This is a genomic window from Micromonospora sp. NPDC047707 (assembly GCF_040704235.1).
Taxonomy (GTDB): Bacteria; Actinomycetota; Actinomycetes; order Mycobacteriales; family Micromonosporaceae; genus Micromonospora.
This window is the reverse complement of sequence record NZ_JBEYSU010000005.1, coordinates 228,264-284,629: the sequence shown is the minus strand read 5'-3', so window position 1 is coordinate 284,629 and position 56,366 is coordinate 228,264. Positions and strand designations below refer to the sequence as shown.

The 56,366-nt window shown below is 74.9% G+C and carries 54 protein-coding genes (2 of these 54 cut by a window edge); 9 read left to right on the top strand and 45 right to left on the bottom strand.

From position 1 onward, the window contains the following. The 10 genes from AB0873_RS08360 to hisD form a co-directional block, all read right to left on the bottom strand. Window positions 1–407: the 5' portion of a hypothetical protein gene (locus tag AB0873_RS08360; RefSeq protein ID WP_366598993.1), read on the bottom strand. 142 nt of this gene lie to the left of the window's left edge; only the first 407 of its 549 coding nucleotides appear in the window; it begins with the start codon at window positions 405–407; its stop codon lies off the left edge, out of view. A gap of 82 nt (window positions 408–489) precedes the next feature. Then, window positions 490–753 (bottom strand): hypothetical protein, encoded by a 264-nt coding sequence (locus AB0873_RS08355; RefSeq protein WP_366598992.1) that lies wholly within the window; start codon window positions 751–753, stop codon window positions 490–492. A 46-nt stretch (window positions 754–799) separates the two neighbouring features. Then, window positions 800–3,544, bottom strand: a complete 2,745-nt coding sequence (locus tag AB0873_RS08350) for a LuxR family transcriptional regulator (RefSeq protein ID WP_366598991.1) — start codon at window positions 3,542–3,544, stop codon at window positions 800–802. A gap of 85 nt (window positions 3,545–3,629) precedes the next feature. After that, entirely contained in the window at window positions 3,630–4,355 is a 726-nt protein-coding gene (gene priA, locus AB0873_RS08345; RefSeq protein ID WP_366598990.1) for a bifunctional 1-(5-phosphoribosyl)-5-((5-phosphoribosylamino)methylideneamino)imidazole-4-carboxamide isomerase/phosphoribosylanthranilate isomerase PriA, read from the bottom strand. Between the two features lie 16 nt (window positions 4,356–4,371). Beyond that, a complete protein-coding gene (locus tag AB0873_RS08340) occupies window positions 4,372–4,695 on the bottom strand; it encodes a hypothetical protein (RefSeq protein WP_155331131.1) in 324 nt (107 codons plus the stop codon). Window positions 4,696–4,728: 33 nt separating this feature from the next. Next, a complete protein-coding gene (gene hisH / locus AB0873_RS08335) occupies window positions 4,729–5,361 on the bottom strand; it encodes an imidazole glycerol phosphate synthase subunit HisH (protein WP_366598989.1) in 633 nt (210 codons plus the stop codon). Between the two features lie 58 nt (window positions 5,362–5,419). Then, the gene (locus AB0873_RS08330) at window positions 5,420–5,593 is read right to left on the bottom strand and encodes a hypothetical protein (protein WP_366598988.1); all 174 of its coding nucleotides are present in this window, start codon (window positions 5,591–5,593) and stop codon (window positions 5,420–5,422) included. A gap of 55 nt (window positions 5,594–5,648) precedes the next feature. Then, window positions 5,649–6,260, bottom strand: coding sequence for an imidazoleglycerol-phosphate dehydratase HisB (hisB, locus tag AB0873_RS08325; RefSeq protein ID WP_155331129.1), 612 nt, complete (start codon window positions 6,258–6,260; stop codon window positions 5,649–5,651). After that, window positions 6,257–7,330, bottom strand: coding sequence for a histidinol-phosphate transaminase (locus AB0873_RS08320; RefSeq protein WP_366598987.1), 1,074 nt, complete (start codon window positions 7,328–7,330; stop codon window positions 6,257–6,259). Before AB0873_RS08320 ends, hisB begins: the two co-directional genes overlap by 4 nt. 76 nt (window positions 7,331–7,406) lie before the next feature. Further along, window positions 7,407–8,729, bottom strand: coding sequence for a histidinol dehydrogenase (hisD, locus tag AB0873_RS08315; protein WP_366598986.1), 1,323 nt, complete (start codon window positions 8,727–8,729; stop codon window positions 7,407–7,409). Between the two features lie 106 nt (window positions 8,730–8,835). Between hisD and AB0873_RS08310 the strand changes: the two genes are divergently transcribed. Continuing rightward, a complete protein-coding gene (locus AB0873_RS08310) occupies window positions 8,836–9,540 on the top strand; it encodes an LON peptidase substrate-binding domain-containing protein (RefSeq protein WP_366598985.1) in 705 nt (234 codons plus the stop codon). Here the strand turns inward: AB0873_RS08310 and AB0873_RS08305 are convergent. The 25 genes from AB0873_RS08305 to mraZ form a co-directional block, all read right to left on the bottom strand. Further along, window positions 9,455–10,276: a DUF2567 domain-containing protein gene (locus AB0873_RS08305; RefSeq protein WP_366599018.1), complete on the bottom strand. Its 822-nt coding sequence runs from the start codon at window positions 10,274–10,276 to the stop codon at window positions 9,455–9,457. The two genes, AB0873_RS08310 and AB0873_RS08305, sit on opposite strands and share 86 nt — an antisense overlap. 253 nt (window positions 10,277–10,529) lie before the next feature. Further along, window positions 10,530–11,966 (bottom strand): AAA family ATPase, encoded by a 1,437-nt coding sequence (locus AB0873_RS08300; protein ID WP_366598984.1) that lies wholly within the window; start codon window positions 11,964–11,966, stop codon window positions 10,530–10,532. A gap of 77 nt (window positions 11,967–12,043) precedes the next feature. Beyond that, a complete protein-coding gene (locus AB0873_RS08295) occupies window positions 12,044–13,069 on the bottom strand; it encodes a hypothetical protein (protein WP_366598983.1) in 1,026 nt (341 codons plus the stop codon). A gap of 115 nt (window positions 13,070–13,184) precedes the next feature. Further along, window positions 13,185–14,129 (bottom strand): RluA family pseudouridine synthase, encoded by a 945-nt coding sequence (locus tag AB0873_RS08290; protein WP_366598982.1) that lies wholly within the window; start codon window positions 14,127–14,129, stop codon window positions 13,185–13,187. Continuing rightward, window positions 14,126–14,842 (bottom strand): signal peptidase II, encoded by a 717-nt coding sequence (gene lspA / locus AB0873_RS08285; RefSeq protein ID WP_366598981.1) that lies wholly within the window; start codon window positions 14,840–14,842, stop codon window positions 14,126–14,128. Before lspA ends, AB0873_RS08290 begins: the two co-directional genes overlap by 4 nt. 68 nt (window positions 14,843–14,910) lie before the next feature. After that, window positions 14,911–15,330 (bottom strand): TraR/DksA C4-type zinc finger protein, encoded by a 420-nt coding sequence (locus AB0873_RS08280; protein WP_007463005.1) that lies wholly within the window; start codon window positions 15,328–15,330, stop codon window positions 14,911–14,913. A 221-nt stretch (window positions 15,331–15,551) separates the two neighbouring features. Further along, window positions 15,552–17,051, bottom strand: a complete 1,500-nt coding sequence (locus AB0873_RS08275) for a potassium/proton antiporter (RefSeq protein WP_155331121.1) — start codon at window positions 17,049–17,051, stop codon at window positions 15,552–15,554. Between the two features lie 184 nt (window positions 17,052–17,235). Next, on the bottom strand, window positions 17,236–17,544 hold the full coding sequence (locus tag AB0873_RS08270) for a DUF167 domain-containing protein (RefSeq protein WP_366598980.1): 309 nt from the start codon (window positions 17,542–17,544) through the stop codon (window positions 17,236–17,238). Continuing rightward, complete coding sequence (locus AB0873_RS08265) at window positions 17,537–18,130, bottom strand: hypothetical protein (protein ID WP_366598979.1); 594 nt, start codon at window positions 18,128–18,130, stop codon at window positions 17,537–17,539. Before AB0873_RS08265 ends, AB0873_RS08270 begins: the two co-directional genes overlap by 8 nt. 72 nt (window positions 18,131–18,202) lie before the next feature. Further along, window positions 18,203–19,003 carry a DivIVA domain-containing protein gene (locus AB0873_RS08260; protein WP_155331118.1) on the bottom strand — a complete coding sequence of 267 codons (801 nt, stop codon included), beginning with the start codon at window positions 19,001–19,003 and terminating at the stop codon, window positions 18,203–18,205. 44 nt (window positions 19,004–19,047) lie between these two features. Then, window positions 19,048–19,353 carry a YggT family protein gene (locus tag AB0873_RS08255; RefSeq protein ID WP_155331117.1) on the bottom strand — a complete coding sequence of 102 codons (306 nt, stop codon included), beginning with the start codon at window positions 19,351–19,353 and terminating at the stop codon, window positions 19,048–19,050. A 31-nt stretch (window positions 19,354–19,384) separates the two neighbouring features. Beyond that, window positions 19,385–20,080 carry a cell division protein SepF gene (gene sepF, locus AB0873_RS08250; protein ID WP_366598978.1) on the bottom strand — a complete coding sequence of 232 codons (696 nt, stop codon included), beginning with the start codon at window positions 20,078–20,080 and terminating at the stop codon, window positions 19,385–19,387. 191 nt (window positions 20,081–20,271) lie between these two features. Then, complete coding sequence (locus AB0873_RS08245; RefSeq protein WP_366598977.1) at window positions 20,272–21,018, bottom strand: YggS family pyridoxal phosphate-dependent enzyme; 747 nt, start codon at window positions 21,016–21,018, stop codon at window positions 20,272–20,274. A gap of 9 nt (window positions 21,019–21,027) precedes the next feature. Beyond that, on the bottom strand, window positions 21,028–22,143 hold the full coding sequence (gene ftsZ / locus AB0873_RS08240) for a cell division protein FtsZ (RefSeq protein WP_155331114.1): 1,116 nt from the start codon (window positions 22,141–22,143) through the stop codon (window positions 21,028–21,030). Window positions 22,144–22,372: 229 nt separating this feature from the next. Beyond that, the gene (locus AB0873_RS08235) at window positions 22,373–23,188 is read right to left on the bottom strand and encodes an FtsQ-type POTRA domain-containing protein (RefSeq protein WP_366598976.1); all 816 of its coding nucleotides are present in this window, start codon (window positions 23,186–23,188) and stop codon (window positions 22,373–22,375) included. After that, a complete protein-coding gene (gene murC, locus AB0873_RS08230; protein WP_366598975.1) occupies window positions 23,185–24,717 on the bottom strand; it encodes a UDP-N-acetylmuramate--L-alanine ligase in 1,533 nt (510 codons plus the stop codon). Before murC ends, AB0873_RS08235 begins: the two co-directional genes overlap by 4 nt. Next, window positions 24,714–25,820: an undecaprenyldiphospho-muramoylpentapeptide beta-N-acetylglucosaminyltransferase gene (gene murG / locus AB0873_RS08225; RefSeq protein WP_155331111.1), complete on the bottom strand. Its 1,107-nt coding sequence runs from the start codon at window positions 25,818–25,820 to the stop codon at window positions 24,714–24,716. The genes murC and murG overlap by 4 nt, the downstream gene beginning before the upstream one ends. Further along, window positions 25,820–27,214, bottom strand: coding sequence for a putative peptidoglycan glycosyltransferase FtsW (locus AB0873_RS08220; RefSeq protein ID WP_366599017.1), 1,395 nt, complete (start codon window positions 27,212–27,214; stop codon window positions 25,820–25,822). Before AB0873_RS08220 ends, murG begins: the two co-directional genes overlap by 1 nt. A gap of 281 nt (window positions 27,215–27,495) precedes the next feature. Beyond that, window positions 27,496–28,620: a phospho-N-acetylmuramoyl-pentapeptide-transferase gene (mraY, locus tag AB0873_RS08215; RefSeq protein ID WP_155331109.1), complete on the bottom strand. Its 1,125-nt coding sequence runs from the start codon at window positions 28,618–28,620 to the stop codon at window positions 27,496–27,498. Next, window positions 28,617–30,074: a UDP-N-acetylmuramoyl-tripeptide--D-alanyl-D-alanine ligase gene (gene murF / locus AB0873_RS08210; RefSeq protein WP_366598974.1), complete on the bottom strand. Its 1,458-nt coding sequence runs from the start codon at window positions 30,072–30,074 to the stop codon at window positions 28,617–28,619. Before murF ends, mraY begins: the two co-directional genes overlap by 4 nt. Next, a complete protein-coding gene (locus AB0873_RS08205) occupies window positions 30,071–31,588 on the bottom strand; it encodes a UDP-N-acetylmuramoyl-L-alanyl-D-glutamate--2,6-diaminopimelate ligase (protein WP_366599016.1) in 1,518 nt (505 codons plus the stop codon). Before AB0873_RS08205 ends, murF begins: the two co-directional genes overlap by 4 nt. Before the next feature lie 118 nt (window positions 31,589–31,706). Then, window positions 31,707–33,866 carry a penicillin-binding protein 2 gene (locus tag AB0873_RS08200; protein WP_366598973.1) on the bottom strand — a complete coding sequence of 720 codons (2,160 nt, stop codon included), beginning with the start codon at window positions 33,864–33,866 and terminating at the stop codon, window positions 31,707–31,709. A gap of 3 nt (window positions 33,867–33,869) precedes the next feature. Further along, complete coding sequence (locus AB0873_RS08195) at window positions 33,870–34,475, bottom strand: hypothetical protein (RefSeq protein WP_366598972.1); 606 nt, start codon at window positions 34,473–34,475, stop codon at window positions 33,870–33,872. Further along, a complete protein-coding gene (gene rsmH, locus AB0873_RS08190; RefSeq protein ID WP_366598971.1) occupies window positions 34,465–35,568 on the bottom strand; it encodes a 16S rRNA (cytosine(1402)-N(4))-methyltransferase RsmH in 1,104 nt (367 codons plus the stop codon). The genes AB0873_RS08195 and rsmH overlap by 11 nt, the downstream gene beginning before the upstream one ends. A gap of 205 nt (window positions 35,569–35,773) precedes the next feature. After that, a complete protein-coding gene (gene mraZ, locus AB0873_RS08185; RefSeq protein WP_155331104.1) occupies window positions 35,774–36,205 on the bottom strand; it encodes a division/cell wall cluster transcriptional repressor MraZ in 432 nt (143 codons plus the stop codon). Between the two features lie 357 nt (window positions 36,206–36,562). On the opposite strand from mraZ, the gene AB0873_RS08180 reads away from it, so the two are divergent. Genes AB0873_RS08180 through AB0873_RS08170 form a run of 3 tightly spaced genes read left to right on the top strand, consistent with a single transcriptional unit; the run spans window position 36,563 to window position 39,259 of the window. Next, on the top strand, window positions 36,563–37,810 hold the full coding sequence (locus tag AB0873_RS08180; RefSeq protein WP_155334115.1) for a MurT ligase domain-containing protein: 1,248 nt from the start codon (window positions 36,563–36,565) through the stop codon (window positions 37,808–37,810). Beyond that, window positions 37,800–38,522 (top strand): type 1 glutamine amidotransferase, encoded by a 723-nt coding sequence (locus AB0873_RS08175; RefSeq protein ID WP_155331103.1) that lies wholly within the window; start codon window positions 37,800–37,802, stop codon window positions 38,520–38,522. Before AB0873_RS08180 ends, AB0873_RS08175 begins: the two co-directional genes overlap by 11 nt. Beyond that, entirely contained in the window at window positions 38,519–39,259 is a 741-nt protein-coding gene (locus AB0873_RS08170; RefSeq protein ID WP_366598970.1) for a VTT domain-containing protein, read from the top strand. The genes AB0873_RS08175 and AB0873_RS08170 overlap by 4 nt, the downstream gene beginning before the upstream one ends. 62 nt (window positions 39,260–39,321) lie before the next feature. Here AB0873_RS08170 and AB0873_RS08165 read toward each other — a convergent pair whose 3' ends face one another. Genes AB0873_RS08165 through AB0873_RS08155 form a run of 3 tightly spaced genes read right to left on the bottom strand, consistent with a single transcriptional unit; the run spans window position 39,322 to window position 41,194 of the window. Beyond that, window positions 39,322–39,978, bottom strand: coding sequence for a response regulator transcription factor (locus AB0873_RS08165; protein ID WP_366598969.1), 657 nt, complete (start codon window positions 39,976–39,978; stop codon window positions 39,322–39,324). Next, window positions 39,975–40,958, bottom strand: a complete 984-nt coding sequence (locus AB0873_RS08160) for a histidine kinase (RefSeq protein ID WP_366598968.1) — start codon at window positions 40,956–40,958, stop codon at window positions 39,975–39,977. Before AB0873_RS08160 ends, AB0873_RS08165 begins: the two co-directional genes overlap by 4 nt. Then, on the bottom strand, window positions 40,958–41,194 hold the full coding sequence (locus tag AB0873_RS08155; RefSeq protein WP_366598967.1) for a hypothetical protein: 237 nt from the start codon (window positions 41,192–41,194) through the stop codon (window positions 40,958–40,960). The genes AB0873_RS08160 and AB0873_RS08155 overlap by 1 nt, the downstream gene beginning before the upstream one ends. A gap of 132 nt (window positions 41,195–41,326) precedes the next feature. On the opposite strand from AB0873_RS08155, the gene AB0873_RS08150 reads away from it, so the two are divergent. Further along, entirely contained in the window at window positions 41,327–42,238 is a 912-nt protein-coding gene (locus tag AB0873_RS08150; RefSeq protein ID WP_366598966.1) for an ATP-binding cassette domain-containing protein, read from the top strand. Next, window positions 42,235–43,089 (top strand): ABC transporter permease subunit, encoded by an 855-nt coding sequence (locus AB0873_RS08145; RefSeq protein WP_155331099.1) that lies wholly within the window; start codon window positions 42,235–42,237, stop codon window positions 43,087–43,089. Before AB0873_RS08150 ends, AB0873_RS08145 begins: the two co-directional genes overlap by 4 nt. Before the next feature lie 105 nt (window positions 43,090–43,194). On the opposite strand, the gene leuS is transcribed toward AB0873_RS08145, so the two are convergent. The 7 genes from leuS to mbhE form a co-directional block, all read right to left on the bottom strand. Then, on the bottom strand, window positions 43,195–46,035 hold the full coding sequence (gene leuS, locus AB0873_RS08140; RefSeq protein WP_366598965.1) for a leucine--tRNA ligase: 2,841 nt from the start codon (window positions 46,033–46,035) through the stop codon (window positions 43,195–43,197). Between the two features lie 250 nt (window positions 46,036–46,285). Further along, window positions 46,286–46,642 carry a monovalent cation/H(+) antiporter subunit G gene (mnhG, locus tag AB0873_RS08135; protein WP_366598964.1) on the bottom strand — a complete coding sequence of 119 codons (357 nt, stop codon included), beginning with the start codon at window positions 46,640–46,642 and terminating at the stop codon, window positions 46,286–46,288. After that, a complete protein-coding gene (locus AB0873_RS08130; protein ID WP_366598963.1) occupies window positions 46,639–46,896 on the bottom strand; it encodes a monovalent cation/H+ antiporter complex subunit F in 258 nt (85 codons plus the stop codon). Before AB0873_RS08130 ends, mnhG begins: the two co-directional genes overlap by 4 nt. 3 nt (window positions 46,897–46,899) lie before the next feature. After that, a complete protein-coding gene (locus AB0873_RS08125) occupies window positions 46,900–47,301 on the bottom strand; it encodes a Na+/H+ antiporter subunit E (RefSeq protein WP_155331095.1) in 402 nt (133 codons plus the stop codon). After that, on the bottom strand, window positions 47,298–48,767 hold the full coding sequence (locus tag AB0873_RS08120; protein ID WP_366598962.1) for a proton-conducting transporter membrane subunit: 1,470 nt from the start codon (window positions 48,765–48,767) through the stop codon (window positions 47,298–47,300). Before AB0873_RS08120 ends, AB0873_RS08125 begins: the two co-directional genes overlap by 4 nt. Continuing rightward, window positions 48,764–49,087 (bottom strand): NADH-quinone oxidoreductase subunit K, encoded by a 324-nt coding sequence (locus tag AB0873_RS08115; protein WP_155331093.1) that lies wholly within the window; start codon window positions 49,085–49,087, stop codon window positions 48,764–48,766. The genes AB0873_RS08120 and AB0873_RS08115 overlap by 4 nt, the downstream gene beginning before the upstream one ends. Then, complete coding sequence (mbhE, locus tag AB0873_RS08110; RefSeq protein ID WP_366598961.1) at window positions 49,084–51,924, bottom strand: hydrogen gas-evolving membrane-bound hydrogenase subunit E; 2,841 nt, start codon at window positions 51,922–51,924, stop codon at window positions 49,084–49,086. Before mbhE ends, AB0873_RS08115 begins: the two co-directional genes overlap by 4 nt. Before the next feature lie 369 nt (window positions 51,925–52,293). Here mbhE and AB0873_RS08105 point away from each other — a divergent pair, with 369 nt between their 5' ends. The 3 genes in view from AB0873_RS08105 to AB0873_RS08095 are tightly spaced (at most 16 nt apart) and all read left to right on the top strand, a layout consistent with a single transcriptional unit that may run on beyond the window. Then, window positions 52,294–53,346 carry a MoxR family ATPase gene (locus AB0873_RS08105; RefSeq protein ID WP_155331091.1) on the top strand — a complete coding sequence of 351 codons (1,053 nt, stop codon included), beginning with the start codon at window positions 52,294–52,296 and terminating at the stop codon, window positions 53,344–53,346. 1 nt (window position 53,347) lies between these two features. Further along, window positions 53,348–54,646, top strand: a complete 1,299-nt coding sequence (locus AB0873_RS08100) for a DUF58 domain-containing protein (protein ID WP_366598960.1) — start codon at window positions 53,348–53,350, stop codon at window positions 54,644–54,646. Window positions 54,647–54,662: 16 nt separating this feature from the next. Next, on the top strand, window positions 54,663–56,366 hold the 5' portion of the coding sequence (locus AB0873_RS08095; RefSeq protein ID WP_366598959.1) for a DUF3488 and transglutaminase-like domain-containing protein. It continues 768 nt past the right edge of the window; only the first 1,704 of its 2,472 coding nucleotides appear in the window; the start codon lies at window positions 54,663–54,665; its stop codon lies off the right edge, out of view.

The following is a 56,366-nucleotide window of genomic DNA, read 5'->3' as shown; positions in this document are numbered from 1 at the left end:
TCCGCGACGCCGGACAGCGGGCGCAGCTCGTGCCCCAGGCTCCGCTCGACGTCGAGGAACTTCTTCGCCCCGTCGCCGACGAACACCTCCACCTGGGCGGTCGGCCCGGTGACCGGCCCGGTGTAGGTGCAGGTCTCCCGCACCGGCACCGCGTCCTCCAGCTTCGTGCCGGCGAGCTGCTCGGCCTCCTGCTTGGACACCAGCGCGCAGGCGTCCGGGCCGGCTGCCGCCGAGGTGGCCACCGGCTCCCCCTCCGCGCCGGCCGGCGGCAGTTGCGAGTCGACCGGGGGTGGTGCGGCGGGCGTCGCCGCCGGCTCGTCACCGCCGCAACCGGCGAGCGGTACGACCATCAGCCCCGTCACCACCAGCAGCGGCAGCGACCGTCCACCCCGACCTGTCTGCTTCACCTCGACGTCCCTCCTCGACGAAAGTTCCCGGACCAGGGGCGACCGCCCACGACGCACCGGCCGGCGGTCCCCGGCCCGGCGGTCACCACCCGGTGCCGTCCGCGTCCGGTACGGCGATCCACTCGGCCGGGCCCAGCCGGTCCACCCGCCAGCCGGCGGCCGCCGCCGCCTCCGCGACGGTGTCCGCGTCCGGCCCCTCGACGAGCGCGAGCACGACGTCGTCAGCGGGGATGCGCAACGCACCGCGTAGCCGGGTGACGCCGGTGCTCAACCGGCTGAGCGACTCGTCGGCGCGGTCCTCGGGGACCCGGTCGTAGCGTTCGAGGACGAAGAGGCGGGTGGCCATGCGCCGACGCTAGGTCGCCGCGCCACCCGGGTAATCGGGTGTTTCCCTATGCTTCGACGTCGGCGCCCCGGGCCATGGCCGCGCCCAGCTCGGCGCGGCTGCCGACACCGAGCTTGCGGTAGACCCGGGCCAGGTTGGCCTCGACCGTCTTCGGGCTGATGAACAGCGTGTCGGCGATGACCCGGTTGGTCCGGCCGGCGGCGGCGAGCCGGGCCACCTGCAGCTCGGTCGCGGTGAGCTGGCGGGGCGCGGGAGGGCGGCCACCTGTCCGGCCCGCCTCCAGCCGGGCCCGGGCCGCCAGGGCGACCGCGCCGAGGGCGTCGAACTCGACGGCCGCCGCGGCCAACGCTTCCCGCGCCTCGCGCCGGCTGCGGAGCCGCCGGTACGCGACGCCCGCCACCAGCAGGCACCGGGCCCGGTCGAAGGGCAGCACGTCGGCCGGCACGGCGGCCCGGGCGGCGGCCAGCTCAGCGAGGGCGTCGGACGGGTCCCGGCCGAGGGCCCCGGCCAGCAGCACGCGACTGCGCGCCAGCCCGAGCGTGGTCCACGGCCGGGGCAGCCGCCGGTGCCGGGCGGCCAGCCGGTCCAGCACGGCCCCTGCGGTGGTCAGGTCACCGGCGCCGACGCAGGCCTCCAGCCAGTCCGGCTCGAAGCGTTGGGCGAGCGGCTCGACGAGACCCATCTGGTCGATGGTGGCGGCGAGGTCGCCGTAGTGCCGGGCGGCCGCCGGTAGCCGGCCGTCGATCAGCGCGGCGAAGCCGGCCAGTTGCTCGTGGATCCGCCGGCACCACTCGTCGTCCGTCTCGGCGGCCCGGCGCAGCCCGGCGTCGGCGATCCGCGTGGCCTCGGCCAGCTGGCCGCGGTGCACGAGCAGCAGCCCGTCCAGCCACTTCACGCCGACCTGGTCGCTGCCGTTCTGCTCGCCCAACTCGCGGGCGGCGGCGATGTGCGCGGCGGCGGCCGGCCACCGGCCGGCGAGCAGCTCGACCTCCCCGAGGTGGGTCCGGAGTTCGTGCTGGGACGGTTCGTCACCCCGCATGGTGGCCCGGTCCAACAGGGTGTGCAGCCGCTCCCGCGCCCGGTCGTGCTCGTCGATCGCCCGCCACCAGACCGCCGGCACGATCCCCGCCAGCCACGAGGGTGCCGGCCCCTCCAGTTCCAGCGCCCGGTCCAGCAGCTCGGTGCGCGCCGGCAGCCCGCCACGGACCTCGTTGAGGAACAGCAGCAGCAACGCGGCGGCCTGCATGTCCCGATCGTTCCGACTGCCCGCGAGCAGCTCGATGGCCGCCTCGCCGTGGTGCCGGGCCGGATCCGGGGCGTCCCGGAACAGGCTGAGGTGGGCGTGGATCCGTCCGGCCAGCGTCGAGCCGCCCGGCGCGGCCGCGAGTGCCGCCTCGGCCGCCCGCTCGGCCGCCCCCGGCGGCTCGTCGGAGCTCCACGCCACGACCGCACGCAGCAGCAGGGCCTCCGCCCGCGCGGCACCGGTCAACTCCCGCGCCGCCTGGTCGGCCGCCGCCTTGGTGGCCGGGAAGTCACCGCCGTCGAACCGGCACTGCACCGCGGCCAGCCGCCAACGGGCGTGCTCCCCGACCGGCGGCGGAACGAGGCGGGCGGCACAGTCGTACAGTCCCGCCGCCGTCTCCGGCGCCCCGCGGGCCCGCTGCCGGTCGGCGGCCGCCGCGATCTCCGCCGCCGCCGCCGGGTCCGGCCCGGTCACGCAACGGGCGAGGTGCCGGGCCCGCTCGTCGGGGTTCTCCGTGGTGTCGGCGAGCAGCCGGTGCAGCCGCCGGCGCACCCCCGGCGGGATCTCGGCGCGGACCGCCGCCGCGTACACCGGGTGGGCGAACCCGACCACGTCACCGCCGACCGTGACCAGGCCGGCCTCCTCCGCGGCGTCGAAGGCGCTCGGCGGCACGCCGGCCCGGGCCAGCCCGGCCAGGGTGGGGACGCCGGACAGGGCGGCCAGGCGGATCGCGTCCCGGGTCTGCGGGGGAAGGGTGGCGAGCCGGTCGACGACCAGGCCCCGCAGCGACGGCGCAGCCGGCAGGTCGGCCCCGGGTGCCGGCGGGTGCGGCATCCGGAGCACCGCCCGGGCCAGCTCGATCGCGAGCAGCGGGTTGCCGCCGGCCTCACCGGCGATCCGGACGAGCAGCGGTCGGGGCAGCGCGGCGCCGAGCTCGGCACGCAGAACGTGGTGCAGGGACCCGACGCCCAGCGGGTCGAGCGTGAGGCGTTCCGGTCGGGCGGCCCGGTCGAGGCCCAACGGTGCGGGCTCGGCGCCGGACTGCCCGACGCGGGCGGTCACCAGGACGGCGACCCGCGGCACCAGCCGGCGCAGGGCGAACCGCAGCGCCCGTTCGCTCGGCGGATCGAGCCACGGAGCGTCGTCGACCGCCACGAGCAGCCGCGGCTCGGCCGGATCGGCCAGGGCGGCGCCGAGCAGTGCCTGCGTGGCGGCCCCGACCGACCGCTCGTCCACCGGCTGGGTGGCCTCGTCGGTGAGCAGCACGTTGGCGAGCGCGGCACGCTGCGGTGCGGGCAGCCGCGGCACCCGGTCGGCCAGCGTGGCCAGCAGGTCGGCCAGCGCCGCGAACGGCAACCCCGCCTCGATCTCCGTCGGCGCGCAGTCCAGGACGCGCCAGCCGTCGCGACGCGCCGCGTCCAGGATCGCCCGGTGGACGACGGTCTTGCCGATCCCCGCCGGGCCCTCCAGGAGGACCGGCCGCCCCTCGGCCAGGGCACGCCGCGCACGGTCGATCACCTCGTCCCGGCCGACGACCGCCCCGCTCACCGAGCCAGTCTGGCAGCGCGAACAGTGGTCGGTCGAGCACGAACGGCGGGTCGCCCGGCACCCGTACGGTCCGATGGGGCGGGGCTCAGGCGGCGGCCAGTGTCTCCAGCGCCTCGGCCACGGTGAAGGCGCCGGCGTAGAGCGCCTTGCCGGCGATCACGCCCTCGACACCGACCGGCTCCAGCGCGGCCAGCGCCCGAAGGTCGTCCAGGGTGGACACGCCGCCGGAGGCGATCACCGGGGCGTCGGTGCGGGCGCAGACCTCCCGCAGCAGGTCCAGGTTCGGCCCGCGCATCGTGCCGTCCTTGGTGATGTCGGTGACCACGTACCGCGACGCCCCGGCCTTGTCGAGCCGCTCCAGCACCTCCCACAGGTCACCGCCGTCGCGCGTCCAGCCCCGGGCCGACAGGGTACGGCCCCGCACGTCGAGCCCGATCGCGACCCGGTCGCCGAACTCGCCGCAGACCCGGTCGCACCACTCCGGATCCTCCAGGGCGGCGGTGCCGATGTTCACCCGGGCGGCGCCGGTGCCGAGGGCGGCCCGCAGCGACTCGTCGTCCCGGATGCCGCCGGACAGCTCCACCTTGACGTCGAGCTGCCGCACCACCTCGGCCAGCAGGTGCGCGTTGGATCCCCGGCCGAACGCCGCGTCCAGGTCGACCAGGTGGATCCACTCGGCGCCGTCGCGCTGCCAGGCGAGCGCGGCGTCGAGAGGATCGCCGTACGTCGTCTCGCTGCCGGCGGCGCCCTGCACGAGGCGGACGGCCTGGCCGTCGGCGACGTCGACGGCGGGCAACAGGGTGAGGCTCACGGAATCTCTCCTCGGATCAGGTACGACGGTCCAGGGCGATCACCACGATCGCCGGCAGTACGAGCAGCAGCAGCGCGACCAGGGCGAGTCGCAGCGCCAGATCGTCCACGAGGGACCAGATCAGCAGGATCGCCGCCCCGGTCAGCACCACGATCGCGGCGCGCTCCCCGCGACTGTGCCGCGGCAGCCGGCCGGTCCGCCCCCGGCGCACCGTGGGCGTCAGCCGGCGGACCAGTGCCCGCCGGCGGGCCCGGCGGGCCAGCCGCCGCTCCCGGACCACCCGCTCCCGCGCCGCCTCCGCCTCCCGCACGGCCCGGCGCCGGGCCCGTTCCTTGCTCATCGGACCTCCCCGGCGCCGCTTCCCGGCAGTCGCTCAGTCACCGGCGGGCAGCGTCGCGAGCCAGTTGCGCAGCAGCGCGGCACCCGTGTCGGCGGACTTCTCCGGGTGGAACTGGGCGGCGGAGAGCGGGCCGCGCTCCACGGCCGCCACGAACTCGGCCTCGTGGCGGGCGGTGGTGACGGCGGCGCCGGCAGCGGCGAGCCCGGCCACGTCGCCGACGGCGTACGAGTGGACGAAGTAGAACCGGCTGTCGTCGGGCAGGCCGGCGAAGAGCACCGAACCGGCCGGCGGGCGCACCGTGTTCCACCCCATGTGCGGCAGCCGCCGGGCCGGCAGCTTCGTCACCCCGCCGGGCAGCAGCCCGAGGCCCTTCGTCACGACGCCGTGCTCGTCGCCGTGCTCGAAGAGCACCTGCATGCCGACGCAGATGCCGAGCACCGGCCGGCCGGCGGCGACCCGCCCGGCGATGACCGGGCCGGCGCCGAGCGCCTCGATGCCCGCCATGCAGGCGGCGAACGCGCCCACGCCCGGCACCACCAGGCCGTCCGCGTCGGCGGCGGCGGCCAGGTCGTCGGTGACCGTCACGTCCGCACCGGCCGCGGCCAGCGCGCGCTCCGCCGACCGCAGGTTGCCCGAACCGTAGTCGAGTACCACCACGCGGCTCATGCCGCTGCCCCCTTCCGGTCGGCGCCGCCGCGGGACCCCGGTGCGCTGTACCGCTCGCTCACGACCCCTCCCCCGGGAGCAGCCACAACCCGCCGGCCACGGCGGCCAGCACGGCCAGCACCGCGGTGACCGCCACCGCCCCGCGCGGGGCCCCCTGCCGGTGCAACGAGAGCACCCCACCGGCGAGCACCCCGGCCAGGACCAGCAGCAGGATCGGAAGCAGGCTCGCCATCAGAGCCCTCCGCCATCCGCGACCACGGTACGCCGCGCTGCGTTCCTCGCGTTCATCAGAGGGCGCCCTTCGTGCTCGGCACCACGCCCGCCGAGCGCGGGTCGATCGCGGTCGCCTCGCGCAGCGCCCGGGACACCGCCTTGAACTGGGCCTCCACCACGTGGTGGGCGTCCGGGTGACCGCCGGGCCGGGCGGCCCGCAGCACGTCCACGTGCAGCGTGATCCGGGCCGACTGCCCGAAGGACTCCCAGATGTGCCGGGTCATGCTGGTCGGGTAGACCGGGCCGATGTACGGCGCGAGCGCCGGCTCGTCGTGCACGACGTACGGCCGGCCGGACAGGTCCACGGCGGCCCGGACCAGCACCTCGTCCATGGGGACGGTGGCCGAGCCGTACCGCCGGATGCCCGCCTTGTCGCCCAGCGCCTGGTCGAACGCCGCGCCCAGCGCGAGCGCGGTGTCCTCCATCGTGTGGTGCGCGTCGATCTCCAGGTCGCCGACGGTCTGCACGGTCAGGTCGAAGCCGCCGTGCCGGGCGATCTGGTTCAGCATGTGGTCGTAGAAGCCGACCCCGGTGCTGATCTCGGCCTGGCCCGTCCCGTCGAGGTCGATCTCGACGAGGACCTTGGTCTCCTTGGTGACCCGCTCGATCCGGGCGGTCCGACTCATGACAGCTTCTCCATCGCAGACAAAAAGGCGTCGGTCTCGGCGGGCGTGCCGGCGGTGACCCGCAGCCAGCCCGGCAGGCCGACGTCGCGGACCAGCACCCCGGCGTCCAGCAGCGTCCGCCAGGCGGCGGCCTGGTCACCACGGGTCTCGAAGAGCACGAAGTTGGCGTCGCTGTCGGCCACCCGGTGGCCGCGGGCACGCAGGGCGGCCACGATCCGGTCCCGCTGCTCCATGATCGCCGCGACGGTGCCGAGCAGGGCGTCGCGGTGCGCCAGGGCCGCGCGGGCGGCGGCCTGGGTGAGCGCCGACAGGTGGTACGGCAGCCGGACCAGCTGCACCGCCGCCACCACCGCCGGGTCGGCGGCGAGGTAGCCGAGCCGCCCGCCGGCGAACCCGAACGCCTTGCTCATCGTGCGCGTCACCACCAGCCGGGGGTGCCCGGGCAGCACCGCGAGGGCGCTGACCGTGCCCGGCCGGGCGAACTCCGCGTACGCCTCGTCCACGACCACCATGCCCGGCGCCGCGTCGAGCACGGCCGCGACCACGGCCGGATCGAGGGCCGTGCCGGTGGGGTTGTTCGGCGAGCAGAGGAACACCACGTCCGGCTGGTGCTCCCGGACCTGCGCCACCGCGTCGTCGGCGCTCAGGCCGAAGTCGGCGCCGCGCCGGCCGGGCACCCACCGGGTGCCGGTGCCGAGCGCCAGCAGCGGGTGCATCGAGTACGCCGGCGTGAAGCCGAGCGCGCTGCGCCCCGGCCCGCCGAACGCCTGGAGCAGCTGCTGCTGGATCTCGTTGGAGCCGTTGGCCGCCCACACGTGGTCGACGGTGAGCCCGTGCCCCAGGTACGCGGCCAGGTCGGCGCGCAGCGCCACCGCGTCCCGGTCCGGGTAGCGGTTGAGGTCGCGCAGCTCGACGGCGAGCGCCTTGGCGATGGCGTCCACCACCGCCTCGGGCACCGGGTACGAGTTCTCGTTGGTGTTCAGCCGGACCGGCACGTCGAGCTGCGGCGCCCCGTACGGGGACCGGCCGCGCAGGTCGTCCCGGATCGGCAGGTCGTCCAGGGCACTCATCCCGCCGCCTCGCTCCGCTCGGCGCCGCCCTGAGGGCGGCGAGGGCTGAGCCCGATGTTTCGCCCGCTCCGCTCGCTCACGGGGTCTCCCCCGGAAAGCGGGCGCTGACCGCCTGGCCGTGCGCCGGCAGGTCCTCGACGGTGGCCAGGGTGACCACGTGCGGCGCCACCTCGCGCAGCGCGTCCCGCGTGTACTCCACCAGGTGGATGCCGCGCAGGAAGGACTGCACCGACAGGCCGGACGAGTGCCGGGCGCAGCCGCCGGTGGGCAGCACGTGGTTGGAGCCGGCGCAGTAGTCGCCGAGCGACACCGGCGACCAGGCGCCGACGAAGATCGCGCCGGCGTTGCGGACCCGCAGCGCCCAGTCGCGGGCGTTCTCGGTCTGGATCTCCAGGTGCTCGGCCGCGTACGCGTCGACCACCCGCAGCCCCGCCTCGAGGTCGTCGACGAGCACGATGCCGCTCTGCTCGCCGGACAGCGCCGTGGTGACCCGCTCGGCGTGCTTGGTCGCCGGGACCTGGCGGGCCAGCTCCCGCTCGACCGCGTCGGCCAGCGCGGTCGACGGGGTGACCAGCACGCTGGCCGCGAGGGGGTCGTGTTCCGCCTGGCTGACCAGGTCCGCGGCGACGTGCGCCGGGTCGGCGGTGTCGTCGGCGAGGATGGCGATCTCGGTCGGGCCGGCCTCGGCGTCGATGCCGACCACGCCGCGCAGCAGCCGCTTGGCGGCGGTCACCCAGATGTTGCCCGGGCCGGTGATCATGTCGACCGGCGCGCAGAGGACCGTGCCGGCGGGGTCGACCGCGGCGCCGTACGCGAGCATCGCCACGGCCTGCGCGCCGCCGACGGCGTAGACCTCGTCCACCCCGAGCAGGGCGCAGGCGGCGAGCACGCGCGGGTCGGGAAGGCCACCGTTGTCCTTCTGCGGCGGGCTGACCACGACCAGCGAGCGCACCCCGGCCGCCTGGGCGGGCACCACGTTCATCACCACGGTCGACGGGTACATCGCCAGGCCGCCGGGGACGTACAGGCCCACCCGGTCGACCGGCACCCAGCGCTCGGTGACCGTGCCGCCGGGCACCACCTGGGTGGTGTGGTCGGTGCGGCGCTGGTCGGCGTGCACCCGCCGGGCCCGCGTGATCGACTCCAGCAGCGCGGCGCGCACCTGCGGGTCGAGCGTCCCCTCGGCCTCGGCGATCACCTCGGCGGGCACGCGCAGCACGTCCGGGCAGACCCCGTCGAACCGCTCGCTCGCCTCCCGGATCGCCGGGTAGCCATGCTCCCGCACCGCCTCCACGAGGGGGCGGATCCGCTCGACGGCCACGGACACGTCGAGCTGGGCACGAGGCAACAGGCGGCGCGGGTCACGGACACCGCCGCGCAGGTCGATCCGGTTCAGCACCCTTGCGAGTCTAGGCGGACACGTCCGGCACCGACCGGCACCGCCCGCACGACGGGACGGTGAGCCGGGACACGCCGCCGGGACCGGATCCGGATACGCTCGACGCGTGACTGCGCGGCTGCCGGTGTTTCCGCTCGGAACCGTCCTCTTCCCCGGCCTGGTGCTGCCGTTGCACATCTTCGAGGAGCGTTACCGCGCGCTCGTCCGGCACCTGGTCGATCTTCCCGACGGCGCGCCGCGGGAGTTCGGTGTGGTGGCGATCCGGGCCGGCTGGGAGGTCGCCCCGAAGGGTCCGGACGGCCGTCCGCTGCCCGACGGCGGCGAGCTCACGCTGCACGACGTGGGCTGCACCGCCGAGCTGCGGCAGGTGACCGAGCTGCCGGACGGCGGCTTCGACATCGTCACCGTGGGCCGACGGCGGTTCCGCGTCGGCGAGGTCGACCGCACCGGCGCGCCCTACCTGACCGCCGAGGTCGAGTGGCTGCCCGAGCCGGCGACCCCGGACGAGGCCGCCGGCCTGCTCGCCGCCCGCGTGCTCGCGGTGTTCCGGCAGTACCTGGGGCTGGTCCGGGCCGACCCGGAGGAGATCTCCGAGCAGCTCCCGGAGGATCCGACGGTCCTGTCGCACCTGGTCGCCGCGACCGCGGCGCTGACCGTCGCCGACCGGCAGCGGCTGCTCGCGATCGACGACACCGCCGCCCGGCTCCGCGCCGAGCTGCGGCTGCTCAACCGCGAGGCGGCTCTGCTGCGCCAGGTGCGGGCGGTGCCGGTGCCGCTGGGGGACCTGGCATCGCCGCCGACCCCCAACTGACGCCGGGCACCGGCCCGGGGTGCAGCGACGGCCACCGGGACCAGCCGGCCAGCAGGGTGTACGCGACGGCGGCGCCGAACGCGGGCAGCAGCACGTTGCCGTACGGCACCGGGAGCACGCCCAGCACCCACTCGATCCCGCCGGCCCGCAGGTCGGCCGGCTTGCCGAACGCCTCGCCCTCCGGGGCGGTCGTCAGCAGCCGCTCGAAGGTGGCCAGCCCCACCCGGCGGCCGACCTGCCAGGCGACCAGCGCCGCGCCGAGCGAGCCGAGCACCGCGGCGAGCAGCCCGACCGGGCCCCGGCCCCGGCGCAGCACGAACCAGAGCGCGACCGCCGCCAGCACGCCGAAGCCGAGACCGAGCAGGCTGAACCAGCCGTCGGCGGCGATCGGCTGCTCGGGCTGCGGCTCGCCGTAGATGGCGCCCTCCGCGGTCCGCACCACCGGGGTGTCGGGCGCCACCGCGGCCCAGAGCAACCCGAGCGGCGCGCCGAGCACCACCAGGCCGAGGGCCGCCGCCACGACCCGCGCGATTCGCGGCCGGGGTGACACCTCCGCCACCGGGGGCGGACCGTCGTACCAGGTCGCCGGGTACACCGGGCCGGCCGGCCCGCCGACGGGCGCCACCGGCGGGCCCTCCGCCGCAGCGGGCCCCTCGGCCGTGACCGGCGTCGTCGGGTCGCCGCCGGACGGGCGCTCCCGCGGCACGGCCGGTGCGGGCGGCTCGACTGGTGGCACGGCCGGCGTCGTCCGGTCGGCGTGCGGCGCGGCCGGTGCCGGCGGGTTGGCGGGCGGCTCGCTCGGAACGGGCGAGTCCGCCGGCGTCGACGGGCGGTCCCGCGGTGCGGCCGGAGCCGGCGGCTCGGCATGCGGCGCCGCGGCCGCCGGCCGTGGCTCGGGGCGGTCGGGGTCGGGGGTGTCCGCGCTCACCCCGTGATCCTCTCAGGCGCGGCGCCGCGACGGGTCGCCGGTGGACGAGACGCCCGGCCGGTCAGCGGGCGAACGGCTCCAGCATCACGGCGGCGGCGTTCAGCCACGCCTCCCGGGTCGCCGGCTGGAGCTGGTGGTACTCGATCGACGAGCCGCTCTCCAGCGCCGGGTCGTACGGCACCACGGTCACCGCCCGGGTACGGGTGGCGAAGTGGCGCTCCAGGTCGGCCTGGAGATCGGTGCGACCCGGGGTGGGGCAGGAGATCAGCGTCACCGCGTTGTCGGCCAGCTCGCCCATGCCGACCTCGTGCAGCAGGTCGAGCATCCAGTCCGCGCTGAACGCCGCGTCCTCCCGGGGCACCGTGGTGACCACCAGCTGGTCGGCGGCCTGCATGACGGTGCGCCAGTTGGCGCTCTCCACGTTGTTGCCGGTGTCCACGCAGATCACGTCGTGGGTACGCCGGAGCAGCTCCAGCACCCGGCGCACGGTGAACTGGTCGAGCCGCTGGGCGAAGCGGGGGCTCTCCTCGCCGGCCAGCACGTCGTACGAGCCGTCCGAGGCGTGCCGCAGGTAGTCGTCGAGCTGGTCGAGCAGCTCCGGCCCGTCCTTGATCTCGATGTGGGCGAGGTCGCTGATCAGGTGCCGGATGGTGCGCGCGTGCCGGGCGCTGCCGGCGCGCAGCCCGAGGGTGCCGCGCAGCTCGTTGTCGTCCCAGGCCAGCACGCCACGGCCGCGGATACTGCCCACGGTCGCCGCGGCCAGCACGGTCGCCGTGGTCTTGTGCACGCCGCCCTTCGGGTTGGCGAACGCGAGCACCCGGGGGGTGCCCAGCTCGCGCCGGAGCACCGAGGCGGCCCGCTCCCGCTCGCTCTCCACCGCCTGCGGCCGCCATTCCACCCGGGCGTAACCCCGGTCGGCGGCCGGCGGCGCGTACGCCGGCTCGGGCTGGCGGGTTGTCCCCGGCGGCGCGTACGCCGGCTCGGGCTGGTGGCCGGTCCCCGGCGGCGCGTACCGCGGATCGACCGGTGCGTGCCGGTAGCCGTTGTCGAGCAGGGCGTACCGCGACTGGGCCGGCGGGGGCGGCTCGGGCTCGGGGTAGCGCGGCTCCGGGCGCGGAGCCGGCGGCGTCCGGTACGCCGGGTCGGCCCGGTAGGTCGGGTCCACCCGGTAGGTCGCCTCGGCACGGTAGCCGGCGTCGTCCCGCGGGCCGCCGGCGTACGGTGGCGGTTCCGCGCCGTAGGGCGGGGGCTCGGCGCCGTACGACAGCTCCGCGGGGTGCCCGACGGCCGGGACCCGGGCGGCGTAGCCGTTGCCGGCGGCGCGCCGGGGCAGCGGCTCGGGCGCCGGGGAATCCGCCCGCCGGTCCGGCTCGCCCTGCTCAACGGCGCGGCCAGCCAGCCGCGCCCGGTCGAGCAGCGCCCGCCACCGCGGTGCCGGTTCGGCCGACCGTCCCCAGCCGGTCTCGCTGCCCTCCACGGCTCGCCCTCCCGACGCCATCCTGCTCCGCCTGACAGGCTACGAACCAAACCCTATTCGGGCCACACCGGTACGCGCACCGGCGGGCCCGCCCACTGTCAGGAAGTGGGCTCCGGCGAGCGGCTCTCGGAAGAGTCTGTCGAGGTCACCGGCGACTGCGAGGTCGCCGGTGACGGCGGCGTGGTCGACGGAACCGGTGACGAATTAATCACCGGCGGTGCCGGCGACGGGGTCGCGCCCGCGTCGGGCGTCGGCGCGGCGGCCGAACTGGGGACCGGATCGGCGGTCGCCGGCGCCGCGGGCGGGGCCACGGCACCGTCCCTCGGCGGACTCGCCACCTCCTCCTGCTCCGGCAACGGAGGCGTGAAGACGGTGCGGTCGAGCCGGCGCACCTCCGGAGCCGGGTCCACCACCCGCACCCCCGGCCGGGACGCCACGCGGCGCAGGGCGACCGGCTCCGCCCGGACCACCGCGGCGTAGAGGCAGGAGCACCCGGTGCGGTAGGCCGTCGCCTCCGCCGCGGCCACCTCGGCGCCGCTGACGTACCACTGGCGGAGCTCGCGTTCCTCGGGGCCACCACCGGTCACCGCGGCGGCCCGCGCCAGGTAGTCGGCGGCCTCCCGGTCCTTGCGGGCGGCGACCTCGCCCATGGCGGCGACCGCGTCGTCGGGCAGCCGCTGCGCGGCGATGCGGACGATCTCGGTCTGCCGGTCGGGCAGCGGCACCCGTCCGAAGACGGCGGCGACCGGCACGTCGCCGAGAACGCTGGCCGCCCGCTGCGGTGTCAGGTACGCGGAGAGGGAGACCAGCGCGTACGTGCCGTCGCCGGACGACGGGACGGCCGCCGGCATCGCCGCCAGGTCGGCCGCGGCCGCCTGGACGTAGCCCGGGATGGAGTCCCCGGCGGCCACCCCGACCCGGGTGACCTCGCCCACCGTGCGGTCGCCGACCGGAGCGTCGTCGGTGGCCCAGACGGCGGTGAGCAGCACGGCGGCGCAGGAGAGCAGCGCCACCGTGGGCAGCACCCGGGGCCGGGCCGGGCCCTGGCCCAGCCGGCCGGCGGCGGCCAGGAGGCGGGGCAGCAGCTGCTGGTCCAGCTGGCGCAGCAGGTCACCGGCGCGCACGGGCGGGGATCCCCCTCGTCGGGTCGTCACGGGCGGGTCTCCTGGATCTCGTCGACCCGGAACGGGTCCGGCCGGCGAGATCCGTGAGACACGTGCTGGGGCGGTCGCGCCGCCGTCAGTCCCGCAGGAGTGCCAGCGCGCGGTTCAGATCGTCAGGGTAGTCGCTGACGAAGCGCACCTCGTCCCCCGTTCGGGGGTGGCGGAACCCCAACTCGCGGGCGTGCAGCCACTGCCGGTCGAGGCCGAGCCGGGCGGCGAGCGTCGGGTCGGCACCGTACGTGAGGTCGCCGACGCAGGGGTGGCGCAGCGTCGAGAAGTGGACCCGGATCTGGTGGGTGCGGCCGGTCTCCAGCCGGACGTCGACGAGGCTCGCCGCCGGGAACGCCTCGAGCGTGTCGTAGTGGGTGATGCTCGGCTTGCCACCGGAGACGACCGCCCAGCGGTAGTCGTGGTGGGGGTGCCGGTCGATCGGGGCGTCGACGGTGCCGCGCAGCGGGTCCAGGTGGCCCTGCACCACCGCGTGGTAGCGCTTGTCCACCTCGCGGTACTTGAACGCCCGCTTCAACACCGTGTACGCCTGCTCGCTCTTGGCGACCACCATGATGCCGGTGGTGCCGACGTCCAGCCGGTGCACGACGCCCTGCCGCTCGGCGGCGCCACTGGTGGAGATCCGGTGGCCGATCGCGGCCAGCCCGCCGACCACGGTCGGGCCGGTCCAGCCGGGGCTGGGGTGGGCGGCCACGCCGACCGGCTTGTCCACCACGACGATGTCGTCGTCGGCGTACACCACGGTCAGGCCGGCCACGGCCTGCGGCACCACGGCGGGCGGGGCGGCCGGTGGCGGCAGCGTCACCTCCAGCCAGGACCCGGCCCGTACCTTGTGCGAGTTGGCCCGGACCGCGCCGTCCACCAGCGCGGCACCGGCGTCGACCAGGGCCGCGGCGGTCGTCCGGGAGAGCCCGAAGAGTCGGGCGACGGCCTGGTCGAGCCGCAGGCCGTCCAGGCCGTCGGGCACCGGCAGCGAACGCTGGTCACCGCCGGCCGCGAAGGCCGACGTCATGCCCGCCCCCCCGGCTCGCCGTCGCCGGTGGCCGCGTCGGCGGCCTCGACGGGGCGGCCGTCGCGCCCGAGCCGGCTGCCGTCGCGCTGGCGGCCGGTCAGCTCGAGCAGCACCGCGAGGATGACGCCGCAGACCAGGGAGCTGTCGGCCAGGTTGAACACCGGCCAGACCCGCCCGTACGGGTCGAGGAGACTGACCATGTCGACCACGTGGCCGACGAACCAGCCGGGGGCCCGGAAGATCCGGTCCATCAGGTTGCCCAGCGCACCGCCCAGCACCAGGCCGAGCGAGATCGCCCAGGGCAGCGAACGCAGCCGCAGCGCCATCCAGAGGATCCACCCGACCACGCCGATGGTGATCAGCGGGAAGATCCACGTGTGGTCGGCGCCGATGCTCCACGCCGCGCCGCTGTTGCGGGTGAGGCTGAGGTAGACGAGGCCGCCGAACAGCTCGACCGGCGCGCGGTCCTCGAGGGCCTGGAGGGCGAGGTGCTTGGTGAGCAGGTCCAGGGCGAGGGAGGTCAGCCCGACGCCGAGCAGGACCGCGAGGGCCCGTCGCCGCGGCGTACGCCCGCCCCGGGTCGGCGGGTCGGCAGGCCCGTTGTCGCCGGCGGGCCCGGTCTGGCCGGCCGGCTCGGCCTGACCGTCGGAGCCGGGTTGCCCGGCGGTCCGGGCGCGGCCGGGGCCGGGGCCGGGGGTCGGTGCTGCGGTCATCTGCTCCCCATCGACGCTCGCGGCGGCGCCGGGGCGCCGCCTCCTCTCCGCCGCCGGGGAGCGTCGCCTCAGCGCCGCTCCTCCAGCTGCTTGCAGGTCACGCAGAGAGTGGCCGACGGGAAGGCGGCGAGCCGCTCCACCGGGATCGGGTTGCCGCACCGCTCGCACCAGCCGTAACCGCCCTCGTCGAGCCGCTCCAGCGCCCGCTCGACCTGCGTGATCCGTTCCAGGATGCTGTTGGCGAGGGAGATCTCCTGCTCCCGCTCGAACGTCTTGGTGCCGGTGTCGGCCTGGTCGTCCCCGGCCGAGTCGGTCAGCCGATCGCGCTGCAGCTCGGTGATCTCGCTCAGCGTCTGATCGTACTCGGCGCGAAGCTCGTCGCGCCGCGCCGCCAGGGCCGCCCGGATCTTCTCGGTCTCCGCCGCGCTGCGGGTGGCCTTGGCCACCGGCTTGCGGCCGGCGGTCCTGGTGTCGGCTGGCTTCGCCATCGTCGCTCCCTCGGCCGCGGAGCCGCGGGGACCGCGGCACCTGGACAGGGGTCGCCGCGTTCGGCGCCCCCAGGTACGAAACGGGCGCGCCACCACAGGGCAGCGCACTCCGGAGGTTGGCAAGGATACGGAACGTACAGGCGTCCGACAACGTGCCGCACCGACGCCCCGTCGTTCAGCCCCTACTCATGCCATATCGGGGCAAAAGGAACGCTAGCAGATCAACCATCCCGGTCCTCGCCGTACTCGCCAAACCACCGGGCCAGGCGGCCCTGCCGGCTGACCGCCCGCAACCGGCGCTCCGCCTGGTCGCGCACCCCATGGGTCGCCACGATCAGCAGGCTGTCGCCGGTCTTCAACCGGAAGTCCGGGCCGGGTACGAAACCCACCCCGTCGCGCAGCACGAGCGTCACCGAGGCACCCAGCGGCAGCCGCAACTCGTCCACGTGCACCCCGGCCAGGCGGGAGCCGGGCGGCACCTCCAGCTGGAGCAGGTCGGCCCGCATCCGCTCCAGCGGCGCCGTCTCCACCCGGATCTCCGCCGCCTCCGCGGGCGCGGTCACCCGCAGCCAGCGGGCGGCCGGGGCCAGCGTGCCGGCCTGCACCAGCGTGAAGATCACCACCAGGACGAAGACCGCGTCGAAGAGCCGGTCCGCACCCGGCACCCGCTCCGACAGCGGGATGGTGGCCAGCACGATCGGCACCGCCCCGCGCAGCCCCGCCCAGGACAGGAAGGCCTGTTCCCGAAGGCCGACCCGGAACGACAGGGCGGACGCGGCCACCGAGACCGGCCGCGCGAGCAGCACCAGTGCGAGCCCGGCGACCAGCGCGGGCAGCACCGCCGAACCCAGCCGGCTCGGCGACACCAGGAGACCGAGCAGCACGAAGAGCCCGATCTGGGCCAGCCAGGCCAGCCCGTCGGCGAAGCCGAGGATGGCCTGGCGGTGCGGCAGCCGGGCGTTGCCGAGCAGCACGCCCGCGACGTAGACGGCGAGGAAGCCGGAGGCGTGCAGCACCGAGCCGGCCGCGTACGCCAGCACGGTCAGCCCGACCGCCGCGATCGGGTAGAGCCCCGCCGAGGGCAACGCCGCCCGGCGCAGCGCCCACCGCCCGCCCACGCCGGCCGCGAAGCCCACCAGGGCGCCCAGGCCCAACTCGTACGTGACCAGGCCGACCTCGTACCACCAGGGGTGCTCGACCGTGGGCCGGGACAGCAGCACCACCAGCAGCACGACCGGGGCGTCGTTCATGCCCGACTCGGCCTCCAGGGTGGCCACCAGCCGGGGCGGCAGCCGCAGCCGGCGCAGGGTCGCGAACACCGCCGCCGCGTCGGTCGAGGAGAGCACCGCGCCGTAGAGCAGCGCCAGCCGCCAGTCCAGCCCGAGCAACAGGTGCACGACGAGCCCGACCACCAGGATGCTAACCACCACGCCGACCGTGGCGAGCGCGGCGGACAGCCCCAGCACCGGCCGCAGGGTGCTCCACCGGGTGCTCAACCCACCCTCGGCGATGATCAGGATGAGCGCGCAGAACCCCAGCGTGCGGGTGAGGTCGACGTCGTCGAAGCGGATGCCGAGCCCCGCCTCGCCGATCGCCACCCCCAGCGCAAGGTAGACGAGCAGGCTCGGTACGCCGAGCCGGGTGGACAGGCGGACCGCGCCCACCGCCACGAGAAGCACCGCCGCGCCGAGCAGGAGCGCGACCTCCAGACCGGGACTCACGGGTGGTCCGCGCGGGCGGGGCCCGGGCGGGCACCGCCCGGCCGCCCCGAACGCGGGCGACGACCGGCAGCGGCGGTGGTGCCGATCGGCACGGCTGTCACACCGGAACCGGCACCGGTCGCCGCCCGTCCGGATGGCGCATGCCGTCTCGTCGCGGCTCGCGCCGGGACGGCGACACCGGCCCTCATCCGTCGCGGAGGCGGTGCAGCGCCCCGGGCAGGTCCGGGGTGGCCCCCTCGACGAGGAAGAGCTTGTCGCGGCTGGCGGCGCCGGTGCGCAGCGACACCGCGGCGGGCCGGACGCCGAGCGCGTCGGCGAGGGCCTTGCGGGCCGCCTCGGTGGCCCGCCCGTCCACCGCAGGCGCGGTCACCGCGACGACCAGGGCGGGACCGTGCGGGCCGTCGAACCGGCCGCCGACCCGGGTACGGGAGGAGCCCGGCTTCACCCGGACGGCGATGGTGAGCGGACCGCCGCTGCCCGGCGCGTCAGGCACCCGCGCCGCCACTGGCGATCCGCCCGTCCTCGGCGAGCAGGGCGGTGACCGGCGCGCAGTGGGCGCACGGCGTGAAGCCGAGGTCGACGGCCTCGGCCACCGGCACCGGTTCGTGCTCCCGGCCGACCAGGTGCGGGCACCCCGCGAGGTGGTACCGGGGGCGGCCGTCGACCACCCGCACCTCGTGGTCGAGGCGGGCCAACCGCGCCGCGTCGCCCACCGGGACGTCCTGCGCGGCGGGCTCGTCGTCGAGCGGCTCGACCCCTGCCGACGGGTCGGCCGTCGGCGGCTCGGGTGGTTGCCGCCACCCGGAGCCGTCGTCGTCCGCCGGAGGAACGTGCTGGACCGGGACACCCGGGTCCACGGCCGGCCCGTACGCGCCGGCGGGGGCCGGGCCGCCGCGGGGCCGGATCCGCTCGGCCGTCACCCGGGCGGCGGCCACCTGGCGGGCACCCGCGACCAGCGCGACGGCGGCCAGCAGGCTGGCCGCGATGGAGATGACCAGCAGGAGGCTCGAGCCGCCGGCCAGACCGATCACCAGCAGCACGACCGCGAGGACGATGAGCAGGAGACTGGCGACTATCACGGCTCACCCCCGCCGCGTCGTACCGATGTGGCGAAGCCGGCGACCGTCACCGGGACGGTCGCCGGCCGGTGGTCAGCGACCGCCTTCCAGGGCGCCGGAGCGACCGCCGCCGTAGGAACCGGCGAGACCGGCCGCGGCCAGGCCGTTGCCGCCCGCGACCCGGCCGCTCTCGGCGCGGTTCATCTCGGCCTCGAGGCCCTGGCCGCGACCGTCGAGGTCGCGCAGCTGGCTCTCCAGGTAGGCCTTCAGGCGGGTCCGGTACTCACGCTCGAACTGCTTGAGCTCCTCGATGTGCTTCTGCAGCGCCGTGCGCTTGGCGTCGAGGCCACCCATGGCCTCCTGGTGGCGCTGCCGGGCGTCCCGCTCGAGGGCGTCGGCCTTGGCGCGCGCCTCCCGGGTGACCTCCTCGGCCTTGGAACGGGCCTCGGAGAGCAGCTGGTCGGCCTCGCGGCGGGCGTCGGAGACGTGGTCGTCGGCGGTCCGCTGGGCCATCATCAGCACCCGCAGCGCCTGCTGCTCGCCGTCGCCGGTCACCGCCGCGCCCCCCGTGGCGCGGACCTGCTCCAGCTCCGCCTGCATCGCGCGGGCGGCCTGCTCGGCCGCGGCCTTGTCCCGCTGCACCCGGTCGAGCTGCGCCTTGACCTCGTTGAGCTCGGCGGCGAGACGGGCGTCGCCACCGGGACCGGCGGGGGCCGGGCCCCGGCCACCGCGCTCCACCTGGGCGCGCAGTTCGTTGTTCTCCTCGATCAGACGGGCAAGCTCGCGCTCGACCTCGTCCAGGAAGGCGTCGACCTCCTCCTCGTCATACCCCCGCTTGCCGATCGGCGGCTTTTTGAAGGCGACGTTGTGGACGTCGGCCGGGGTCAGCGGCATCGAAACTCCTCGGGTCAGTTGCGGCCGCGAAAGCGCGTCGGTCATCAGGCGGTCCTGAAGATCAACGGCCTCAACACGAACTCCATCAGCACGAACAGGATAACCAGGAGCACAAGGGAGGCCAGGTCGATGCTCACGGTACCAATTCGCAGCGGAGGGATCACACGCCTCAACGCGCTGAGAGGGGGATCAGTGACGCTCCACACGGATTCCAGACCCGCCGATGCCGCGCGCCCCGGCTGCCACCGCCGGCCGTACTGCAGAACGGCGCTCAACACGAATCGGGACAGAAGAACCAGAAGGAAGACAAACAGGATCAGGTAGAGAACCTGGAGCACGATCGACAACACGACAGGCGACGTCCCTTGCGCTCGGGCGGGGTCAACTGAGACTGAAAAAGCCGCCCTCAGCGATCTTGGCCTTGTCCTCCGCGGTGACCTGGACGTTGGCCGGTGAGAGCAGGAACACCCGATTGGTCACGCGCTCGATCGTACCGCGCAGCCCGAACGCCAGACCGGCGGCGAAGTCGACCAGGCGCCGGGCGTCCGCCTCGTCCATCTCGGTGAGGTTGATGATCACCGGGACGCCGTCGCGGAAGTGCTCGCCGATGGTACGGGCCTCGCGGTAGGTGGTGGGGTGCAGCGTCGTGATCTGGTACCGCTGCTCCTCGTCCGCCACGACCGCGCGCTCACGGACCTGCGACTGCGGCGCCAGGGCCAGGTTGTCGCGGGTGTGGTAGGTCAGCGCCCCGGACGTCTCGGCGGCGGCGGACCGCGTGATGGACCGGACGCTGGACCGCTCGGCCCGCTCCGGCCGCTCCGCCTCGAGCCGATCGCCGTCGGCGGAACGCGCGGCGGCCCGCTCGCTCAGACGGCCCCGGTCGCCGAGCCGGGGTCGGGGCGCCGGCGGCTCGTCCGCGTCGTCCTCGTCCTCGTCGCCGAAGTCCTCCGGGTACCGGCTCGACCGGTACCGCGAATCGCGGTAGCCACCCTTGTCGTAGCCACCGTCGTCGTAGGCCCGCTCGTCGTCCTCCTCGACCAGACCGAGCCAGACCCCCGCCTTGCGCAGCGCACCCATCCCGCGCCCTTCCCGTCCGCCGTGCGGCACGCGCCCCCGTGCCGTGTCGCCTGTCGCGAGTGGATCATCTCTGCCCACCGGACCGGACCGGCAATCCCCCGGCGCACGATTCGCGTCGCGCGCCACGACCCCGATCCGGGATGCCGCTCCCACCAAAACAACACCGATGTAATTTGCTTCTGGCGGTCAGGCTACCGCAGCGTGGAACGCATTCCGAGCAACGCGCTGCCCACCCGGACATGTGTCGCGCCGTACCGGATCGCCATTTCCAGGTCGCCGCTCATTCCCGCCGAGAGAACCGTCGACTCCGGATGGCGCGCCCGGAAAACGGCCGCCACCTCCGCGAGCCGCGCGAACGCCCGCTCCGGTTCCCAGCCCAGCGGCGCGACCGCCATCAGGCCACCGAGCCGGAGCCCGTCCGCGCCGGCCACCGCCTCCGCGACCTGATCCAGCCCCGCGTCCGGGTCGGCGGAGTCCGGCAGCGCGCCCCCGCGGGCCGCGTCGCCGTCGATGCTCACCTGCACCAGCACGTCCAGCGGCCGGTCCCGGCCGGCCGCCGACGCCGCGTCCAGCGCCCGGGCCAGCCGGACACTGTCGACGGACTGCACGACGTCGGCGTACCGGACCACCGACTTCGCCTTGTTGCGCTGCAACTGGCCGATGAAGTGCCACCGGGGCGTCACCCCGGCCGCCGCCACCTCGGCCGCCTTCCCGGCCGCCTCCTGGTCCCGGTTCTCCCCCACGTCGGTGACCCCGAGCCCGACCAGCGCGACCACGTCGCCGGCCGGGTACGTCTTCGTCACCGCGATCATGGTGACCTCGCCGTGGTCCCGGCCGGCGGCCGTGCAGGCGTCGGCGATCCGGGAGCGGACACGGGCGAGGCCGGCCGCGAGTTCGGCGCGACGGTCGGGACGCACCGGAGCGGCGGAGCTGTTCATCGGCAGGGCTCAGGAACCGTTCTTGAGGAAGTCGGGCACGTCGACGTCGTCGAAGAGAACCCGACGGGGGGACTGCTGCGGGGCCGGCATGGTGGCCGGCGGCGGCACCGGCGTCGTGGGCGGCGCCGGCTGGTTCTGGTTGGTCTTGCGGGCCGGCTCGGCCGCCTTGTACGCGGGAGCGCCCCCGTCGAAGCCCGCCGCGATCACGGTGACCCGCACCTCGTCACCGAGGGCGTCGTCGATGACCGCGCCGAAGATGATGTTCGCGTCCGGGTGCGCCGCGTCGGTGACCAGCTGGGCCGCGTCGTTGATCTCGAACAGGCCCAGATCGGAACCGCCGGCGATGGAGAGCAGCACGCCGCGCGCGCCGTCCATGCTCTGCTCCAGCAGCGGGCTGGAGATCGCCGCCTCGGCCGCCTCCACCGCGCGGTTCTCCCCGCGGGCGCTGCCGATGCCCATGAGGGCGCTGCCCGCGCCGCTCATGACGCTCTTGACGTCGGCGAAGTCCAGGTTGATCAGACCGGGGGTCGTGATCAGGTCGGTGATGCCCTGGACACCGGAGAGGAGCACCTGGTCGGCGGTGCGGAACGCGTCCATCATGGAGATGTTCCGGTCGCCGAGCGCGAGCAGCCGGTCGTTCGGGATCACGATCAGCGTGTCGCACTGGTTGCGCAGCTCGTCGATGCCCGACTCGGCCTGCACCTGGCGGCGCTTGCCCTCGAACGAGAACGGCCGGGTCACCACGCCGATGGTGAGCGCGCCGAGCTTGCGGGCGATGTTCGCCACCACCGGCGCTCCACCGGTGCCGGTGCCGCCGCCCTCGCCGCAGGTCACGAAGACCATGTCGGCGCCCTTGAGCACCTCCTCGATCTCGTCGCGGTGGTCCTCGGCGGCGTTCTTGCCGACGTCCGGGTTGGCCCCGGCGCCCAGCCCTCGGGTCAGCTCACGGCCGACGTCCAGCTTGACGTCGGCGTCGCTCATCAGCAGCGCCTGCGCATCGGTGTTGATCGCGATGAACTCGACGCCCTTGAGCCCAACCTCGATCATTCGGTTGACGGCGTTCACGCCGCCGCCCCCGATGCCGACGACCTTGATGACCGCCAGGTAGTTGTGCGGAGGTGTCATCTGAAGGTCCTTTCCCCCCTCGAGATTGGCATGGGCCGGCCTCACACGGCTTGGCCAGGTCAGCGGTCGACGGACGCTGTGCACCAGCAGGGTTCGGGCCTAAACCCTCACCCTCTACTAGAGGCTTACAGTTATGTCAACCACTGATCCTCTTCGGGGCAACGTAAGCGCCCCCGCCCGTCGAACCAAGCAACCACGCGGCGTGTCGCCGCCTTCGGACGCGTCACACTCACCGGAAGGTCACCACGTCGGGGGCGCTCACGTCGATCGTCGCCGCCTCGCGGTCCAGCAGCGCGGTGGCGACCCGCGCCTTGTCCTCGCCCCGGGTCGCGTCGCCCCACACCACCCGCCGCTCGCCCCGCAGGTTGAGCGTGATCCGGGCGAGCCCCTCGACGGTCACGTCCACCAGCTCCGCCCGCAGCTGCGGAGTCAGCGCGGCGAGCACGTCCAGGGCGGCGCGGGTGTCCGCGTCCCCCGGGCCGGGCGCGGCCAGCCGGACCAGCGGCAGGCCCCCGGGCCGCTCGGCGAGGGTCCGGAAGACCACGCCGGCCCCGTCGACGACGACGAACTGCTCCCCCCGCGGCACCACGGCCACGCCGGTCCGCTCGGTCACCCGGACCACCAGCGCGTCCGGCCAGTCGCGGGTCACGTCGGCCCGCTCGACCGCCGGCAGCGCACCGATCCGCCGGGCGGTGCCCGCCAGGTCGACCCGGGCCAGCGGCGTACCGTCGGCGACGCCGGCGGCGTCGCGCACCTGCACCGGGGTGACCAGCGTCGCGCCCTCCACCCGCACCTCGCGGACGCCGAACAGCCCGGTCCCGAGCACGGTCCAGGCGGCCAGCCCGGCGAGCGCGAGCACGCCGGCCGCGACCGCCCACGGCAGCGCCGCCCGCATCCGGCGCTGCCGGGCGCGGGCCATGAACCGGCGGGTCGAGGCGGGGACGGCGTCGCTACCGGCCCGCACGAGCTGCCAGCGGCGGGCCGCGCCCCGCCGGCCGCCGCCGTCCGCGCCGGTGGTGCGCCCGCGCGCGGGCCCGGGACTCATCCGGCCGCGGAGGCGTCCGGGACCGCGCCGCCGGTGACACCCGGGACGGTGCCGCCGATCGTCGTCGCGCCACCGGCCTCGCCACCGGGCACGGTGCCGGCGGGCGGGCCCTCCCCGCGCACCGAGAGCGCGGCGAGCAGCTGGTCGCCCATGAGCGAGATGGGCGGAGCGCCCATGGTCACCACGACGTCGCCCGGCCGGGCCCGCCGGGCCACCTCGGCCGGCACCGCGTCCCACGAGTCGACGAAGACCTTCCGGTCCGCCGGCAGCGGCACCGCCTCGACCAGCGCCACCGAGCCCTCCCCCGGCCCGCGCTGCTCGCCTGGGCCGAAGACCTCCAGCAGCACCACCTCGTCGGCGATGGCGAGGGCCCCGGCGATCTCCGTCTGGAGGTCCCGGGTGCGGTAGAGCCGGTAGGGCTGGAACACCACGATCAGCCGGCCGTCGCCGGCCACCTCCCGCAACGTCTGCAACGCCAGCGTCATCGACGTCGGGTGGTAGGCGTACTCGTCGTACACCAGCACGTCGTCGGCCACGCCCTTGCGCTCGAAGCGCCGCCGCACGCCGGGAAAGGCCGCCAGCGCGGCCTCCGCGGCCTCCAGGGGCAGGCCCAGGAGGTACGCGGTGAGCACCGCCGAGGCGCTGTTGAGGCCCATGTGCCGCCCCGGCACCGGCATCCGGAACTCACCCAGCGACCGCCCGTCGATGCCGGCGAGGTAGCGGATCCCCTTGGCCGAGGACGTCATCTCGGTCAGCCGCAGGTCGGCGTCGTCCGAGGTGCCGTACGTGTACACCCGTCGGCCCTCGCCGCGCAGCGTCTCGGCCAGCCGCCGGCCGCCCGCGTCGTCGGCGCAGGTGACGATGAACCCGTCCGGGTCGGTGAGGCGGGCGAACTCGGCGAACGTCGCCTCCAGGTTGGCCAGGTCGCCGTACGTGTTGAGGTGGTCCGCCTCGATGTTGGTGATGATCGACACGAACGGCCGGTAGATGAGGAAGGAGCGGTCGCTCTCGTCCGCCTCCACCACGAAGTACTCGCCCGTGCCGTGGTGCGCGCCCGAGCCGACCTCGGAAATCTCCCCGCCGATCACGAAGGACGGGTCGGCACCGGCCTGCTGGAGCACCATGGTCACCATCGACGTGGTGGTGGTCTTGCCGTGGGTGCCGGCGACCGCGACCGTCCGGCGGCCGGTCATGGCGGCCGCGAGCGCCTCGGAGCGGTGCAGCACCCGCAGGCCACGGCGGCGCGCCTCCACCATCTCCAGGTGGTCCTGCGGAATCGCCGACGAGTAGACGACGGTGTCCACCCCGTCGAGGTTGGACACCTCGTGGCTCATGTGGATCGTGCCGCCGAGCGCGCGCAGGCCGGCCAGCGACGGCCACTCGCGCAACTCGCTGCCGGAGACCGGGATGCCCCGGGTGAGGAAGAGCCGGGCCAGGCCGCTCATGCCGACCCCGCCGACCCCGATCAGGTGGATCGTGCCCAGGTCCTCGGCGGTGAGCGTGCCGGCCGGGGTGAACTGCGCGGTCATCGGGCCACCGCCTCGTAGACGAAGTTGAGCAGCGCCTCGTCGCCGTCGCGGCGCCCGTACGCGCCCGCGGCGGCGCCCATCGCGGCGAGCCGCTGCGGGTCACGGATCAGCGGGATCAGGGTCTGCTCGACCCAGGCCGGGGTCATCTCGGCGTCGTCGACGAGCACGCCACCCCCGGCCTCCACCACCGGCAGCGCGTTGCGCCGCTGCTCCTGGTTGCTGTGCGGGTACGGCACGTACACCGTGGGCAGGCCGATCGCGGCCACCTCGGCGCAGGTCATCGCCCCGCCCCGGCCGAGCATCAGGTCCGCGGCGGCGTAGCCGAGCTCCATCTGCGACAGGTACGGCAGGGTCACGTACGGCACCGGCAGGTCGGTCGGCACCGGCACCGGCTCGTTGCGGGCGCCGATCACGTGCAGCACCTGCACGCCGTTGCGGGCCAGTTCCTTGGCCGCGCCCGACACCGCGAGGTTGATGGAGCGGGCGCCCTGCGAGCCGCCCGCCACGAACAGCACCGGCAGGTCGGGGCGGAGGCCGAAGTGGGCGCGCGCGGCGTTGCGCATCGCGTACCGGTCGAGGCCGGCGATCCCGCGGCGCAGCGGCACCCCGACCACGCGGGCGTCGCGCAGCACCTCCGCCTGAGCGGGCTGGTGCGGGAAGCCGACGGCGACGTGCTTGGTGAACTTCATGCCCAGCCGGTTGGCCACCCCCGGCGGCACGTTGACCTCGTGGATGACGATGGGCAGCTCGCGCCGCCACGCGGCCAGGTAGGCCGGCACCGAGACGTACCCGCCGAAGCCCACCACGACGTCGGCCCGCACCTCGTCGATCACCTTGCCCGCGGCGCGGGCCGCGGTCCACATCCGGCCCGGCGTCTTCACCAGGTTCATGTTGACCGAGCGGGGCAGCTGGTACGCGGGGATCTGACGCAGGTCGTAACCGGCCGGCGGGATCAGCTCGTTCTCCAGGCCCTTCGGCGTGCCCACGCAGGTGATCCGGACGCCGGGGTCGTGCCGGCGCAGGCAGTCGGCGAAGGCGAGCAACGGGTAGATGTGCCCCCCGGTGCCACCTCCCGCGAGCACCACCGAACGCAGCGGACCCATCACCGTCTCCTCTCGTCCGCCGACCCGCGCCTCGTCCGGTCCCCCCGGACCCGCGGTGCGGCCTGGTCGTCTCCGCGCCGCTCCCTGGGCACCCGGGCCCGGGCGGCCGGCGGGGCACCCGCCCGACGCCGGCCGGGAAGCGGCGGCAACGGGGCCCACACTAGTCGGACCCATCGGGCCGGCGGACGGGCATGGAGGGCTCTCGCCGCATCAGGTTCGGCGCGGGCGAACGACGCGAGCATCCCGATCGCGGCGAGCGTGACGACCAGGGCGCTTCCGCCGTCGGAGATGAACGGCAGCGGCACGCCGGTGAGCGGCAGCAGCCCGACCACCCCGCCGATGTTGATGACGGCCTGGCCGACCAGCCAGGCGGTGGCCCCGGCGGCGGCCAGCCGCCGGAACGGGTCGGTCACCCGGCGGGCGATCCGCAGCCCGGTGTACGCGAGGACGGCGAACAGCACGACGACCACGCCGCACCCCACCACGCCCAGTTCCTCGGCGATGACGGCGAAGATGAAGTCGTTCTCCGCGGCGGGCAGCCACTCCCACTTGAGGGTGCTCTTGCCGAGGCCGGTGCCGAACCAACCGCCGTTCTCGATCGCGTACCGGGCCTGCACCATCTGGTAGCACTCTTCGAGCTTGCACTGCTCCGGCGGCGGCGGGTCGATGAAGGTGGTCAGCCGCGCCAACCGGTAGTTCTCCGCGCCCCGCTCGCCGGACCCGGCGCCGAGCGAGGCGACCGCCACCAGCAGGCCGATGCCGAGCAGGCCGACCGCGGTGAGGGTGGCGAAGACGCGCAGCCGCACCCCGGCCGCCCAGAGCAACCCGACCACCAAGGCGAGCAGGCAGAGCATCGTGCCCAGGTCGTTGTAGCCGACCAGCACGAACAGCAGCCCGACCACCGGGAAGAGCGGGGTGGCCAGCTCCCGCCACCAGCCGAGCTTCGCGCCCTTGCGGGCGATCACGTCCGCGCCCCACAGCACCAGGGCGAACTTCGCCAGCTCCGACGGTTGCAGCTGGATCGGGCCGAGATGCAGCCAGTTCAGGTCCGCGTCGAAGGGGCCGAGCTGGTCGGCGTCGGCCAGCGACTCCAGCGCCATCAGCGCGTTCAGCAGGAGCAGCAGCACCACCGACACGCCGAGCGCCGGCCAGGCGACCGAGCGGAAGGTGCTCGCCGGTAGCCGCTGGCAGGCCCAGAAGGCGACGATCCCGATCACCGCGAAGATCGCCTGCTTGGCCAGCGTGGCGGTGGCGTCGCCGCCCTCGGCGTAGTCGCGCACGCTGGTCGCCGAGAAGACCATGGTGAGGCCGATCAGCAGCAACAGGCCGGCGCTGGACAGCAGCAGGTAGTACGACGCGAGCGGCCGCTCCAGCAGGCCGCGCAGGGCGGCCAGCCCGCCGGCGGCGTCCAGGCCGCGCAGTCCGGGCGGGGCAGCCGGCCCCTCCGGCGGCCGCGCCGCGGCGCCCTCAGGCGTACGGGTACCGCCCGGCCGCCCGGTCGTGGTCTCCGTCGTCACCTCAGTGCCTCGTACCTCCCCCACCCCGACATCATCGCCGCTGCCCGGCGCCGCCACCCCGGCAACCGCTCCCTCGGCGTGTCGGGGTGCAAGGAAGGGCCCCTTCTTAACGCCTCAGGTAGAGGAAGGGCCCCCTGTTAACACGCCCCGGTGAGCGGTCAGCCGACGTGGGCGAGGAAGTCGCTGTAGAAGAGGCCGAGCGCGATCGCCACCCCGATCCCGGCGATGATCCAGAAGCGCACCACGATGTTGACCTCGCTCCATCCGGCCAGCTCGAAGTGGTGCTGCAACGGGGACATCCGGAAGACCCGCTTGCCGGTGGTCCGGAACGAGATGATCTGGATCACCACGGACATCGTGATGATGACGAAGAGCCCGCCGATGATCGGCAGCAGCATGATCGTCCGCGTCGACATCGCCATGCCGGCGATCAGGCCACCGAGGCCGAGTGCCCCGGTGTCCCCCATGAAGATCCGCGCCGGCGACGTGTTCCACCAGAGGAACCCGACGCAGGCGCCGGCCGCCGCCCCGGCGATCAACGCGATCTCGAGGGGGTCGCGGACCGTGTAGCAGTAGTCCTGGGTGTAGCTCGGGTCCGCGCACCAGTGCCGGTACTGCCAGAAGGCGATCAGCGCGTACGCGGCGAGCACCATCACCGAGGCGCCGGTCGCCAGCCCGTCCAGACCGTCGGTGAGGTTCACGCCGTTCGTCGCCGCCATCACCACGAAGATGAAGACGATCACCGCGCCGACCTTGGTGAGCTCCAGGGCGGGGATGTCCCGGATGAAGCTCAGCGTGGTGCTGCCGACGGTCTCGGTGTTGGTCGCCTGGCCCTCCGCGTCGGTCATGCTGCTCGGGAAGTACAGGGCGATCACACCGAAGAGCGCGCCGACCAGGATCTGGCCGAGCAGCTTGCCGCGCTTGTTGAGGCCGCCGCTGTGCCGCTTGCGGACCTTGAGGAAGTCGTCGATGAAGCCGACCGCGCCGGAGAAGACCATCAGCCCGAGCAGCACCAGCGCGGTGATGGTCGGCTCGACCTGGGCGATCTGGGCGTCCGGAAGCGTGGTCAGGGCCAGGTGGCCCGCGACGTACGCGATGACGGTGGCCAGGATGAAGACCACCCCGCCCATCGTCGGCGTGCCCTTCTTGCCCTGGTGCATCGCCGGGCCCTCGGCCCGGATCGGCTGGCCCGCCTTCAGCCGGGTGAACACCCGGATCGCGATCGGTGTGCAGAACAGCGAGACGAGGAACGCCACCCCGACGGCGACGATGACCGCCCTCATGCCGGGTCACCTTCGGTCGCGACGGCGGGGCTCGCAAGCTCACTGCTCGCGCTTCCGCCCGACCCGGCCGCCGGCACGGCGTCGGCGCGCAGCGCGTCCGCAACCTCCCAGGTGCGGTACCGGGAACCCTTCACCAGGACGACGTCGCCCGGCCGTAGCTCGTTCCGCAGCACCTCGACGGCGCCCGCCTGATCGGTGAGCAGCACCGATTCTCCTCCCCAGTCACCTACCGAATTCGCGCCCTGATGGATCGGCGCGGCCGCGTCGCCCACCACGAGCAGGCGGTCGACGCCCAGCTCGGCCGCGAGCCGGCCGACCTCGACGTGCCCGTCGTGCTCGAACGGTCCCAGTTCGGCCATGTAGCCGAGCACCGCCACCGTGCGCCGCCCCTGCCCGACGCCGGCCAGCGCGCGCAGCGCGGCCGCCATCGAGGCCGGGTTGGCGTTGTACGAGTCGTCGATGACGGTGACCCCGTCGGTGCGCTCGAACACGTCCATCCGGCGGGTCGACACCAGACCCAGCTGGCCGAGCGCGATCGCCAGCTCGGTCAGCGGCATGCCCAGTTCCCGCGCCACCGCCGCGGCGGCGAGCGAGTTGGAGACCTGGTGCCGACCGGTCAGCCCGAGCCGGACCGGCGCGTCACCCTCGGGCGTCACCAGCGTGTACGACGGCCGGCCGCGCTCGTCCAGCGTCACGTCGACCGCGCGGATGTCCGCGTCCGGCGCCTCCCCGTACCGGACCACCCGGGCCGCCGTCCGCGTGGCCATCGCCGAGACCAGGTCGTCGTCGGCGTTGAGCACCGCGAGCCCGTCCACGGGCAGCGCCTCGACCAGCTCGCCCTTGGCCAGGGCGATGGTCTCCCGGGAGCCGAACTCGCCGATGTGGGCGACCCCGACGTTGAGCACCACGGAGATGCGCGGCGGCACCACGTCGCACAGGTACCGGACGTGCCCCACGCCGCGGGCGCCCTTCTCCATGACGAGGTATCGGGTTTCCGGCCCGGCCTGCAACGCCGTGTACGGGTGCCCCAGCTCGTTGTTGAACGAGCCGGGTGGCGCGACCGTCGGCCCGAGCCGTGCGGTGAGCTGCGCGATCAGATCCTTGGTGGTGGTCTTGCCGGACGAGCCGGTGAGCCCGATGACGGTCAGGCCGGGCAGCCGGTCCACCACCGCGCGGGCCAGCCGTCCCATCGCCGCGAGGGCGTCGTCGACCAGCACCATCGGCACGCCGGGCACCTCGCGGGTGCCGAGCACGGCCACCGCGCCCGCCTCGACGGACCCGGCGGCGTAGTCGTGCCCGTCCACCTTCTCGCCGGGGAAGGCGACGAAGAGCCCGCCGGGGCCGACCTTGCGGGAGTCGAACTCGACCGTGCCGGTGACCGTGACCTCCGGGTCGGCGGCGACCAGCCGCCCGCCGACGGCCGCCGCCACCTCGGCCAGGAGCAGCGGGATCACCGCCGTCCCTCCGGCTCGCCGAAGCGGGCGTGCAGCGCGGCCGCCAGCTCGGTGCGGTCGTCGAAGGGGTGCACCTCCCCGGCGACCTCCTGCCCCTGCTCGTGGCCCTTGCCGAGCAGCGCCACCACGTCGCCCGGCTCGGCCAGCCGGACCGCCTCGGCGATGGCCGCCCGCCGGCCGGGGACCTCCAGGATCCGGGCGTCCGTGGCCGCCCGGTACGCCCCGGCGAGCACCTCGGCCCGGATCTCGGCGGGGTCCTCGGTGCGCGGGTTGTCGTCGGTCACCAGCACCACGTCCGCTCCCTCCGCCGCTGCGGCGCCCATCAGGGGCCGCTTGCCCCGGTCCCGGTCGCCGCCCGCGCCGATCAGGCAGATGAGCCGGCCGCCGCTGAACTCCCGCAGGGCGGCCAGCGCGGCGACGATCGCGTCGGTCTTGTGCGCGTAGTCGACGACGCCGCGCACCGGGCCGGGCGCCCGGACCAGCTCCAGCCGGCCGGGGACGCCCCCGCAGGCGGTGACGCCCTCGGCGGCGGTCTTCGGGTCCACCCCGGCGGCGACCAGCGCGGCGACGGCGAGCAGCGCGTTGGCGACGTTGTGCCGGCCGGGCAGGGACACCCCGGCGGGCAGGGTGAGGCCGTCCGGGCCGTGCAGGGTGAACCGCTGCGCGTACCCCTCGCCGCCGATCTCGTCCGCCCACCAGGTGGCGGACCGGTCCCCGGCCGCCGAGTACGTGACGGTGGCCGGCTTGTACAGCGGGCGCAACGCCGGGTCGTCGTGGTTGAGCACCTCCACCGCGCAGCGGCCGTCGAAGAGCTTCGCCTTCGCCGCGAAGTAGTCGGCCGCGTCGGCGTGGAAGTCGAGGTGGTCGGAGCCGAAGTTGGTGTACCCGCCGACGGTGAACCGGACCCCGCCGACCCGCCCCATGGCGAGGGCGTGGCTGGACACCTCCATGACGAGGGCGGTCACGCCGCGCTCCCGGGCCGCGGCGAGCATGGCATGCAGGTCCGTCGCCTCCGGCGTGGTGCGGACGCTGTCGATCACCAGGTCGCCGAGGCGGGTCTCGACGGTCCCGATCAGGCCGGTGGTGTGCCCGGCGGCCCGCAGGCCGGACTCGACCAGGTACGCCGTGGAGGTCTTGCCGGCGGTGCCGGTCACCCCGATCACGGTCAGCCCCTCGGTGGGGTCGCCGTAGACGGCGCTGGCCAGGTCGCCGAGCACCGCGCGCGGGTCGGGCACCACCAGCGCCGGCAGGCCGGCCTCCTCCGCCGCCGGCGCTCCGGCCGGGTCGGTGAGCACGGCCACCGCGCCGGCCGCCGCGGCGGCGGGGACGAACTCCGCGCCGTGCCGGCGGGCTCCGGGCAGCGCCGCGTACAGGTCGCCGGGCCGGACCTCCTGGCTGGCGTGCGTCACACCGGTGATCACCGGTTCCGGGGCGGCCGCCCGGGGGTCGACGGCACCCGCGCCGGGCTCGGCGGCGAGGCGGGCGGCGAGATCGCCGAGCCGGACTCCGGTCACGGTGCGGGGGCGAGGATTGCCGGACACGGCGTCAGACCCTACCCGGTCGGCCGGTTCCGGCCGCACAGCCGCCCCGGTGGTTCGTCCGCACTCACCGATGATGTCCCGTTCCCGCCGGTCAGCGCGGAAAGACCTCGAACTTCGGCGCGGCGGCGGACGACGGCGGGACCCGGTCGTGACGCAGGGCGAACTGCATCATGTCCCGGAACGCCGGGGCGGCGATGTCGCCGCCCCCGCCGCCGGGCGTGTGCGCGAAGACCGCGATCACGTACCGGGGCTTCTCGGCCGGTGCCATCCCGATGAACGAGGCCACCGCGCCGGGCTGCTTACGGCCTTCGACCAGCCGCCAGCCGGTGCCGGTCTTGCCGGCCACCCGGTAGCCGGGGACCGCGGCCGCGAGCCCGGTGGCGTGGTCGACGGTGGTCACCGCCTCCAGGATCGTGCGCAGCTCGGCGGCGGTGTCCGGGCTGAGCACCGACCGGGTCGGCGGGGCCTCGGGCTTCGTCCGCTTCCCGTCCGGCCCGATGATCTCCTTGACCAGGCGCGGCGCGACGTACGTGCCGTTGTTGGCGATCGTGGCGTACGCCGCGGCCATCTGCAGCGGCGTGGCGTCGACGCTGTGCCCGATCGGCACCGACCCGCGCGACGAGTCGCTCCACTCCTCCGCCGGCAGGAGCCGCCCGGTCGCCTCGCCGGGCATGCCGACGCCGGTCGCCTCGCCGAGCCCGAACCGCTTCTGGTAGTCGATGAGGCGGTCCCGGCCGAGCTTGTCGGCGATGGCGATGGTGCCGACGTTCGACGAGTACGCCATCATGCCGGCCAGGCTCATCCGCTTCCCGCCCGCGGGGTGGGTGTCCTCGAACCAGGTGTCGCCCTTGCGGACGGCGTTCGCGATCGGCAGCGTCGTGTCCGGGGTGATGACGCCCTCCTGCAGGGCCGCGCCGAAGGTGATCGCCTTGTGCACCGAGCCCGGGTCCACCACGAAGCCGGTGGCCACGTCCTCCCGGTCGGCCGGCTCGCTGTTCAGGGGGTTCGCCGCGTTGTAGGTGGGGTACGCCGCCTGCGCCAGCACCTCGCCCGTGCCGACCTCCAGCACGATCGCCGCGCCGGTCGAACCCTTGACCTTCTCCATCCGCTTGGCGAGCAGCCCCTGCACCACGAACTGGAGGTCCCGGTCGAGGGTGAGCTTCAGCGAGCTGCCCGGCTTCGCCTTCGTCGTCTCGCTGAAGCCGCCCGGGATCGGCGCGGCCAGGTCGCCGAGCCCCACCTCGTACCGGCGCTGGCCGTCCTTGCCGGCGAGCAGGTCGTCGTAGCGCGCCTCCAGCCCTTCCAGGCCGTTCATGTCGGCGCTGGTGAAGCCGATGAGGTTCGCCGCGAGGTCACCGCCCGGCACCTCGCGGCGCTCGTCGCGGTGGGCGTTGATGCCCGGCAGCTCCAGCGCCATGATCTGCCGTGCCCGGCCGACGTCAACGCCGCGGGCCAGGTACTCGAACCGCGAGGGGATCCCGCCCGGGAGCATGCGCTGCTTCATCTTCTCGGCCAGGTCCGACGCGGGGATGCCGAGCAGCGGGGAGAGGGCGCGCGCGGTCGCCTGCGGGTCCTTCACCAGGGTCGGGTCGGCGTAGACGTACCGCGCCTCGATGCTGTGCGCCAGCGCCGCGCCGTCGCGGTCGTAGATCGCCCCGCGCGGCGCCGGCAGCACCACCGTCCGCAGCCGGTCGGGGAGCCCCGCGTCGGCGTACGCCGGGCTCTCCACGGCCTGGAGGACGACGAGCCGGACGCCGATGACGGCGAACAGGGTCAGGGCCAGCGCGGTGCCGAGCCGCAGCCGGCGGCCGGGGTCGGCCAGCCGGGGCGGCTTCGGTGGCTTGCGCGACGGACGCCGGGCCGCCGGCCGGGCCGGCGTGCTGCGCGCGGGGCGGCGGCGCGGCGGCGGGTCCTCCCGGGGCGCCCGCTCGGGCACCGTGCGGACCACGGGGGTACGACGGGTCGGCTCCCGCCGGCCGGTCCGCCCGCCGTCGAGTACCTGGAGGGCGGGGCGGAACGGGTCGCCGGAGCGCCCGCCGCGCGGCGTGCGCCGCTGCTCGGGCCGGGCGGCGCGGGCGTCGCCCAGCCGATCCTCGCCGATGGTGCGTCCCCGGGGCGTGTACGCGCGCGCGCCGGAGATCCCGCCGACCCCCGGCTCGCCGGTACGCGGATCGGCGGTTCCGTCGCCACGGGACGGGCCGCGCCGGGAGCCCGTGGCGTCCCGGCGCGGTTCCTCCGATCTCGGGGGCACGGCCTACCCCCCGGCGCCCTGCTGGCTGGTGACCGACGGCTGCCCGCTGGCCGGCTGCGGCACGCCGATGGTCTTGCCGTCCGGCAGCCGGATGTACGCCGGCTCGCCGGCCTCGACGAGGCCGAGCCTGCGCGCGGCGGCGGTCAGGTTGCCCGGCGCCTCGTGCTCGGCGATCTGCCGGTTCAGCTGCTGCTGCTCCAGGTCCAGCTTGGCCTGCTGCTGCTGGAGCTTCTCCAGCCGGAACGCGTTCTCGTTGATCTTCGTGTTGACCAGCAGGATGCCGAGCACCCCGCCGACCACCAGCGTCACGATCAGCGCCGCGAACGGCGCGCGCGGCACCGACACCGGCGCCGGCGGCGCCACCCGCAGCCGGGGCGGGCGCGGCGCGGTCGCGCCGTCCCGCTCGGCCGGGCGCAGCGCCGCGGTGCCCTGGGTCGGGAACTCGCGCGCCCCCCGGGCGCGAGCCTCCCCCAGCCGGCCCGTCCGGTCCGCCTGCGGCGTGCCCGTGCCGACGCGCGTGGCCCGCTCCGCCGCGATCCGGCCCCCCGACCGCGGTGTGCGCCGCCCGCCGCCGGTCACGTCCCGGCGGTCGCGCTTGTCAATCGTCATGTCCCTCCCCCTCTTCGTCCGTCCCTGTCCCGTCCCCCGGAGCCGGCCGTCGCGCGGCCGACCCCGTGCCCGGTTGGTGCATCGCCCGGACCCGCCGGCGGTACCGTTCGCGGTCGGTACGCCGGTGCTGCTCCGCGGTCGGGTCGAGCCGCTCCGCGGCCCGCAACCGCACCGAGGCGGCGCGCGGGTTCGCCGCGACCTCCACCTCGCTCGGCAGTTCCGCGCCCCGGCTGAGCAGCCGGAACGTCGGACCGGTCCCGGGCAGTTCGACCGGCAGGTCGACCGGGCCCTTGCTGCGGACCCGGTCGGCGAGCGCCAGCTTGGTGAGCCGGTCCTCCAGCGAGTGGTAGGACAGGACAACCATGCGGCCGCCCACCGTGAGCCGGTCGAGCGCTGCCGGCAGCGCCGCCTCCAGCGCCACCAGCTCTCGGTTTACCTCTATCCGTAAAGCCTGAAACGTTCTCTTTGCCGGGTGTCCCCCGGTTCGCCGGGCTGGTGCCGGAATGCTCTCCCTCACCAGCTCGGCCAGGCGCGCCGACGAGGTGATCCGGGCGCGCTCCCGCTCCCGGACGATCGCCGACGCGATCCGCGTCGCGAACTTCTCCTCGCCGTAGACCCGCAGCACCCGGGCCAGTTCCGGGTGCGCGTAGGTGTTGACCACCTCCTCGGCGGTCACGCCCCGGGTCTGGTCCATCCGCATGTCCAGCGGCGCGTCCTGCGCGTACGCGAACCCGCGGTCGGGCGCGTCGAGCTGCAACGAGGAGACACCCAGGTCGAACAGGACCCCGTCGACCGCCGGGTACCCGAGCCGGCTCAGCACCTCGGGCAGCTCGTCGTACACGGCGTGCTCCAGGTGGATCCGGTCGGCGAACCGGGCCAGCCGTGCCCGCGCGTGGGCGAGGGCCTCGGTGTCCCGGTCGAGCCCGACCAGCACCGTGCGCGGGTGCGCCTCCAGCACCGCCTCGGCGTGCCCGCCCAACCCCAGCGTGGCGTCGACGTGGACCGTGCGCTCCCCCCGGTCGAGCGCGGGAGCGAGCAGCTCGAGACACCGCTCGAGCAGCACCGGCACGTGCGTGCCGCGTAGCTCCCCCATGTCGACCCCCACTGCTTGAAACCGTCAGTCGTCTCGCGCCCGTCGCCGGACGACGCCGTGCCGTCGTACCGCCAGATCCCCATCCGCTCCCGCCCGCCTTCCGGCCACGGCCCCCCGATCGGATCGTGCGCCTGGCACCGGGGAAGGGATGCCAGGAACTCGAAAGCGGCTGGAGATCTCGCAGTACGTCGGGCGTCGCCACGCCCTACAGGCCGCCGGGCAGCACCCCCTCCTCGATGTCGGCGAAGCCGTCCTCGCTCTCCGAGAGGTACGTCTCCCAGGCCGCCCGGTCCCAGATCTCCACCCGCGTGTGCGCGCCGATCACGACCAGGTCACGGTCGAGTGCGGCGTACTCCCGGAGGTGGGCCGGGATGGTCACCCGCCCCTGCTTGTCGGGGACCTCGTCGTGCGCGCTCGCGAAGAAGACCCGGCTGTAGGCCCGGGCCGCCTTGTGCGTCATCGGCTGCGCGCGTAACTGGTCCGCGATCCGCTGGAACTCCGGCGTCGGGAAGACGTAGAGGCAGCGCTCCTGCCCTTTGGTGATCACGACACCCCCCGCCAGCTCGTCCCGGAACTTCGCCGGAAGGATCAACCGGCCCTTGTCGTCCAGGCGCGGGGTGTGGGTGCCGAGGAACATCGGCCCAACCCCCTCGCCCATCTAGCGGCGTTCGCGGCGCCGCTGACCCCCCGGGCCGGTGGGCCCTCCCGGCCTCACCATCGCGCCCCACTCTACTCCACTTCCCTCCACCCGCAACCGGAATCGCCCGCGCGGCGCGCGTGTCGCCCGGCCAAAACCGCACGTCAACGAGGGTGGAGCGGAGTGGAGGGCGGAGCGACCCGCCGGGCGCCGTCCGCTTTCCGACATAGATCGACTCCATCCGGCCGATCCGCGCCCGGCGAGGCGCCGGAGTGTCACCGGCCGAACGGTTCGCCCTCGGCGGCGATCTGGGGGGCCCGCCGGTGGAGTAACCTCGCTCGCGTGACGGACGCGAAGATGCCCCTGCGGGCGAAGGTGGCCAGCTCCGTGTCGCGGACAGCCGCGGCGCTGTCGCGGGCCGCGGGCCGCGGCGACGGCTCGGTCATCGGCGGCTGGATCGGCCTCAAGATCGATCCGGACCTGCTCGCCCACCTCGCCGCCGGCCGCGCCATCGCGCTGATCTCCGGCACCAACGGCAAGACCACCACCACGCGCCTCACCACGGCCGCCGTCGGCGTGCTCGGCAAGGTCGCCACCAACTCCTTCGGCGCGAACATGCCCACCGGGCACACCTCGGCGCTGGCCAAGGCCGGAAGCACGCCGTACGCGGTGCTCGAGGTCGACGAGCACTACCTCGCCCAGGTGCTGGAGTCCACCGAGCCGCACGTGGTGGCACTGCTCAACCTCTCCCGCGACCAGCTCGACCGCGCCAAGGAGGTCGCCATGATGGCGCAGCTCTGGCGCGCGGCCCTGGTCAAGCACTCCGACGTCCGCGTCATCGCCAACGCCGACGACCCGATGGTCGTGTGGGCGGCCACCCCGCCGCCCAACCACGACCACCGGATCAGCCCGCCGCAGGTCACCTGGTTCAGCGCCGGCCAACGCTGGCACGACGACTCGTGGGTCTGCCCGGAATGCGGCTCCACCATCGCCCGCGAGGGCGACCAGTGGTGGTGCACCGGCTGCCCGCTGCGCCGTCCCGAGCCGCACTGGACGGTGGAGGACGACGGCGTCGTCGACCCCACCGGCGCCTGGCACAAGGTCAAGCTCCAACTCCCCGGCAAGGTCAACCTCGGCAACGCCGCCACCGCCCTCGCGGTCGCCGCCGAGTTCGGCGTACGCCCCGTCGACGCGGTGCTCAAACTCAGCACGGTCACCTCGGTCGCCGGCCGGTACGCGCAGGTCGAGCGGGACGGCCGGCTGATCCGGCTGCTGCTGGCGAAGAACCCGGCCAGCTGGCTGGAGGCGTTCGACATGGCCGACGAGGCACCCACGCTGCTCTCCATCAACGCCCGCGACCCCGACGGGCTGGACACCTCCTGGCTCTTCGACGTCGACTTCAGCCCGCTGCGCGGCCGGCAGGTGCTCATCACCGGCGACCGGGCGTACGACCTGGCGGTCCGGCTCGACGTCAACGGCGTGCCGTTCCAGCACGTACGCACCTTCGCCGAGGCGGTCCGGACGGCCCCGCCGGGCCGGCTGGAGGTCATCGCGAACTACACCGCCTTCCAGGACATCCGAGCGGAGTTGGACCGTGTCCTCTGACAGCCTGCGAATCGTCTGGGTCTACCCCGACCTGCTCTCCACCTACGGGGACCGCGGCAACGCGCTGATCCTGGCCAGCCGTGCCCAGCGGCGCGGCTACCCGGTGGAGGTGCTGGAGGTCCGCTCCGACGAACGCCTGCCCGCGACCGCCGACATCTACCTGATCGGCGGCGGCGAGGACGGCCCGCAGGCGCTCGGCGCGCAGCGGCTGATCGCCGACGGCGGCCTGCACCGGGCCGTCGCGCAGGGGTCGGTGGTGTTCGGCGTCTGCGCCGGCTACCAGCTGCTCGGCTCCTCCTTCTTCGCCAAGGGCACCAAGTGCGCGGGGCTGGAGCTGCTGGACCTGTCCTCCGACCGGGGGCCCACCCGGGCCGTGGGCGAGCTGGCCGGCGACATCGACCCCCGGCTGGGGCTGCCGCCGCTCACCGGCTTCGAGAACCACGGCGGCCGTACCCACCTCGGCCCGGAGGCGGCACCCCTCGCCCGGGTCACCGCCGGCGTCGGCAACGACGGCGCCACCGAGGGCGCCTGGCGCGGCAAGCTGCTCGGCACGTACTCGCACGGGCCGGCCCTGGCCCGCAACCCCGCCCTGGCCGACCTGCTGCTGCGCTGGGCCATCGGCGTCAACCAGCTGCCCCCGCTGGACGACACCTGGTCCGACCGCCTCCGCGCCGAGCGCCGCGCCGCGGTGGCCGCCGCCGCCCGACCGTGACCGGCGAAGGCCGCCGCCCGACGACGATGACCCGCGGCGGCCGCCGCTCCGCCATGGCCCGTGCCATCCGACGGCTGATCGGAGATCCGGCAGCCGTCCGGTTCGCGGTGCTGCTGCTCGTGCTGGGAATCCTCGCGCCGGTCGCGCTGCTGGCACCCCGGCCGGACCTGGCGGACCTGCCGGGGCACGCCGACCGACTCGGCGCGTACGCCCCGGTGGCGGCCGTCGTCGGCGGCGCGCTGCTGCTCGTGGCGCTGGTCCCCCGCACCTTCATCACGCTGGCGTCCGGAGCGCTGTTCGGCGCCCTTGAAGGGGCCGCGTACGCGCTCGGCGCGGCGCTGCTGGCGGCGGCCATCGGGTTCACCGTGGGCCGGGTGCTCGGGCGGGAGTTCGTCGCCGAGCGGGTCCGTGGCCGACTGGCCCGGCTGGACGGCTGGTTCGCCCGGCAGAGCGTGCTCGGCGTGATCACCGTACGGCTGCTGCCGATCGCCGGCTTCGGCCTGGTCAGCTACGGCTACGGCACCACCGGTGCCCGGGTCCTGCCGTTCCTGGCCGGCAGCCTGCTCGCGTCCGCGCCGACCGCCTTCGGGTACGCCGCCGTCGGCGCGGCGGTCACCTCGCCCGGCGAGGTCAACTGGTTCGCCGCCGCCCCCGCCGGCCTCGGCGTGATCGCCAGCGCGGTTCTTATCCACCGCTGGTGGCGCGCCGAACGCCTCCGCCGCCTCGGGCCCTCCTGACATCACCCCCGGGCCGCCAAGATCCGCACACCTCGTCCCGGCGGGGCGGGTGGCCCGGGGGGTCAGGACGAGGGGGTGACCAGGCCGGCGTCGTAGGCGGCGATCACCAGGTGCACGCGGTCCCTCGCACCGAGCTTCGTGAACAGCCGCGCCACGTGCGACTTCGCGGTGGCCGCGCTGATCACCAGCTCGGCGGCGATCTCGGCGTTGGACAGCCCTCGGCCCACGAGCGTGAGGACCTCGCGTTCCCGATCGGTGACGCCGTCCAGGCCACGGCGGGCGGCGGCCGGGGCGGGCCGGCGGGCGAACTCGGCGATCAGCCGGCGGGTCACGGCGGGCGCGATCAGCGCGTCACCGGCGGCGACCACGCGGACCGCGGCGAGGATCTCGTCCACCGCCATGTCCTTGACCAGGAATCCGCTCGCCCCGGCGCGCAGCGCGGCGTGCACGTGCTCGTCGTCGTCGAAGGTGGTGAGCACCAGCACCCGTGCGGGCCCGCCCTGTGCGGTGATCGCGCGGGTGGCGGCGATGCCGTCCGTGCCGGGCATCCGCAGGTCCATCAGCACCACCTCCGGGGCCGCGTCGCGGGCCAGCCGGACGGCGTCGGTGCCGTTGCCGGCCTCGCCGACCACGACCAGGTCGGGTGTGTCGGCGATCAGCACCCGCAGGCCGGCGCGGACCAGTGGCTGGTCGTCGACCAGCAGCACTCGTATGCTCACCGCTCCCCCGTCCCGGGCCGCGATCCCACCGGCTCGCCGGCCGTCGGTGGCACCGGCAGCCACGCGGCCACCCGGAAGCCGCCCTCCGGTCGCGGGCCGGCGCGGAACCGCCCGCCGGCCATGGCGACCCGCTCCCGCATGCCGACAAGCCCGTGCCCCGCACCGCCGACCGCGCCGCCCCGGCCGTCGTCGACGACCTCCACCGCAAGCTCGTCCGGGCCGTGGGTGACGGTGACCCGGCACCGATCGGTGCCCGCGTGTCGTACCACGTTGGTGAGCGCCTCCTGGACGATCCGGAACGCGGCGAGGTCGAGGTCGGCCGGGACGGGCCGCCGCTCGCCGCGCTGCCGTGCCTCGACCCGGACCCCGGCGTCGGCGGCGGCCGTCACCAGGCGGTCGAGATCGGCCAGCCCGGGCGTCGGGTCCAGCGGGGCCGACTCCGCCTCCGGGCGGCGCAGCGCCCGGAGCGTACGCCGGAGGCCGGCCAGCGTCTCCCGGCTGGTCTCCTCGATGGTGGTGAGGGCGGCCCGCGCCTGCGCCGGCTGGCTGTCGATCACCCGCGCCCCCATGCCGGCCTGGATAGCGATCACCCCGATGCTGTGCGCGACCTGGTCGTGCAGTTCGCGCGCGATGCGCAGCCGCTCGGCGGTGACCGCCTCGGCGGCCTCGTGGTCGCGTAGCACCTCGGTGTGCCGGCGGCGGGTCCGGATCGAGTCGCCGACCGTCCACACGGTCACCACCGCCAGCACGGAGAGGGTGGCCCGGCTCAACGGGTCCACGGGCGGGTTCACGAAGCCGGCCGCGACCTGCACTGCGAGCACGACGACCGCGGCCGGCGCCGAGACGCGCCGGGAGCGGTGCGCCGCGACCAGCCCGACCACCAGGTCGATGCCCAGGAACTGGGCGTACCAGATGTCGCGCAGGTAGCCGTTCTCCGGGACGTTGACGGTCACGGTGACCAGGCACGCCGCGACCAGCATCAGCCCCAGGGCGAGCAGCGGGCGGCGGCGCAGCAGGCCGGCGGGCAGGGCCAGGACCAGCAGCGGCAGCAGGTAGCGCTCGGGGATCCACCAGTGCCGAGCCCGAAGCCGGCCCGGCTGGACGCCGTGGCCGGGGCGAGCAGCACGGCGCCGGGGAGCAACGCGACGCCGAGCCAGGGCAGCACCGTGCGCGCCGGCGAGGAGGCCCGGCGGGGCGGCGGCAGGGTGGCGTCCATGCGGACACGGTAGCCAGCCGGCCCGGGACCGGGCATCGGCCAACGGACGTACGCCCCGGGGCGGGTACGGGGCCGCCGGATGTGGCCGCCGGCGCGACGCCGGCGCGGCCGCGGCCCGGCAGCGTGGGTCAAATGATCGAACTCCACGCCCTGACCAAACGGTACGGCCCGGCCACGGCCGTCGACGACCTGACCCTCACGGTGCGGCCCGGCCACGTCACCGGGTTCCTCGGCCCGAACGGGGCCGGCAAGTCCACCACGCTGCGGATGATCCTCGGTCTCACCCGGCCGACCAGCGGCATCGCCACTGTGGCCGGCGTCCGGTTCGCCGACCGGCCGCGCGGGCTGCGGCACGCCGGCGCCCTGCTGGACGCGGGTGACGTGCACGGCGGGCGGTCCGCCGTCGCCCACCTGACCGCGCTGGCCCGCGGCAACGGCATCGGTCGCGCCCGGGTCGACGAGGGGCTGCGGGAGGTCGGGCTGGTCGACGTCGCGCGACGCCGGATCGCCGGATTCTCCCTGGGTATGCGGCAACGGCTCGGCATCGCCGCCGCACTGCTCGGCGACCCGCCGGTGCTGCTCTTCGACGAGCCGTTCAACGGCCTCGACCCGGAGGGGGTCCGCTGGGTGCGTGACCTGTTCCGGCGGCTGGCCCGCGAGGGGCGCACGGTGTTCGTCTCCAGCCATCTGATGAGCGAGATGGAGAACTGCGCGGACCGGCTGGTGGTGATCGGCCGGGGCCGGTTGATCGCCGAGCAGAGCCTCGCCGAGTTCGCCGCCCGCGGCACCCCGATCAGCGTGGCCGTCCGTACGCCCGAGGCGGCGGCGCTGGCCGCGGTGCTGGCGGACGAGGGCGGCGCCGTGCGCCCGGACGACGCCGGGACGCTGGTAGTGACCGGTCTGACCGCCGAGCGGATCGGCGACCTGGCGCTCGCCCACCGCATCCCGCTGCACGAGCTGACCACCCGGACCGCCTCCCTTGAGGAGGCGTTCATGGAACTCACCGCCGCCAGCGTCGAGTACACCGGAGGGACGACCCGATGACCACCCTGACGCCGCTGCCCACCCGTGCACCGGTGACCGACGCGCCGGCCCGGTTCCGCGACCTGCTCGCCGCCGAGTGGATCAAGCTGTGGTCGCTCCGCTCGACCCGGTGGACGCTGCCGCTGGTGTTCCTCTTCGTCGTCGGGGTGAGCGTGCACGCCAGCCTCGCCGATTACCGGAACTGGCCGAGGTACCCGGACGGGACGCGGGAGATGTTCCACCTGTACGGGCCGGCGCGGGACGCCTTCCCCGAGGCCGGTTACCTGCTGCTGATGCTCGCCGCCGCCAGCGTCGGCGCACTGACCGTCGTCGGCGAGTACCAGAGCGGGCTGATCCGGGCCACGTTCGCCGCCGTTCCCGCCCGCCGGTCGGTGGTGGCCGCGAAGGCGGCCGTGCTGACCGCGGTGATGCTCGTGCTGGGCCTGGTCACCGCGGCGACCTCGTTCTGGGTGTCCCAGGCGATCTTGTCCGGGCGGGACGCCGGCTGGTCGATCGGCGATCCGGGGGTGGCACGGGCGGTCCTGGGAAGTGCCCTGCTGGTACCGGTCTGCGCGCTGATCGGGATGGGGCTGGGCGCAGTGATCCGGCACGCCGCCGGGGCCGTCGTGGCGGCCACCGCGGTGCTCGTGCTGCTGCCACTGGTGGTGGACAGCGACAAGCACCGGTGGATCGCCGAACTCCGGCACGTGCTGCCCGTCCCGGCCTGGCAACGGCTGCTCGAGGTGCACCCGGACGTCCTGAACCCGGACCGGTTCCCGGCCACCGTCACCGGCTCCTGGCTCGCGTTCGCCGGCTGGTCACTGGCCGCGACGCTGGTCGCCGCGGCCGTCGTCCACCGTCGGGACCCGTAGCCGCCACCGGCAGGGCCGTCGCTGGCCGGGCAGGCGCTGCCCGGCCGGCGACGGCGCCGGGCAGGGCCTCGCGCGGAAGACGCAGCGGCCCTGCCCGGCGGCGGGTCACGCCACGACCGAGACCATCCGCCCGGGGACCACGATGACCTTGCGCGGCTCCCTGCCGCCCAGGGACGCGGCGACCGCCGCCAGGGCCGCGGCCCGCACCGACTCCTCGTCGGCGTCGGCGGGGACCTCGACCCGGCCGCGCACCTTCCCGTTGACCTGCACCGGGTACGTCACCGTCTCGGCCACCAGCAGGGCCGGGTCGGCGACCGGGAAGTCCGCGTACGTCAGCGAGGTGTCGTGGCCCAGCCGGCGCCACAGCTCCTCGGCGACGTGCGGGGCGAACGGCGCCAGCATCAGCACCAGCGGCTCGGCCACCTCGCGCGGGGTCTCCGACAGCCGGGTCAGCCCGTTGGTCAGCTCGATCAGCTTGGCGATCGCGGTGTTGAACCGGATGCCCTCCATGTCGCCGCGGACCCCGTCGATCACCTTGTGCAGCAGCCGGCGGGTGGCCTCGTCGGCCGGGGCGTCGGTGACCCGCAGCGCGCCGGTCCGCTCGTCGACGACCGCCCGCCACACCCGCTGCAGGAACCGGAACGAACCGACCACCGCCCGGGTCTCCCACGGGCGGGACACCTCCAGCGGGCCCATCGACATCTCGTACACCCGGAAGGTGTCCGCGCCGTACGCCGCGCACATCTCGTCCGGCGTCACCACGTTCTTCAGGGACTTGCCCATCTTGCCGTACTCGCGGTCGACCTGGACGTCACCCAGGTAGAAGCCGCCGTCACGCTCGACGACCTCCTCCGCCGGCACGTACGCGCCCCGGGCGTCGGTGTACGCGAACGCCTGGATGTAGCCCTGGTTGAACAGCTTGCGGAACGGCTCGAAGCTCGACACGTGGCCCAGGTCGTACAGCACCTTGTGCCAGAAGCGGGCGTACAGCAGGTGCAGCACGGCGTGCTCGGCGCCGCCGACGTACAGGTCGGTACCGCCGCAGTCGCCCTCGCCGCGCGGACCCATCCAGTAGCGCTCGTTGTCCGGGTCGACGAACCGGTCGGGGTTGGCCGGGTCCAGGTAGCGCAGCTCGTACCAGCAGGAGCCGGCCCACTGCGGCATCACGTTGGTCTCGCGGGTGTAGCGCTTCGGCCCGTCACCCAGGTCCAGCTCGACCTCGACCCAGTCGCGCCGCCGCGACAGCGGCGTCTCCGGATTCGACTGGGCGTCCTCCGGGTCGAAGGTACGCGGTGAGAAGTCCTCCACCTCGGGCAGCTCGACCGGCAGCATCTCCTCCGGCAGCGCGATGGCGGCGCCGGTCTCGTCGTACACGATCGGGAACGGCTCACCCCAGTAGCGCTGGCGGCTGAACAGCCAGTCCCGCAGCCGGTAGGTCACCGCGCCCTGGCCGTGGCCGTTCGCCTCCAGCCACGCGATCATCCGCGCCTTGGCGTCGGCGACCCCCAGGCCGTTCAGGTCCAGGCCGCGGTCGGGCGCGGCGCTGTTGATCGCCGGCCCGTCCCCAGTGTACGCCTTGCCGTCGAAGCCCTCCGCGGGCTGCACGGTGCGGACGATCGGCAGGTCGAACACCTCGGCGAAGGCCCAGTCCCGCTCGTCCTGCGCGGGCACCGCCATGATGGCGCCGGTGCCGTAGCCGGCCAGCACGTAGTCAGCGATGAAGATCGGGATCCGCGCGTCGTTGACCGGGTTCGTGGCGTACGCGCCGATGAAGACGCCGGTCTTCTCCTTGGTCTCGGCCTGCCGCTCGACGTCGGTCTTGGCCGCGGCCGCCTTGCGGTAGGCCTCCACCGCCGCCCGGGGGCTGGCGTGCCCGCCGGTCCAGGCGTCCTTCGTCCCCTCCGGCCACGCCGCCGGCACCAGCGCGTCGACCAGGTCGTGCTCCGGCGCCAGCACCATGTACGTCGCGCCGAAGACGGTGTCCGGTCGGGTGGTGAAGACGCGGATCGGCTCGACGGTGGTCGGGAAGTCGATGTGCGCGCCGGTGGAGCGGCCGATCCAGTTGCGCTGCATCATCTTGATCGGCTCGGGCCAGTCCAGCGTGTCCAGGTCGTCCAGCAGCCGGTCGCCGTACGCGGTGATCCGCATCATCCACTGCTTCAGGTTGCGCTTGAAGACCGGGAAGTTGCCCCGCTCGGAGCGGCCGTCGGCGGTGACCTCCTCGTTGGCCAGCACGGTGCCCAGCCCGGGGCACCAGTTGACCGGGGCCTCCGAGACGTACGCCAGCCGGTGGTCGTCGACGATCCCGCGGCGCTCGGCCCCGGTCAGCTCGGCCCACGGGCGGCCGTCCGGCGTGCGCCGGGTCCCGCCGGAGAACTCCGCGATCAGCTCGGCGATCGGGCGGGCCCGCTCCGCCTCGGCGTCGTACCAGGAGTTGTAGATCTGCAGGAAGATCCACTGGGTCCAGCGGTAGAAGTCGGTGTCGATGGTGGCCACCGAGCGGCGCTCGTCGTGGGCCAGGCCCAGCCGGCGCAGCTGGGCCTTGTACCGGGCGATGTTCGCCTCGGTGGTGGTGCGCGGGTGGGTGCCGGTCTGCACCGCGTACTGCTCGGCGGGCAGACCGAACGCGTCGAAGCCCATGGCGTGCAGCACGTTGCGGCCGGCCATCCGCTGGTAGCGCGCGAAGCAGTCGGTGCCGATGTAGCCCAGCGGGTGGCCGACGTGCAGGCCGGCACCCGACGGGTAGGGGAACATGTCCAGGACGTACAGCTTCTCCGCCCCCGCCCGCGGATGGCCCGGGTCGGCCAGCGGGCCGGTCGGGTTGGGGGCGTGGAAGGTGCCCTCCCGCTCCCAGATGTCCTGCCAGCGGTGCTCGATCTCGTCGGCCAGGGCCGCGGTGTACCGGAACGGGGGGATGTCGCTGGCCGGTGCGGCTGCCTCAGTCATGGCTCTCCTCGCTTCGTTCGGCGCGGGTCGTCTCGTGCGGTCTCGGTCGGTGCTCGCCGCCCGCCTGACGGAACCGGGCCGACGACGGGCACGAAAAAGCCCCTCGCGCAGGAGGGGCCGCCGTGCTGTCGCGCGTTCAGCGCATCAGCACGGCCCGGTAAGAAGCAGGAAGACTCCGGCCATGTTCCGCAGTGTACCCCCGACGGTGACCCGGAGCGTGCCCGAGGCCACCGGGCGGGCCGGGACGGCGTCAACCGCCGCCCTCCGGCCGTTCCCCACCGGGTACCCGCCCCGCGAGTTCGTCGTACCGGGTGCTGTCGGCCAGCGGGCTGCGCGCCCGGTACGCGGCGCGGGCCAGAGCGTACCCGCCGACCGGCGCGGAGACGAGCTGCAACCCGACGGCGACCAGCACCACCACGGCCGTCCGGACGCCCGGCATCAGCAGCAGCACCGCCAGCAGGACGCAGATCAGACCCAGGCTGCCGGCCTTGGCGACGGCGTTCATCCGGTTGTAGACGTCCGGCAGCCGGATCAGCCCGAGGGCGCTGATCGCGATCAGCCCGGTGCCCACGACGAGCAGCGCCGACGCGACCACGGTGCGGATCACGGCCGCCGCCGGTGCACCAGCCGCGCCAGCGCGACCGTGGCCAGGAAGCTGACCAGGGTGCCGGTGAGGACCAGATCCAGCAGGTCCGGCGACTCCAGCCGGACGGCCAGCACGGCCACCGCCGCCAGGAACACGAAGAACCCGTAGTCGAGCGCCGCCGCCCGGTCGGCGTCGGTCGGGCCGACGACCACCCGCCCGACGACCACGATCATCGACAGGGCGAGCACGACGAGCACCGCGTCGAGCAGGAACATCCGTCACCTCCGTCCTTCGGTACCGGCCCGACCCACCGGGGTGGCCCCGGCGACCGGGCGGGCGGCCGCGAGCAGCCGCTCCTCCAGCTCCGCCAGCGTGCGGCGGAACGCCTCCGCGTCCGCCGCGTACATGCCGTGCACCCACATCACCCGCGGGTCGCGGCGCACCGCCAGGGTGAGGGTGCCCGGGGTCAGCGTCACGCAGAGGGCGACCAGGGCCACCTCGGTGTCCGTCCGGGACCGCAGCGGTACGCGGACCACGGCCGGCTGAAGCCCCGAGCCCGGGGTGAGGATCTCCCGGGCCACCACCAGGTTCGCCACCACCAGCCGGGCCACGAACCAGGCCAGGAACCGGGCGATCCGTGCCGCCCGCACCACCACCCGCCGTGGCGCCGCCCCGGTCACCGTCCGCTCACCGCCCGCAGGTACCCGGCGGGCTCGAGCAGCCCCGCCGCGGCGGCGTCCGCCACCTGCAGGAGCGGCCCGCCGAGCGGCCCGAGGAGCAGGGCGCACGCGCCGAGCGCCAGGGGCGGCCCGACCAGCGCCGGCCCGGCGCGGGTGGGGGGCTGCGGGGCCGCCCGCGCGGGGGCCTCGCCCCAGAAGACGGCCCCCCAGATCTTCAGCATCGACAGCAGCGTCACCAGGCTGACCAGCACCGCCACGGTCATCGAGAGCCAGTCGCCGACGTCGCCGGCGGCCCGCAGCACCAGGAACTTGGCGAGGAAGCCCCCGAACGGCGGCAGGCCGGCCAGGGACAGGGCCGCTGCGCCGAAGGCCAGGGCGAGCACCGGGCGGGCCCGGGCCAGCCCGCCCAGTTGGCTCAACCGGTCGGTGCCGCGGACGGTCCGGACGGCCGCCGCGCAGAGGAACAGCGCCGCCTTCACCAGCACGTACTGGGCCAGGTAGAAGACGGCGGCGGCGAGGCTGGCGGCGGTGAACAGGGCGAGTCCGAGCAGCACGTACCCGACCTGACTCACCATGTGGAACGACAGCACCCGGCGCATCGAGCCGGCGCCCACCGCACCGAGCACGCCGACCACCATGGATGCCAGCGCCACCGCCACCAGCAGCGGGTGGTACGCGGGGTCGCCCCCGTACAGCACGGCGTAGACCCGGATGACCGCGTACAACCCGACCTTGGTGAGCAGGCCGGAGAAGAGCGCGACGACGACCGGCGACGCGACCGGATAGGCGCGGGGCAGCCAGTCGTGCAGGGGCACGAGCGCGCTCTTGAGCGCGAACGCCAGCAGGACCACGCCGCCGGCGACCGCCACCGCCGGGACGTCCCGGGCCGCCCCGGCGAGGTCGGCGAGCCCGACCGTCCCGGTGATCCCGTAGATCAGCCCGACGCCGGTCAGCAGGAGCGTGGACCCCAGCAGGTTCGTGGCGACGTACACCCGCCCGGCGCCGGCGCGGCCCGGGCCGCCGGACAGGGCCAGCAGGACGTACGACGGGACGAGCATGACCTCGACCAGCACGAACAGGTTGAACAGGTCGGTGGTGAGCAACGCTCCGTACGCGCCGGCCGACAGCACCAGCGCCAGCGGCAGGAACGCCCGCCGGCGGTCCTCACCCGTTGCCGCGGCCGCCACCAGACAGGCCAGCACCACGGTCGCCGTCACCGTGACCAGCAGCGCGCTCAGCGGGTCGGCCGCCAGGGTGATCGCGACGACGGCCGGCCAGTCCCCCACCCGGACCACCGGCACCTCCCCGCCCCGGCCCGCCGCCAGCAGGGCACCGCCCACCGCGAGGACCGCCGCCGTGGCGACGAGCGCCACGGCCCGCCGCAGCACCGGCCGGTCCGGCAGGGCGAGCAGCGCCCCGGCGGCGAGCAGCGGCCCCACCAGGGGGACCACCAGCAGGGCGCTCACCGGGCCGCCCCGTTCCGGTCGTCCGGCGGCCGGCTTCCCCGTCGAGGTGCACGGCGCAGCAGGCGCAGCAGGTGGATGGTGATGCCGAAGGTGATCACGATCGCGGTCAGCATGAAGGCCTGGGGCAGCGGATCGGCGCTCGCCGGCCCGGCGCCGTCGACGGCGTCCTCCCGCCGGCGCAGGCCGCCGGCCGCCAGCAGGAGCACGTTCACGGCGTGGCCCAGCAGGACGAACCCGAGCACCAGCCGCAGCTGCCCGGGCCGCAGCAGCAGGAACACGCCGGCCGCCACCAGCACGCCGACGATCAACGGCCCGCTCACGGGACGCTCTCCCGGACCGGGCCGGGCGCGGGACCGGCCGGCGCGGTGTCCAACCGGCGGACCGCCGCCACGATCAGGGCCAGCACCACCAGGTACACGCCCAGGTCGAACACGAGCGACGAGGTGACCGTGGTGAGGCCGGGCACGGTGACCTTGACCAGGGTGAGGAGGGCCCGGCCGGCGGCCACCGGCGCCACGCCCGCGGCGAGCGCCAGCAGCAGACCGGCGGTCAGCAGCGGCACCGTCCGGAGACGGCCGAGCAGCGGCGCTCCGACGGGATGGGCCAGGTGACCGAGACCGACGGCCGTGCCGGCGATCAGCGCACCGATGAAGCCACCGCCGGTCTCCTCGTGACCGCGCAGGAACAGCAGCACGGACACGGCGAGCATGACCGGGGCCAGCACGCGGTACGCCAGACCCAGCACCGGGTCGACCGCGTACCGCACGGCCCGGCCCGGGCGCCGTCCGGTCCGGTCCCGCCGGGCGCGGGTCGGCCCGCCGGGACCGGCTGCCGTAGGAGCACCGGGCTCGGCCGCGGTGGGGCGGGGTGGGGTGCCGCGACCGGCGCCCCGGGCCAACGCGACCAGGCCGAGGGCGACCACCGCCAGCACGACCGCCTCGCCGAGCGTGTCGAGGGCCCGGAAGTCGACGAGGATGGTGTTCACGACGTTGTCCCCGCCGGTGGCCGGCTCCGCCTCCCGCAGGTACCACTCGCCCGCCGGGGACAACTCGCGGCGGCCGGTCAGCGCCGCCGTCGCCGCCGTCGCCGCCGCCCCGGTGAGCACCGCCAGCGCGGCCCCGCCGGCGATCACCGGCCGCCGGCCCGGCGCGACCATCCGGCTCGGTCGGTCCCGAAGGGCGAGCATGACCACCACCGCGGTGAGTACCTCGACCAGCATCAGGGTGAGCGCGACGTCCGGCGCGCCGGTGGTGAGGAACCAGGCCGACAGGATCAGGCCGACCACCCCGGTCAGCGCGACCGCGGCGAGCGCGGAGCGGGTCGTGAGCAGGCCGGCGAGGGTGACCACCAGCAGCCCGAGCACGAGCCAGTCCCCGCCGTGGGTGGAGTCGTCCCGCGGGGCGGGCAGCGGGCCGAGCAGCACCACGGCGACCGCCGCGAGCACCACCACGGCGAGCAGCGGCCGGGCCAGGTACGGCGCCGGATCGGCGGCCCGGGCGGGCCGGCCCACGACCGCCCCGAGGTGCAGCAGCGCGTCGCGCCCCCGCTCCAGGTGACCGGCGAACGGCGGCCCCGTCGGGAGGGCGTCGACCGCCCGGCCGGTCCGGCGCCGGTACACGAACAGCAGCGTCCCGAGCACGACGGTGAGCGCGGAGAGGCCGAGCGCGGGCGTGAAGCCGTGCCAGAAGGCCAGGTTGGGCGGCTGCCCCTGGGGCCGGGCGTCGGTGGCCGCCCGCTCCACCAACGGGCTGAGCTCGGCGACGGCCGGGCCGAGGGCGGTGGCGATGACGGCGGCGACGGCCGCCGGGGCGAGGAAGGACCACGCCGGCTCGTACAGCTTGCGCTGCCGGCTCGGGCCGGCGGCGATCCCGTGGACCAGCCGCGCCGTGTACGCGAAGGTGAGCACCGAGGCGAGCACCGCCAGACCGGCCGCGGACCACCCGAGCCAGGGCACGCCGTGCACCTCGCCCAGCGCCTCGAAGATCGCCTCCTTGCCGACGAAGCCGATCGTCGGCGGCAGCCCGGCGATCGACAACGCGGCCAGCCCGGTGAACGCCACCGTCATCGGCATCTCCCGCCACAGCCCGGACAGTTCCCGGAGGTTCCGGCTGCCGGCCTCGTGGTCGATGATGCCCACCAGCATGAACAGCGTGGCCTTGAACAGGGCGTGAGCGATCGTGTAGAGGATCGCCGCCGCGTCCGACGCGGGAGTCCCGACGCCGATCACCCCGACCAGCAGGCCGAGCTGGCTCACCGTCGAGTACGCCAGCAACGCCTTGAGATCCTGCTGGCGCAGCGCCAGCAGCGCGCCGACGACGGCGGTGAGCAGCCCGACGCCGATCAACGCGAGGTCCCACGCCCACCGGCCACCGAACAGCGCCGAGAAACGCATCAACAGGTAGATGCCGGCCTTCACCATCGTGGCCGCGTGCAGGTAGGCGCTGACCGGGGTGATCGCCACCATCGCGCCGGGCAGCCAGAAGTGGAACGGCACCTGCGCCGACTTCGTGAACGCGGCGACGACGACCAGGGCGCCCGCCGCCCAGGCGGGTCCGGCCGCCAGGAGGCCCGGGTCGCTCAGGATCCGCCCGAGGTCGGTGGTGCCGAGGCTCCCGGCGAGCACCACCACCGCCGCCAGCAGCGCCAGGCCACCGGCCGAGGTGACCAGGAGAGCCCGGACCGCCGGACCGCGAGCCGTCGACCGACCGTCCTGCCCGATGAGAACGAACGACAGGACGCTGGTCAGCTCCCAGAACACGAACAGCACGAGCAGGTCGTCGGCGAGGACCAGGCCCAGCATCGCCCCGGCGAACAGGGTCATCGTGACGTACACCCGGGTGTGCCGGCCGTGCGCGCTGAGGTAGCGCGGGCAGTAGGCCATGATGAACGCGCCCACGCCCAGCACCAGCAGGGCGAAGACGAGGCTGAGCGCGTCCATGCGCAGGGCGGCGGACACCCCCAGCGACGGCAGCCACGGCCAGGAGACGGCGACCGCCCGGTCGTCGAGGACGACCGGGAGCCGGGTGAGCAGCAGACCGGCCCCGGCCAGGTAGCCGGCCGCCAGCACGAAGCCGGCGTCCCGCCCCAGGCGCCGGGTCAGCGCCGGCGCGGCGGCGGCGAGGAGGACCTGCCACCCGAGGACCGCCACGAGGATCATGGCGCCCCGGCGGCACCGGGGCGTCCGTTCGACGCCCCCGAGGTCAGGGCTACCGCACCGGCACCGGACCCCATCAGATGGCGAGCAGCACGTGGCCGAGAGCGACCGACACCGCCGTCCCGTCCATGATCCTCCCTCGCGCCGGAGGCAGCGCGACTACCCAGGGTCAGCACCTTCACACCTCACGACCGGGCGAATATTCGGGGCGTAAGCGACGGACTACCTGCGGCGGTCGGCGAAGCCGACAAACATGGCTAGCCTGAGAGGCCAATGAGTTTTTTGCGGCAGACGAGGCTCGCTCGCGCGAACCGATCAGCGGGTCCAGGTGCTCTATACAGAGCTGCCGTCCAGGCGACGAGGAGGAGGCCCGTGACACAACAGACCTGGGACGAGGTGGGCGGTCTGCTGCCGCACGACGAGTTCCGCGCCGCCAGTGACGCCATCGTGGCGAACATCGAACAGGTCATCGAGGGCAAGACGGCCACCGTCCGGCTCGCGCTCGCGGTCCTGCTCGCCGAGGGGCACCTGCTCATCGAGGACGTGCCCGGCGTCGGCAAGACCAAGCTGGCCAAGGCCCTCGCGCGGTCCATCGACTGCACGGTCCGCCGCATCCAGTTCACCCCCGACCTGCTGCCCAGCGACGTGACCGGCGTCAGCGTCTACAACCAGGACACGCACGACTTCGAGTTCCGCCCCGGGGCCGTCTTCGCCAACCTGGTCGTCGGCGACGAGATCAACCGGGCCTCGCCGAAGACGCAGTCCGCGCTGCTGGAGTGCATGGAGGAGCGGCAGGTCACCGTCGACGGGGTGACCTACCAGCTCCAGACGCCGTTCATGGTCATCGCCACCCAGAACCCGATCGAGATGGAGGGCACGTACCCGCTGCCCGAGGCCCAGCGCGACCGGTTCACCGCCCGCATCGCGATGGGGTACCCGGACGCCGGCGCCGAACTGGCGATGCTCGACGGGCACGGCGCGACCGACCCGTTGCAGGCCCTGCGGCCGGTCTCCGACGCCAACACCGTCCGGCGGCTCATCGCGCACGTCCGGCAGGTGCACGTCGCCGACGCCGTCAAGCAGTACGCGGTCGACCTGGTCACCGCCACCCGGGAGGCGCCCGACCTGCGCCTCGGCGCGTCGCCCCGGGCCACCCTCCAGCTGCTGCGCACCGCCCGCGCCGTCGCCGCGCTCGAGGGCCGCGACTACGTCCTCCCCGACGACCTGCAGGTGCTGGCCGTGCCCGTCCTGGCGCACCGGATCATCCCGACCGCCGACGCGCAGCTAGCCCGGCGTACCACCGACGCGGTCGTCTCCGACCTGGTGCACCGGCTGCCGCTGCCGCACGAGCGCCGCCGCTCGCCGTACGACACCCGGCCCGCCACCGGCAACGGTCGCGCCCCGTACGAGCCGCGGAGGCCGTGACGTGCGTGACGGGCTGCGCGGGCTGACCACCCGCGGCCGTTCGTTCCTCGCCGCGGCCATCGCCGCGGCGATCTCGGCCGCGATCCTCGGCGAGAAGGACCTGCTGCGGGTGGCCGTGCTGCTCGGCGTCCTGCCGCTGCTCGCCGCGCTCTACGTCGGCCGCAGCCGCTACAAGCTGGCCTGCCACCGCTCGCTGGACCCGCACCGGGTGCCGGTCGGGGCCAGCTCCCGGGTGGTGCTGCGCCTGCAGAACCTGTCCCGCCTGCCCACCGGCACGCTGCTGTTGGAGGACCGGCTGCCGTACGCGCTGGGCAGCCGTCCCCGGGTGGTGCTCGACCGGCTCGGCGCGCACCAGGCCAGCTCGGTGGCGTACACGGTGCGGGCCGACGTGCGCGGGCGCTACGACGTCGGCCCGCTGGTGGTCCGGATGACCGACCCGTTCGGCCTGTGCGAGCTGACCCGGGCCTTCCCCAGCACCGACCGGCTGACGGTCATCCCGCAGGTCCACCCGCTGCCGACGGTCCGGCTTCCCGGCGAGTACGCGGGCAGCGGCGACAGCCGCGCCCGGTCGGTGGCGGTGCACGGCGAGGACGACGCGGCGACCCGGGAGTACCGGGTGGGCGACGACCTGCGGCGCGTGCACTGGAAGTCGACCGCGCGCACCGGCGAGCTGATGGTGCGCCGCGAGGAGCAGCCCTGGGAGAGCCGCGCCACCGTCCTGCTGGACACCCGGGCGTACGGGCAGCGCGGCGACGGGCCCACCGCCAGCTTCGAGTGGGCGGTCTCCGCCGCCGCGAGCATCGCCGTGCACCTGCGGCACGGCGGCTACAAGCTGCGGCTGGTCACCGGCTCCGGCGTCGACGTCGACGCGACGGAGCTGGCCGGTGACGGCGTTCTCCTCGACCACCTCGCGGAGGTCCGCCTCGACCAGCGGGTGGAGATCACCACGCTGGTGCAGCGGGTCCGGCAACGCTCCGACGGCGGCCTGATCATCGGCCTGTTCGGGACGCTGAGCACCGCCGAGGCCGAGCTGCTGGCCGGGCTGCGCGGCAACGGCGCCACCTGCGTCGCGTTCCTGCTGGACAGCTCCACCTGGCTCAACCTGCCGGCCAAGGCGCGGGCCGAGGCCGACCAGGCGCACGGCACCGCCGCCCTCGCGCTGCTGCAGAGCGGGTGGCGGGTGATCGGCGTCGACCACGGCACCCGGCTGCCGGTGCTGTGGCCGCAGGCCGCGCGGGGCTCACAGGGCTTCGCCGTCCGGGCGGCGCTGGCCGAGACGGTCGCCGGCGGCATGCGATGAACGGAAGGCTCCCCTCATGATCGCCCACCGGAACCTGGGCCTGGTCGCGGCCGCCGCGACGCTGCTCGCCGCGGCGCCGCTGTCGGCCATCTTCGACCGCTGGACGTGGCTGATCCAGTCCACCATCGCGGTCGCCGTGGTGGCCGCGGCCGCGGCGCTGACCCGACTGGGCCGGGTGCCGCTGTGGGGGCAGGTGCTCGGCATGGTGGCGGGTCTGACGCTCGGCCTGACCTGGCTCTTCCCGTCCGGCTCGGAACTGCTCGGCATCGTGCCCACCCCGGCCACCTTCGGTCACTTCGGCTCCCTGGCCCAGGCGTCGATGGAGGACATGCGCTCGTACGGCGTGAAGGTGCCGGACACCGACCCGCTGCTGTTCGTCACGGTGCTCGGCATCGGCGGGGTGGCCGTGCTGGTCGACCTGGTGGCGGTCGGGATGCGGCGGCCGGCGCTGGCCGGCCTGCCGATGTTGGCGGTCTACTCGGTGCCGGTGGCGGTCTACGTGGACAGCGTCCCCCCGGTGCCGTTCGTCATCGGCGCGGCCGGGTTCCTGTGGCTGCTGGTCACCGACAACGTCGACAAGGTCCGCCGGTTCGGCCGCCGGTTCACCGGCGACGGCCGGGGCGTGGACGTGTGGGAGGCCTCTCCGCTGGCGTCCGCGGGTCGCCGGCTCGCGGCGGTGGGGGTGGCGGTCGCCGTCGCGCTGCCGCTGGCCGTGCCGGGGATGACCGGTGGCCTGCTGGACACGATCGGCTCCGGCACGGGTGACGGCACCGGCCGGCCCGGCCTGGGCGGCGCGCCCGGCCGGGTCGACCTCTTCGCGGCGCTGAGCGGCCGGCTCAACGACCGTGAGGTCGCCGACATGGTCAAGGTCACCACGAACGAGCCGGCGCCCTTCTACCTGCGCTTCGGCGCCGCCGACGAGCTGCGCTCGGACGGCTTCCGGGTCCGCAACCCCAGCGGCCGTCCGGTGACCCGCGAGCTGCCCGGTCCGCAGGAGCCGGACCGGGCCGGGATGGTGCGCAACCGCTACCGCGCCACGGTGGAGGTGACCAGGAACCTCGAGATGCCGTACCTCCCGGTGTACGGCGAGCCGCTGCGCACCGAGGAGCTCAACGGCAACTGGTCCTACGACACGAACCTCCAGGTGGTCTTCTCCAACCGGGAGACGTCGCGGGAGAAGCGCTACGCGTTCGAGTACGTCCGGACGACCTTCACCCCGGCGGCGCTTCGGCGGGCGCCGGCCCTCCCGGCCGACCACACCCTGCGCCGGCAGATGCTCACCCCGCGGGTGCCCGAGGTGGAGACCCTGGTCGGCACCCTCATCAAGGGCAGGACCACCGAGTACGACAAGGTCCGCGCGATCTACGACCACTTTTCCGCGGACAACGGGTTCAGCTACGCCCTGAGCACCGAGGGCGGCACCAGCGGCCAGGACATCGTCAACTTCCTCACCAACAAGGTCGGCTTCTGCCAGCAGTACGCCGCCGCGATGGCGTGGCTGGTCCGCGCCGCCGGCGTGCCGGCGCGGGTGGCGTTCGGCTTCACCAACGGCGCCAACTCCGGCGACGGCACGTACACCCTGACCAACCGGAACCTGCACGCGTGGACCGAGGTCTACTTCGTCGGGTTCGGCTGGGTACCGTTCGACGCCACCCCCGCGTACGGCGTGCAGGGTGCCGCCCGGTCGGCCTGGGCGCCGGACACCGACGCCCCGGAGCAG

What these genes read in the sequence shown, in the direction of transcription:
- AB0873_RS08320 (WP_366598987.1), bottom strand. Translation starts at nt 7,330, where the DNA reads ATGAGTGCCCTGGACGACCTGCCGATCCGGGACGACCTGCGCGGCCGG.
- mraY (WP_155331109.1), bottom strand. Translation starts at nt 28,620, where the DNA reads ATGAGGGCGGTCATCGTCGCCGTCGGGGTGGCGTTCCTCGTCTCGCTG.
- AB0873_RS08260 (WP_155331118.1), bottom strand. Translation starts at nt 19,003, where the DNA reads ATGCCGCTGACCCCGGCCGACGTCCACAACGTCGCCTTCAAAAAGCCG.
- AB0873_RS08235 (WP_366598976.1), bottom strand. Translation starts at nt 23,188, where the DNA reads ATGAGTCCCGGGCCCGCGCGCGGGCGCACCACCGGCGCGGACGGCGGC.
- sepF (WP_366598978.1), bottom strand. Translation starts at nt 20,080, where the DNA reads ATGGGTGCGCTGCGCAAGGCGGGGGTCTGGCTCGGTCTGGTCGAGGAG.
- AB0873_RS08340 (WP_155331131.1), bottom strand. Translation starts at nt 4,695, where the DNA reads ATGAGCAAGGAACGGGCCCGGCGCCGGGCCGTGCGGGAGGCGGAGGCG.
- AB0873_RS08355 (WP_366598992.1), bottom strand. Translation starts at nt 753, where the DNA reads ATGGCCACCCGCCTCTTCGTCCTCGAACGCTACGACCGGGTCCCCGAG.
- murC (WP_366598975.1), bottom strand. Translation starts at nt 24,717, where the DNA reads ATGACCGCGCAGTTCACCCCGGCCGGCACGCTCACCGCCGAGGACCTG.
- AB0873_RS08150 (WP_366598966.1), top strand. Translation starts at nt 41,327, where the DNA reads ATGATCGAACTCCACGCCCTGACCAAACGGTACGGCCCGGCCACGGCC.
- AB0873_RS08300 (WP_366598984.1), bottom strand. Translation starts at nt 11,966, where the DNA reads ATGGCGTCGGGAGGGCGAGCCGTGGAGGGCAGCGAGACCGGCTGGGGA.
- AB0873_RS08145 (WP_155331099.1), top strand. Translation starts at nt 42,235, where the DNA reads ATGACCACCCTGACGCCGCTGCCCACCCGTGCACCGGTGACCGACGCG.
- AB0873_RS08280 (WP_007463005.1), bottom strand. Translation starts at nt 15,330, where the DNA reads ATGGCGAAGCCAGCCGACACCAGGACCGCCGGCCGCAAGCCGGTGGCC.
- rsmH (WP_366598971.1), bottom strand. Translation starts at nt 35,568, where the DNA reads ATGGGGGAGCTACGCGGCACGCACGTGCCGGTGCTGCTCGAGCGGTGT.
- lspA (WP_366598981.1), bottom strand. Translation starts at nt 14,842, where the DNA reads ATGACCGCAGCACCGACCCCCGGCCCCGGCCCCGGCCGCGCCCGGACC.
- AB0873_RS08130 (WP_366598963.1), bottom strand. Translation starts at nt 46,896, where the DNA reads ATGTTCCTGCTCGACGCGGTGCTCGTCGTGCTCGCCCTGTCGATGATC.
- mraZ (WP_155331104.1), bottom strand. Translation starts at nt 36,205, where the DNA reads ATGTTCCTCGGCACCCACACCCCGCGCCTGGACGACAAGGGCCGGTTG.
- AB0873_RS08330 (WP_366598988.1), bottom strand. Translation starts at nt 5,593, where the DNA reads ATGGCGAGCCTGCTTCCGATCCTGCTGCTGGTCCTGGCCGGGGTGCTC.
- AB0873_RS08180 (WP_155334115.1), top strand. Translation starts at nt 36,563, where the DNA reads ATGCCCCTGCGGGCGAAGGTGGCCAGCTCCGTGTCGCGGACAGCCGCG.
- ftsZ (WP_155331114.1), bottom strand. Translation starts at nt 22,143, where the DNA reads ATGACACCTCCGCACAACTACCTGGCGGTCATCAAGGTCGTCGGCATC.
- AB0873_RS08195 (WP_366598972.1), bottom strand. Translation starts at nt 34,475, where the DNA reads ATGACGATTGACAAGCGCGACCGCCGGGACGTGACCGGCGGCGGGCGG.
- AB0873_RS08245 (WP_366598977.1), bottom strand. Translation starts at nt 21,018, where the DNA reads ATGAACAGCTCCGCCGCTCCGGTGCGTCCCGACCGTCGCGCCGAACTC.
- murG (WP_155331111.1), bottom strand. Translation starts at nt 25,820, where the DNA reads ATGGGTCCGCTGCGTTCGGTGGTGCTCGCGGGAGGTGGCACCGGGGGG.
- AB0873_RS08155 (WP_366598967.1), bottom strand. Translation starts at nt 41,194, where the DNA reads ATGGACGCCACCCTGCCGCCGCCCCGCCGGGCCTCCTCGCCGGCGCGC.
- hisH (WP_366598989.1), bottom strand. Translation starts at nt 5,361, where the DNA reads ATGAGCCGCGTGGTGGTACTCGACTACGGTTCGGGCAACCTGCGGTCG.
- mbhE (WP_366598961.1), bottom strand. Translation starts at nt 51,924, where the DNA reads ATGATCCTCGTGGCGGTCCTCGGGTGGCAGGTCCTCCTCGCCGCCGCC.
- AB0873_RS08160 (WP_366598968.1), bottom strand. Translation starts at nt 40,958, where the DNA reads ATGCTGGTCGCGGCGTGCCTGGTCACCGTGACCGTCAACGTCCCGGAG.
- AB0873_RS08290 (WP_366598982.1), bottom strand. Translation starts at nt 14,129, where the DNA reads ATGACGTCGGCCTTCGCGGCCGGCGGTGACCAGCGTTCGCTGCCGGTG.
- leuS (WP_366598965.1), bottom strand. Translation starts at nt 46,035, where the DNA reads ATGACTGAGGCAGCCGCACCGGCCAGCGACATCCCCCCGTTCCGGTAC.
- hisB (WP_155331129.1), bottom strand. Translation starts at nt 6,260, where the DNA reads ATGAGTCGGACCGCCCGGATCGAGCGGGTCACCAAGGAGACCAAGGTC.